49 protein-coding genes, 4 tRNA genes, 3 pseudogenes and 1 riboswitch (2 of these 57 cut by a window edge) are annotated in these 57671 nt (G+C 63.9%); of the genes and pseudogenes, 29 read left to right on the top strand and 27 right to left on the bottom strand.

Going from position 1 to position 57671, the window contains the following annotated elements; translation table 11 throughout:
* Nucleotides 1-422, top strand: partial view of an iron-responsive transcriptional regulator RirA gene (gene rirA / locus D1F64_RS14065; RefSeq protein ID WP_117412939.1) — the 3' portion only. The gene continues 49 nt to the left of window position 1, outside the view; only the last 422 of its 471 coding nucleotides appear in the window; its start codon lies off the left edge, out of view; the stop codon is at nt 420-422.
* A 636-nt stretch (nt 423-1058) separates the two neighbouring features.
* Nucleotides 1059-1822, top strand: a protein-coding gene (locus tag D1F64_RS14060) for an IS5 family transposase (protein ID WP_117412938.1) whose coding sequence is annotated in 2 segments (ribosomal slippage) — nt 1059-1389 and nt 1389-1822 — 765 coding nt in all. Because the reading frame shifts where the segments join, the coding sequence is not laid out codon by codon here.
* Nucleotides 1823-1840: 18 nt separating this feature from the next.
* Here the strand turns inward: D1F64_RS14060 and D1F64_RS14055 are convergent.
* Together D1F64_RS14055 and D1F64_RS14050 are read right to left on the bottom strand one after the other, a co-directional pair.
* Nucleotides 1841-2796 (bottom strand): annotated as a pseudogene (locus tag D1F64_RS14055) (IS481 family transposase).
* A gap of 84 nt (nt 2797-2880) precedes the next feature.
* Nucleotides 2881-5172, bottom strand: coding sequence for an ATP-binding protein (locus D1F64_RS14050; RefSeq protein WP_117412937.1), 2292 nt, complete (start codon nt 5170-5172; stop codon nt 2881-2883).
* Nucleotides 5173-5567: 395 nt separating this feature from the next.
* On the opposite strand from D1F64_RS14050, the gene D1F64_RS14045 reads away from it, so the two are divergent.
* The 6 genes from D1F64_RS14045 to D1F64_RS14025 all read left to right on the top strand — a co-directional run bounded on the left by D1F64_RS14045 (nt 5568) and on the right by D1F64_RS14025 (nt 11333).
* The gene (locus tag D1F64_RS14045) at nt 5568-6368 is read left to right on the top strand and encodes a transporter substrate-binding domain-containing protein (protein WP_162901555.1); all 801 of its coding nucleotides are present in this window, start codon (nt 5568-5570) and stop codon (nt 6366-6368) included.
* Nucleotides 6369-7011: 643 nt separating this feature from the next.
* Complete coding sequence (locus D1F64_RS14040) at nt 7012-8022, top strand: amidohydrolase family protein (RefSeq protein ID WP_117412935.1); 1011 nt, start codon at nt 7012-7014, stop codon at nt 8020-8022.
* A 265-nt stretch (nt 8023-8287) separates the two neighbouring features.
* Nucleotides 8288-9748 carry a hypothetical protein gene (locus D1F64_RS14035; protein WP_117412934.1) on the top strand — a complete coding sequence of 487 codons (1461 nt, stop codon included), beginning with the start codon at nt 8288-8290 and terminating at the stop codon, nt 9746-9748.
* A gap of 27 nt (nt 9749-9775) precedes the next feature.
* Nucleotides 9776-10666 (top strand): hypothetical protein, encoded by an 891-nt coding sequence (locus D1F64_RS14030; protein ID WP_117412933.1) that lies wholly within the window; start codon nt 9776-9778, stop codon nt 10664-10666.
* A 245-nt stretch (nt 10667-10911) separates the two neighbouring features.
* Entirely contained in the window at nt 10912-11058 is a 147-nt protein-coding gene (locus D1F64_RS23440; protein ID WP_162901554.1) for a hypothetical protein, read from the top strand.
* A gap of 110 nt (nt 11059-11168) precedes the next feature.
* A complete protein-coding gene (locus D1F64_RS14025) occupies nt 11169-11333 on the top strand; it encodes a DUF3309 family protein (protein ID WP_117412932.1) in 165 nt (54 codons plus the stop codon).
* A 253-nt stretch (nt 11334-11586) separates the two neighbouring features.
* Here D1F64_RS14025 and D1F64_RS14020 read toward each other — a convergent pair whose 3' ends face one another.
* Nucleotides 11587-12204 carry a GntR family transcriptional regulator gene (locus D1F64_RS14020; RefSeq protein WP_248304780.1) on the bottom strand — a complete coding sequence of 206 codons (618 nt, stop codon included), beginning with the start codon at nt 12202-12204 and terminating at the stop codon, nt 11587-11589.
* 123 nt (nt 12205-12327) lie between these two features.
* Complete coding sequence (gene hpxZ / locus D1F64_RS14015) at nt 12328-12723, bottom strand: oxalurate catabolism protein HpxZ (RefSeq protein ID WP_117412930.1); 396 nt, start codon at nt 12721-12723, stop codon at nt 12328-12330.
* A 169-nt stretch (nt 12724-12892) separates the two neighbouring features.
* On the opposite strand from hpxZ, the gene D1F64_RS14010 reads away from it, so the two are divergent.
* Entirely contained in the window at nt 12893-14461 is a 1569-nt protein-coding gene (locus D1F64_RS14010) for an amidohydrolase (RefSeq protein ID WP_162901553.1), read from the top strand.
* Nucleotides 14462-14670: 209 nt separating this feature from the next.
* Here the strand turns inward: D1F64_RS14010 and D1F64_RS14005 are convergent, their stop codons facing one another.
* The 12 genes and pseudogenes from D1F64_RS14005 to D1F64_RS13950 all read right to left on the bottom strand — a co-directional run bounded on the left by D1F64_RS14005 (nt 14671) and on the right by D1F64_RS13950 (nt 26672).
* Nucleotides 14671-16092 (bottom strand): AtzE family amidohydrolase, encoded by a 1422-nt coding sequence (locus D1F64_RS14005; RefSeq protein WP_117412928.1) that lies wholly within the window; start codon nt 16090-16092, stop codon nt 14671-14673.
* Nucleotides 16089-16286 carry a DUF4089 domain-containing protein gene (locus tag D1F64_RS14000; protein WP_248304465.1) on the bottom strand — a complete coding sequence of 66 codons (198 nt, stop codon included), beginning with the start codon at nt 16284-16286 and terminating at the stop codon, nt 16089-16091. Before D1F64_RS14000 ends, D1F64_RS14005 begins: the two co-directional genes overlap by 4 nt.
* Nucleotides 16283-16960 (bottom strand): isochorismatase family cysteine hydrolase, encoded by a 678-nt coding sequence (locus D1F64_RS13995; RefSeq protein ID WP_117412926.1) that lies wholly within the window; start codon nt 16958-16960, stop codon nt 16283-16285. The genes D1F64_RS14000 and D1F64_RS13995 overlap by 4 nt, the downstream gene beginning before the upstream one ends.
* Complete coding sequence (locus tag D1F64_RS13990) at nt 16960-18471, bottom strand: ABC transporter ATP-binding protein (RefSeq protein ID WP_117412925.1); 1512 nt, start codon at nt 18469-18471, stop codon at nt 16960-16962. Before D1F64_RS13990 ends, D1F64_RS13995 begins: the two co-directional genes overlap by 1 nt.
* Before the next feature lie 32 nt (nt 18472-18503).
* Nucleotides 18504-19622: a ring-opening amidohydrolase gene (locus D1F64_RS13985; RefSeq protein ID WP_117412924.1), complete on the bottom strand. Its 1119-nt coding sequence runs from the start codon at nt 19620-19622 to the stop codon at nt 18504-18506.
* Nucleotides 19622-20311, bottom strand: a complete 690-nt coding sequence (locus tag D1F64_RS13980; protein WP_117414613.1) for an isochorismatase family cysteine hydrolase — start codon at nt 20309-20311, stop codon at nt 19622-19624. The genes D1F64_RS13985 and D1F64_RS13980 overlap by 1 nt, the downstream gene beginning before the upstream one ends.
* A 249-nt stretch (nt 20312-20560) precedes the next feature.
* The gene (locus tag D1F64_RS13975; protein ID WP_117412923.1) at nt 20561-21580 is read right to left on the bottom strand and encodes a formamidase; all 1020 of its coding nucleotides are present in this window, start codon (nt 21578-21580) and stop codon (nt 20561-20563) included.
* Between the two features lie 19 nt (nt 21581-21599).
* Nucleotides 21600-22523: an ABC transporter permease gene (locus D1F64_RS13970; protein ID WP_117412922.1), complete on the bottom strand. Its 924-nt coding sequence runs from the start codon at nt 22521-22523 to the stop codon at nt 21600-21602.
* A pseudogene (locus D1F64_RS13965) lies at nt 22520-23634 on the bottom strand (ABC transporter permease). Before D1F64_RS13965 ends, D1F64_RS13970 begins: the two are co-directional and overlap by 4 nt.
* Before the next feature lie 189 nt (nt 23635-23823).
* Entirely contained in the window at nt 23824-24939 is a 1116-nt protein-coding gene (locus D1F64_RS13960) for a BMP family ABC transporter substrate-binding protein (protein WP_117412921.1), read from the bottom strand.
* A 297-nt stretch (nt 24940-25236) separates the two neighbouring features.
* Nucleotides 25237-26205 carry a 2-oxoglutarate and iron-dependent oxygenase domain-containing protein gene (locus D1F64_RS13955; protein WP_117412920.1) on the bottom strand — a complete coding sequence of 323 codons (969 nt, stop codon included), beginning with the start codon at nt 26203-26205 and terminating at the stop codon, nt 25237-25239.
* 26 nt (nt 26206-26231) lie between these two features.
* Nucleotides 26232-26672, bottom strand: coding sequence for a hypothetical protein (locus D1F64_RS13950; protein WP_162901552.1), 441 nt, complete (start codon nt 26670-26672; stop codon nt 26232-26234).
* Between the two features lie 678 nt (nt 26673-27350).
* On the opposite strand from D1F64_RS13950, the gene D1F64_RS23435 reads away from it, so the two are divergent.
* On the top strand, nt 27351-27776 hold the full coding sequence (locus D1F64_RS23435) for a hypothetical protein (RefSeq protein WP_162901551.1): 426 nt from the start codon (nt 27351-27353) through the stop codon (nt 27774-27776).
* 362 nt (nt 27777-28138) lie between these two features.
* On the opposite strand, the gene D1F64_RS13945 is transcribed toward D1F64_RS23435, so the two are convergent.
* Nucleotides 28139-28213: transfer RNA gene (locus D1F64_RS13945), tRNA-Glu, on the bottom strand.
* A 305-nt stretch (nt 28214-28518) separates the two neighbouring features.
* Entirely contained in the window at nt 28519-28959 is a 441-nt protein-coding gene (gene gloA, locus D1F64_RS13940; protein ID WP_117412918.1) for a lactoylglutathione lyase, read from the bottom strand.
* A gap of 925 nt (nt 28960-29884) precedes the next feature.
* Here gloA and D1F64_RS13935 point away from each other — a divergent pair.
* The 10 genes and pseudogenes from D1F64_RS13935 to D1F64_RS13890 all read left to right on the top strand — a co-directional run bounded on the left by D1F64_RS13935 (nt 29885) and on the right by D1F64_RS13890 (nt 37526).
* Nucleotides 29885-30469, top strand: coding sequence for a cold-shock protein (locus D1F64_RS13935; RefSeq protein WP_117412917.1), 585 nt, complete (start codon nt 29885-29887; stop codon nt 30467-30469).
* 23 nt (nt 30470-30492) lie between these two features.
* Nucleotides 30493-31044 (top strand): DUF192 domain-containing protein, encoded by a 552-nt coding sequence (locus tag D1F64_RS13930; protein ID WP_248304464.1) that lies wholly within the window; start codon nt 30493-30495, stop codon nt 31042-31044.
* Between the two features lie 99 nt (nt 31045-31143).
* Nucleotides 31144-31220, top strand: a tRNA-Pro gene (locus D1F64_RS13925).
* A 161-nt stretch (nt 31221-31381) separates the two neighbouring features.
* The gene (locus D1F64_RS13920) at nt 31382-31684 is read left to right on the top strand and encodes an ETC complex I subunit (protein WP_117414611.1); all 303 of its coding nucleotides are present in this window, start codon (nt 31382-31384) and stop codon (nt 31682-31684) included.
* A 100-nt stretch (nt 31685-31784) separates the two neighbouring features.
* A tRNA-Arg gene (locus D1F64_RS13915) sits at nt 31785-31861 on the top strand.
* 63 nt (nt 31862-31924) lie between these two features.
* Entirely contained in the window at nt 31925-33334 is a 1410-nt protein-coding gene (locus D1F64_RS13910; protein ID WP_162901550.1) for a DUF2336 domain-containing protein, read from the top strand.
* A 202-nt stretch (nt 33335-33536) separates the two neighbouring features.
* Nucleotides 33537-35399, top strand: coding sequence for a glycosyltransferase family 39 protein (locus D1F64_RS13905; RefSeq protein WP_205470477.1), 1863 nt, complete (start codon nt 33537-33539; stop codon nt 35397-35399).
* A gap of 218 nt (nt 35400-35617) precedes the next feature.
* Nucleotides 35618-36406 (top strand): phosphatase PAP2 family protein, encoded by a 789-nt coding sequence (locus tag D1F64_RS13900; protein WP_248304779.1) that lies wholly within the window; start codon nt 35618-35620, stop codon nt 36404-36406.
* Between the two features lies 1 nt (nt 36407).
* A pseudogene (locus D1F64_RS13895) lies at nt 36408-37180 on the top strand (glycosyltransferase family 2 protein).
* 1 nt (nt 37181) lies between these two features.
* Nucleotides 37182-37526: a lipid-A-disaccharide synthase N-terminal domain-containing protein gene (locus D1F64_RS13890; RefSeq protein WP_117412915.1), complete on the top strand. Its 345-nt coding sequence runs from the start codon at nt 37182-37184 to the stop codon at nt 37524-37526.
* A gap of 66 nt (nt 37527-37592) precedes the next feature.
* Here D1F64_RS13890 and metC read toward each other — a convergent pair whose 3' ends face one another.
* Entirely contained in the window at nt 37593-38777 is a 1185-nt protein-coding gene (metC, locus tag D1F64_RS13885) for a cystathionine beta-lyase (protein WP_117414608.1), read from the bottom strand.
* 246 nt (nt 38778-39023) lie between these two features.
* Here metC and D1F64_RS13880 point away from each other — a divergent pair, with 246 nt between their 5' ends.
* From D1F64_RS13880 to D1F64_RS13865, 4 genes are all read left to right on the top strand, one after another.
* Complete coding sequence (locus D1F64_RS13880; RefSeq protein WP_162901549.1) at nt 39024-40040, top strand: amino acid ABC transporter substrate-binding protein; 1017 nt, start codon at nt 39024-39026, stop codon at nt 40038-40040.
* A gap of 754 nt (nt 40041-40794) precedes the next feature.
* Nucleotides 40795-42030: an ABC transporter permease subunit gene (locus D1F64_RS13875; protein WP_117412914.1), complete on the top strand. Its 1236-nt coding sequence runs from the start codon at nt 40795-40797 to the stop codon at nt 42028-42030.
* Nucleotides 42031-42040: 10 nt separating this feature from the next.
* A complete protein-coding gene (locus tag D1F64_RS13870) occupies nt 42041-43399 on the top strand; it encodes an amino acid ABC transporter permease (RefSeq protein ID WP_117412913.1) in 1359 nt (452 codons plus the stop codon).
* Nucleotides 43400-43447: 48 nt separating this feature from the next.
* Complete coding sequence (locus tag D1F64_RS13865; protein ID WP_117412912.1) at nt 43448-44248, top strand: amino acid ABC transporter ATP-binding protein; 801 nt, start codon at nt 43448-43450, stop codon at nt 44246-44248.
* A 97-nt stretch (nt 44249-44345) separates the two neighbouring features.
* Here the strand turns inward: D1F64_RS13865 and D1F64_RS13860 are convergent, their stop codons facing one another.
* The 8 genes from D1F64_RS13860 to D1F64_RS13825 all read right to left on the bottom strand — a co-directional run bounded on the left by D1F64_RS13860 (nt 44346) and on the right by D1F64_RS13825 (nt 53577).
* Nucleotides 44346-45845 carry an OmpA family protein gene (locus D1F64_RS13860; RefSeq protein ID WP_162901548.1) on the bottom strand — a complete coding sequence of 500 codons (1500 nt, stop codon included), beginning with the start codon at nt 45843-45845 and terminating at the stop codon, nt 44346-44348.
* Nucleotides 45846-45955: 110 nt separating this feature from the next.
* Nucleotides 45956-46669 carry a hypothetical protein gene (locus D1F64_RS13855; RefSeq protein ID WP_117412910.1) on the bottom strand — a complete coding sequence of 238 codons (714 nt, stop codon included), beginning with the start codon at nt 46667-46669 and terminating at the stop codon, nt 45956-45958.
* 343 nt (nt 46670-47012) lie between these two features.
* Nucleotides 47013-47867 carry a 3-mercaptopyruvate sulfurtransferase gene (sseA, locus tag D1F64_RS13850; RefSeq protein ID WP_117412909.1) on the bottom strand — a complete coding sequence of 285 codons (855 nt, stop codon included), beginning with the start codon at nt 47865-47867 and terminating at the stop codon, nt 47013-47015.
* A gap of 36 nt (nt 47868-47903) precedes the next feature.
* Nucleotides 47904-48641, bottom strand: coding sequence for an alanyl-tRNA editing protein (locus D1F64_RS13845; RefSeq protein WP_117414606.1), 738 nt, complete (start codon nt 48639-48641; stop codon nt 47904-47906).
* Between the two features lie 59 nt (nt 48642-48700).
* Complete coding sequence (gene cls, locus D1F64_RS13840; RefSeq protein WP_117412908.1) at nt 48701-50149, bottom strand: cardiolipin synthase; 1449 nt, start codon at nt 50147-50149, stop codon at nt 48701-48703.
* A gap of 176 nt (nt 50150-50325) precedes the next feature.
* Nucleotides 50326-51357: a cysteine synthase A gene (locus D1F64_RS13835; RefSeq protein WP_117412907.1), complete on the bottom strand. Its 1032-nt coding sequence runs from the start codon at nt 51355-51357 to the stop codon at nt 50326-50328.
* 761 nt (nt 51358-52118) lie between these two features.
* A complete protein-coding gene (locus D1F64_RS13830; RefSeq protein WP_117412906.1) occupies nt 52119-52847 on the bottom strand; it encodes a hypothetical protein in 729 nt (242 codons plus the stop codon).
* A 654-nt stretch (nt 52848-53501) separates the two neighbouring features.
* A tRNA-Asn gene (locus D1F64_RS13825) sits at nt 53502-53577 on the bottom strand.
* A 252-nt stretch (nt 53578-53829) separates the two neighbouring features.
* Nucleotides 53830-54053, top strand: a riboswitch (cobalamin riboswitch).
* A gap of 32 nt (nt 54054-54085) precedes the next feature.
* On the opposite strand from D1F64_RS13825, the gene D1F64_RS13820 reads away from it, so the two are divergent.
* The 5 genes in view from D1F64_RS13820 to D1F64_RS24665 are tightly spaced (at most 34 nt apart) and all read left to right on the top strand, a layout consistent with a single transcriptional unit that may run on beyond the window.
* Nucleotides 54086-54304, top strand: a complete 219-nt coding sequence (locus D1F64_RS13820; protein ID WP_117414605.1) for a CbtB domain-containing protein — start codon at nt 54086-54088, stop codon at nt 54302-54304.
* A gap of 29 nt (nt 54305-54333) precedes the next feature.
* Nucleotides 54334-55068, top strand: coding sequence for a CbtA family protein (locus D1F64_RS13815; protein ID WP_117412905.1), 735 nt, complete (start codon nt 54334-54336; stop codon nt 55066-55068).
* Between the two features lie 9 nt (nt 55069-55077).
* Nucleotides 55078-55638 (top strand): bifunctional adenosylcobinamide kinase/adenosylcobinamide-phosphate guanylyltransferase, encoded by a 561-nt coding sequence (gene cobU / locus D1F64_RS13810; RefSeq protein WP_117412904.1) that lies wholly within the window; start codon nt 55078-55080, stop codon nt 55636-55638.
* Nucleotides 55639-55672: 34 nt separating this feature from the next.
* A complete protein-coding gene (gene cobW, locus D1F64_RS13805) occupies nt 55673-56770 on the top strand; it encodes a cobalamin biosynthesis protein CobW (protein WP_117412903.1) in 1098 nt (365 codons plus the stop codon).
* A 3-nt stretch (nt 56771-56773) separates the two neighbouring features.
* On the top strand, nt 56774-57671 hold the beginning of the coding sequence (locus tag D1F64_RS24665) for a cobaltochelatase subunit CobN (RefSeq protein ID WP_117412902.1). Its footprint extends 947 nt past the window's final position; the window shows 898 of its 1845 coding nt (coding positions 1-898); the start codon lies at nt 56774-56776; its stop codon lies off the right edge, out of view.

Genomic DNA, 57671 nt, shown 5'->3' with positions numbered 1-57671 from the left:
GCACCGCGAATCCCGACAAGCCGAGCAAGGTGCCGGAAATCGCGGCGACATACGGTATTTCGGAGACGCACCTGTTCAAGGTGATGAAGGTGCTCGTCGACAACGGGTTCATCAAGACCATCCGCGGCCGCAATGGCGGCATTCTGCTGGCGCGCCCGGCCGATGAGATTTCGATCGGCGAGGTTATCCGCGCCGCGGAAGAGAACTTCAATCTCGCGGAGTGCTTCGACCCGACCAAGCGCGATTGTCCGCTAATCGATTCCTGCAAGTTCAACCGGGTGCTGAATGAGGCGCTTCAGGCGTTCTTCGGTGTGCTGGATCTCTACACGGTTGCGGATTTGAGCGGCGATCAGGGCCAGCTGCGCATGCTGCTGAGCCTGGAAGCCATGCACCCGATGATGCAGGCGGCAAAGCTGTCGTAGGCAGGCTGCGGGTTTCCGGCGTCCGTTGCGGTCGCCGCTGTGCGCCCCGGGCCGCGTTGGCGTCGCGAGTGATCTTGCGGGCCGACCCGCATTGTCCAACCACATATGCATGATGCGCGGGTTCTCGCTTCGGGCGGTTGCTTCCTCATTTTGGTGGCCGTCGCACAGAGTGATGCCGGCGTTCCAAGGGATTGCCGCCTCGCGCGACCGGCCCCGCTTCTTGCACATGCCTTTGCGCCGTGTCCGGGCATGGCGAACAGGCACCCAAGAAGACAACCGATTAGAGCGTTTCCTTGTTAAATGGAATCAATTCTGTTGGTCCAAACCGGTTCGATCCGCGAGGAAACGGGCGAACGGCGTAGCCCATGCTACGGCGGAGGCCGTTGACGCGGCGGACGGCCGGTTTCGACCAACCCTTTGGGCGGGATGAATTTTCCCGATTATCGGCGAGGCCCGTCTCGGCCATATCCGCGATATGCCCTTCGCCAATCCTCTTGATCCTCGACAAAATTCATCTCCGCAGAATTGATCCCATTTAACAAGGAAACGCTCTAGGCTGTAGTGACAATTTAACGTCACTGGGGGATTCCCTTTGAGGCGCAAATCAGATTCAAGGCTGACTTTTGGAGGTCGGCTTTGGAAGGCGAAGTTCTACGCGACGATCAATGGGAGCAGATCAGGCCGTTTGTTCCGGGCGGCCTGAAGGGCAAGCGCGGCCCGCGCAGCGACGGCCGACGCTTCTTCGATGCGATTTTGTGGCTGGCGCGTTCCGGAGCGCGCTGGCGGGATCTGCCGGAGGATCGCTTCGGCCCCTACCAGACCGCCAAGCGGCGCTACTACCGCTGGATCGAGGCGGGTGTGTTCGACCGTTTGTTCGAGGCGATCGCGAGCGATCCGGACATGGAATGGCTGTCGATCGATGCCACCGTCATCCGCGCCCAGGCGCAGGCCGCCGGAGCGCGGCGTAAAAGGGGGGGCCTGAAACCCAGGCTCTCGGCCGCTCCCGCGGCGGCTTCGGCACCAAGCTGCACGCCGTCGTAGACGCGCTCGGTCTGCCGGTGCGCTTCGAGCTGGGACCGGGTCAGCAGAACGACATGGCGCCCGCTTGCGAGCTGATCGAGGGCTTGGCGGTGACACAGGTGATCGCCGACCGCGCCTATGATGCCGACCGGCTATACGAGCTCATTCTCGAACAGGGCGGCGAGCCGGTCATCCCGCCGCGCCGGCATCGCAGATACCAGCACGACTACGACAAGATTGCCTACAAGAACCGGTGGGGCATTGAGGGCTTCTTCGCTAAGCTCAAGCAGTGGCGCCGCATCGCAACCCGCTACGACAAGCTTGCCGCCAACTTCCTAGGCTTCGTCAAACTCGCCAGCATCATGCTCTGGCTCAAATGATTAAATTGTCACTACAGCCTAGATGTGGAGCCTCAAGAGGTTGTCCTCGGTTAGATCGAGTCGACTGATCGGTGTTTTGGATTTTAGGCTGCCATGTGGCCGGTGCCAATTGTAGCGGTGTAGCCAGATCGGCAGTTCGGCTGCGCGATGGCGTGACGTTGGGTAGGCGATGGCATAGGCCCATTCCCGCAACGCGGTCTGTATGAAGCGTTCGGCCTTGCCGTTTGTCTTGGGCGTGTAGGGTCGGGTGCGGATGTGCTTGAGGCCGAGATCGCGGCAGGCTTTTGCGAAGGCTTTCGATTTGTAGCAGGCGCCATTGTCGGTCATGACGCGGGTGACGGTGACGCCCAGGCTCTCGTAATAGGCGAGCGCGGCGCGCAGGAAAGCGACCGCACTGTGTTTCTTCTCGTCGGGCAAGATCTGGCTGAAGGCGATGCGCGAGGCATCGTCGATGCAGACATGGACAAACTCCCAGCCGACACCGCGGCTGTTGGACTGGCCGGTGCGATCGCCGGTGATGCGGTGGCCGACGCGGTCGAACCGACCGAGTTTCTTGATGTCGATGTGGATCAACTCGCCCGGATGCTGGCGTTCATAGCGGCGCACCGGTTCGGCCGGATCGAGGTCCTTGAGCCGGGAGAGGCCTGCCCGCCGCAGCGCCCGGCTGACGGTGGCCGGTGACAGCCGACCTCCCGAGCGATGTGCTTACCTGTCCAGCGCTGACGGCGCAGGGCGATGATGCGTTCACAGAGGAGCGGATCGGTTGCGCTGGGCATCCGGCCTGGCCGAGAGGAGCGGTCGACCATGCCGGCCGGGCCTTCCGCCCTGTAGCGTTCGGCCCACCGGGCAACGATCTTGGCCGACACGCCATAGACCCGCGCCGCCTGGGCCCGGGAAAGACGACCTTCAATGACCGCTTGGGCCATCTCCCCTCGACGCAACGGTGTCAGGCGGGCATTCTTGTGGATGTTCATTCGGACCCTCCGATGCGTGCTGAAGCGTGGTAACTCCAGTCTCCTCGGTCAGGTCCGAATGGACAACCTGTTGAAAGCTCACATCTAGAGCACGGGGGCCGGGCTGAGCAGGTTCGCAATGGCGTTGATCAGTTCCTTTCTCTGAAACGGCTTCTGCAGCAGCGTGGCGCCGGGGTCGCTTTGTCCGCGATGCAGCAGTGCGCGCTCCGCGTAGCCCGACATGTAGATGATGGCGATGTCGGGATAGAGCTCTTGTAGCGTGTCACCCACGTCGCGACCCGTCATCTGACCGGTCAGCACGATATCGCTGAGCAGCAGGTCGATGCCTCCGGCCGCCTTGGCGATTGTCACGGCTTCCTCGCCGCTGCCGCTTTCCAGCACTCTTAATCCCAGTCCCTCGACGATCGTGCGCGCGAGCTGCCGAAGATCCGGATTGTCCTCGACGATCAGCACCTGCGCATCGGGAAGCTTGGAGGTATCGGCGGGTGCTGTCTCGCGGCTGTCGAACTCATGCGGCGACTTGAGGGAGCGCGGCAAATAGAGTTGGAACGTGGTGCCGTTGTCGGGTTCGGAGTAGACGGAAATGTATCCTCCGGACTGCTTGATGAATCCATGGATCTGGCTCAGGCCAAGACCGGTGCCGCTTCCCAGCGGCTTGGTGGTGTAGAAGGGTTCGAAAATTCGCTTCTGCACATCCGGCGGCATGCCGACACCGGTGTCCGACAGGGTCAGGCGCACATAGTCGCCCGGAATGACGTCGGACCCGAAGTGGGCGGCTGAATCGGCCGCGATGGTGATGTTGCCGGTCTCGATCATCAGCAGGCCGCCTTCCGGCATCGCGTCGCGGGCGTTGAGCGCAAGGTTGATGAGCACGTTTTCCATCCGCGAGACATCGATGTCGGCGATCCAGAGGTCTTCGGCCAGGTAGGTCTTGATGTGCACGGTGCTTTCGAGAACCCGCAACAGCATCTTCTGAGTGCCGGCGATGATCTGGTTGATGTTGACCGGTTTCGTCACGAGATGCTGGCGGCGGGCGATGGCCAGAAGCTGCTGGGTCAGCTCGCTGCCGCGCAGCGTTGCCTGAATGGAGGTCGCCACGCGATCGGACGGCAGCTCCTGCTCCTCCAACTCCTCGCCCAAGAGCTCAAGGTTGCCCTGGATGATCGCCAACAGGTTGTTGAAGTCGTGCGCGATGCCGCCGGTCAGCCGGCCGAGTGATTCCAGATTGGCCGTGTGCGCGAGCTGTTCCTCCACGCGCGCTGTTTCGGTCACGTCGGTGGCGACGCCGCGATAGCCGCAAAATGCGCCGGAGGGGTCGAAATAGGGCATGCCGCTGATTTCGAGCTTGCGGATGCGGCCGTCGGGCAACTCGTGCTCGGTGCGAAACTTTCGAAATTCGCGCCGCGCGTCGAGGTCCGCCATTAGGGCGGCCCACTTGGGTTCGGAAACGTCGGCGCCATCGACCTCCCACAGCCTCTTGCCGGTCCACACGTAGTTGTCGGTGAAGGCGGGGTTGGCGGGATTGTCGGGCAGCGCGATGAAGCGCAGGTTGGCGTCTTGCTCCCAGAACCAGTCGGACGCCGCCGCGGTGTAGTCCTTGAAGCGCTGTTCGTTGAAAGCCAGGGCGGCGTTACTTTCGCGCAGTTCATGCATGCGGGCGGAGATCGCCGCGATGAACCGGTTTCCGGTATCCCGCAGCATGCCGAGTTCGTCGTGCCGATGACTGGGAGACAGGGGAGAAATCGGCGTCATCGGCCGCTCGGGATCATCCGGATCGACATCCGTCAGATCGCCGATGACGCGCAGCAGCGGCTTGGTGATCAGGATGTAGAATATCGCCAGAAACAGCAGAACGACGAAGACGATCAGCAGCAGGACGGACAGAAGCGTTACGGAGGCGCGCATGTAGAATGGCAGCAAGGCACGATCAGTATCGATGACGACGGAGAGGCGGCCGGACTGGTCTGGCGGCTTCTTCGGCACACTCAACTGGACATCGAAGCGTTCGAACTCGTCGGCCAGCAGCGGCGTCAGCCAGCGTGTCGGGCTGTTCATGCGCTGGCGGCGGTCCGCCTGGGCGAGCGTGGTGCCGAGTTCGTCATCGATGGTTGCGGCAATGATGAATTCGTAGCTGATCAGCCCGTTGACCACCTCCTGTGCCAGAAAGGGATCCAGCGTGAGAATGGCGCGCTGGGCGGTCGGGTCCGCGGCGTTGAGGATGCGGGTGACGATTTCCGCGTTTTCCTGCCGCTGGTTTGCGAAATCGAGGGAGACCTGAACCGCGCTCACCAGCAGGCCAACGGCCATGGCTACGCCAAGCGCCAGGCGGGCCAGCTTGAAGGAGATCCTGCGGTGGAGCGGGATGGCGGCGTTCATGTGACTGCCAATTGGACACGAGGGGCTTTGGTCCTGCCGGGCGCGCGGTGACGTGTCCGGTCGGAAGCCGTGCCGCGCCGGCAGGATATATTTCGGCCGGGCCAACGATTGCCGTCATGCCAGCCGCGCCGTGTGACGGGCGGCGTGTGCGGATCGCGCGTTGATGGCATGCCTCGTTCCGCTAATGACCTGAATGCTGTGAAACGAATTCAGCTATTGCGAGCATAATAGACTAGATTTGCATTCTTATGTGAAGGCGGGTGTTAACCCTGAGGGAAATTATTAATTTCTAGGTAATTCTGTCCATAAAATCAGCAGCGGGACGATCGCATATATAATAGAATTTACGTGCCCTGGAGCTTCTGTTGGCGCCGGTTTCAGGCGTGGAGACGCTCATGCGAGGGATATCCTTCTTTGTCATCCTTGCAGTTGCCGTATCGTTCGCCGTGTTCTTCCGGGCTCCGGATGCTATCGCGGCTGACGAGAGCGCCGTCGTGCGCGTGGCCGCCGACCCGTGGTGTCCCTACAACTGCAACCCCGGCGACGCCAAGCCCGGTTTTCTGATCGAGATTGGCCGCGAGGCATTCGCCATGTCCGGCTACGAGATGCGCTACGAGGTGATGCCCTGGAGCCGGGCGCTGCGTGAATCGTATGTCGGGAATGTGGACGCGGCCGTCGGTGCCACCCGGGCGACCGCGCCGGAGCATTTGTTTGGGTCCAATATGCTCAGCTCGGATGAAACCATCGTTTTCGTGCGCGTGGGTGAGATTTTCGATTTCACGGGTGTGGACTCGCTCAAGGCGCTGAGGCTGGGCGTCATCAAGGACTACACCTACGACGATAATGGTCCCATCGATTCCTATATCGCCGAGAACCGCGGCAATCTGGACCGCGTGATCACGGTTTCCAGCCATTCGAACCTGGGTCTGCTGTTTCGCATGCTGTTGGCCGGGCGGATCGATGCATTTCTCGAGAACCGCCACGTAGGCACCTATATGGCGTCGGCGTTGAACGTGCGGGACAGCATCGCCCTGGTTCCGACCGGCGCACTTGACTTCGTCTCCTTCGCCTTCACGCCCAACGCGCGCGGCGAGATGCTTGTCGACGCGTTCGACGCCGGCGTGACGCGGCTGCGCGAGACGGGCCGGTTTGAGGAAATCCTCATCCGGTACGGGTTGAACAGCCTTCCGGAATAACAATTCCATTTGCAACGCACGATGTCCACGGTGAGCGGCATCCGGATCCGGCGCGTGGCGCGGGTTCGGCGCGTGGCGCGATAATCGCCGCCTTGCGTCAAGCCCATTGACGATTGCCGGATGGACGAGGCTGGCCCGTCGATGGCCGCCCCGGACCTGTTTAAACGTTGCGCATTCGCGTTGGTGGAGCCGCCCCGGGGCTGCTTCATCTATTTGTGGGTAGAAAATCCCATAATGTGAGATTTGGAGTTGCGAGGCGGAATGCCCCGCGCTAGCGTGTGGCCGCGCCATGAGGCCGGCCTGTGCGTGGGCCTGTGGAACCGAGGCGCCGCGCGTTTCCATACGTCTGGCGTTTCGTCGCTATGAAGCCGGCCGGTTGGCGCAACAAGGCGGGAATCGCCGGGCGCGGGCCGGTTGTATCGTACAGGGCCACTGCGGGATCTCGTGGTTCTCCTGTTCCCAGTTTTGCCGTGCCGCGAGCGTTGCACGGCATTGATCCGCTTTGCCGCGCCGCGGGCGCCGGGGTGAGCAGGATTGCTGTCCGCGACCTCTCCCTGATCCGACAGGGAGTTTATCGCCGAACGGACATCCCTGACGCTGCCGGGAGGTTGGTGCCGGCAAGGCTCTAGGAGGTAGACGCCTGGTGTATAAGCTCGACATCTTCAACCATATCTGGCCGAAGGCATTCTACGAGAAGCTGCTCGAGGTGACCGGCCAGCCGAAAGACATCACGATGCGTTCGGAGAAGGTCCCGATGATGACCGATCTCGACGAGCGTTTCCGTGTCATGGACACATTCGACGATTACGCGCAGGTGCTTTCGCTCGCGTCGCCGCCGCTGGAATACATCGGCAATCAGAGCCAGGCCGTCGAGCTTTCGCGCATCGGTTCGGAGAGCATGGCCGAGCTGTGCCAGAAGTATCCCGATCGTTTCCCTGCCTTCATCGCGACCGTCCCGATGGGCACGATCGACGCCTTGATGCCGGAAACCAGGCACGCCATCGAGAATCTCGGCGCGCGCGGCATCCAGATCTTCACCAATGTGTCGGGCAAGGCGATCGACGCACCGGAATACCAGCCGTTGTACGACTACATGGCTGAGGTCGACCTGCCGATCTGGCTCCATCCGGCACGCGGCGCGACCTTCCCCGACTATCTCGAGGAAGAGAAGTCGCTGTTCGAGATCTGGTGGACGTTCGGTTGGCCCTACGAGACATCCGCCGCCATGGCGCGGCTGGTGTTTTCGAAACTGTTTGACCGGCTGCCGGAGTTGAAGATCATCACCCACCACGGCGGCGGTATGATCCCGTTCTTCGAGGGTCGCGTCGGCCCCGGTCAGGATCAGCTCGGCGCCCGGACCTCGGATGTCGACTATCAGGCGTTGCTCAAGGAGATGAAGAAGCGCCCGCTCGACTACTTCAAGATGTTCTATGCCGACACGGCAACCTTCGGCTCCAGGATGGCCACGCTGAGCGCCATCGATTTCTTCGGCGCCGATCACGTGGTGTTCGCGTCGGACGCTCCCTTCGACCCCGAAAAAGGGCCGATGTATATCCGCGAGACGATCAAGATCCTGGATGCGATCGATATTCCGGACGCGGACCGCGCGAAAATCTACCATAAAAACGCGGAAAAGCTCATGAAGCTGAAATAGCAGCTGCGGCGAGGCGCCCGGTCTTGCGCCGCGGCTGCTGGCCTGTTGCCCATCGCGGTGAGCACTGCGGTGGGCAACCTTTTTCAATGGCTTTTCAGTGATTGTCGCGTCTACTTTCCCCACGCAATTGCCCACTCAATTGGTGGGAAAATTTATGGTGTCGCGACTGGCGTCACAAGCATAGACTTCTGAAAAATGACAGGGTGCAAAGCATGCCCTGTATCATCTGGGAAACACGGGGCGGCCACCGCAGGCCGCGACGGTCATGGAACGCTCGCGTATCCTCGACGAAATCGCACGCTATTGCCGTGCCGCCGGCATGGCGGAGAGCACTTTTGGGCGTATGGCCGTCAACGACGGCAAGCTCGTGGGGCGGATCCGTGACGGCGGCCGGATCAGCGCCAAGACGCTCGGCCGCATCCGCAGCTATATGGCTGGAAACCCCGGCGCGCAGCGCGCCTTGCTGGTGGCTTCCGATCAGCCGGTGTCTGAGCAGCCAGCGGCTGAGGCGGTGGTGCTCCAGCCTTCCGCCGAGGCCTTGCCGCGGGTGCGCCGGGTGGAAACGGCGCCAAGGCCGGGCGGCACATGGGGCCCAACGGACCCCGAGAGCGACACGAATTTCCGCTTCTTCGACAACCGCCAGAAATACCTGCTGTTCGTCAACACCTGCTCGGAGAAATGGGTGGCGTCGAACCGGGTGGCGCTGGAGCTTGCCCATATCCATCCGCGGCCGCCCGCCGTGCGGGTGTTCGACGCCGGCGTCGGCGATGGAACCGTGCTGGCGCGGCTGATGCGCGCCATGCATCACCGCTTCCCCACCACGCCGTTTTACGTGGTGGGCAAGGAGGTGAGTCTGGAGGACATCCGGCTGACGCTGGACAAGATGCCGGACCGGTTTTTCGAGCATCCCGCGAGCGTTCTGGTGCTGACCAATCTGTACTATGGCGAGGCGCCGTGGCTGACAACGCGCTCGACCAAGGCGGCGGGAAGCTTCGTGTGGAAGGAATGCGCCCTGCAGGGCAATTCCGCGCACGACTTCGAGCAGCAGATCACCGCGCTGCAGCCGTTCCTCGCCGAGAACTGGCAGGCGCGCATCGGCGCCAACGGGAATCCCGTCTACGACCGGCCGGTGGCGCTGGTGCTCTACCGCGAGGATCACAAGTTCCTGCTCGACCCGATCATCCCGAAGCTGGGCGCCGCGCGTGCCGAGTTCGATCTTGTGGTCGCCTCGCAACCATACCGGGCGCGGGCCTCAGCGGAGTTCAAGGCCAAGAAGGTGGTGGCGCCGCTGGCCCGGGCGCTGGGGCCGGGCGGGCGGCTGATCGGCATCCATTCGCGCGGGGAGGACCCGGGCATGGAGATGATCCGCAAGGTGTGGCCCGACGACAATCCGTTCCGCACCACCCGGCACGACATTCTCAAGGCGGTGAAACAGGAACTGGGCGCGGATGCCCGAGAACTCAGCTTCAATGCCTATTCCGACAAGCGATCGATCTTCCGCTACGACATGCATACGCTGCCCAGCGAGGTGACGAGCTCCATCGGCACTTCGACGCTGTTCGCTGCCTGGAACGCCGCCGTCTATGTGGCCCAGGTGGAGGACGGGCGCCTGGAGGAGGCGACGCTGGACGGCCGCTATCTGGACGCGGCCCGCGACGTGCTGCGCGAGCGTGGCGGACTGTGGTTCTTTGACGAAAGCTACGTGATCTCGAGGCGCCGCGATTGAGGCGTTGAATCGGGACGGGAGAGGGTGATGGAAATTCGCAGCGAGCTGATCGACCGGATGCAGGCGGGTGAGGTGCACACCCGCGAAGGTCTTCTCAGGCGTGGCTGGTCGCTGGAGGCGACGTTGCCCGCCGCAGCCGAGGCGGAAGCGCTTGGCGATGTTCTGGAGCCGGGCACAGAGATCTTTCTCAGTTCCCTACCGCGCACGGCGCTTGATGGGCAGATCGAAGCGGTGAAGGCCATCCGCGATGCGGGATTGGAGCCGGTGCCGCATCTGGCGGCGCGCAATTTCACCTCCGAAGAGGATCTGGATTCGTTCCTGAAGGCGACGCAGCCGCGCAAATGTCTTGTGATAGCCGGCGATCTCAATGCGCCTCGCGGACCTTTCTCCGACAGCATGGCGCTGCTGAAGAGCGACGTCCTTTTGCGTGCGGGGCTCGAGTCCGTGGCGGTTGGCGGCTATCCGGAGGGGCATCCGCATGTCGGCGAAGACGATGTGGCGCGGCAGTTGAAGGAGAAGATCGGTCTCATCGAGGGCAGGGGGTGGCAGCCGTCGCTCGTCACCCAGTTCTGTTTCGACGGTGAGAAGATCCTGCACTGGCTGGGTTGGCTGCGCGGCATCGACGCGCATCTGCCGGTCAGCCTGGGGCTGGCGGGGCCGACGCAGGCCGCGAAGCTTTTGAAGATCGCGCTGCGCTGCTGGGTCGATCTGCCCATGCGCAGCGTGCGCGCGGCACCTCAGCTTCTGCGCGGGGTTTCCGCCGAGCCGATCATCGCGGCGCTTGAGGCGGGTCTGAAGGCGCAGCATGAAAGCGGGCCGGTGCGGCTGCATTTCTATTCGTTCGGCGGGCTGGAGCGCACGGGCCGCTGGGCTCAGGCGCTGTCGCAGGCGCGCGCGCAGGCCGATCTCGCTGGCTGAACGCGCCCGGGCTTATCGATCGCTTAAAAAAATGTGTCCGGTGATGGAACCAATCGCACGGTGAGCCGTTTTAGTCGCGAAGCTGTTCCGGATACTCGCGCCGGAGAGAGTTGAATTCCTGCCAACCAAACCTTGGGCGGAGCCGTGCGGCCGTTGTCGCACGAACCTTTGCGCATGGTTGGAGCCGCAGAGTCCCTGATCCGCACGGCGCGTCGCCGGCGGCGCGGGACATGACGGAGAAGACCATGAATAAGAACGCGCTTTACGGGATCATCGCCGTGCTCGTCGTTGCCGCCGGCGTGCTCGGCTATCAGTACTACCAGGAAAGCCAGAAGACCTCGGGCATTGAATTGAGCGTTGGAGAACGCGGCATTACCGTCGAAACGAAGTAGATTGACGCCACCGCTGGGCCGGCTTGTGCGCTCGCGCGGTTCTTGCAGCCAATGGATCGCATGCGGCCCAGGTTTTCAGCCGCTTCGGTCACTCCGTGGAGAAATGACCCATGTCACTCGGCACAATTCTCGTCATCCTGCTCATTATTTTCCTGATCGGCGGCTTTTCAGGTCGTTTCGGTGGCTACGGCTACGGCTTCGGACACGGCGGTGTCGGCTTGCCGGGCCTGCTGCTGATCATCGTCGTGGTGCTGTTGCTTATGGGCCGCATCTGACGCCATTTTGTCTGCGCTCGCGGCCGGGGATGGGCGCGACGGCTCCCCGGTGCCGTTGCGAGAGCGTTGTGGCGGTCATTGCAGCCCGTTGCCCATCCTTCGAGACAGCCCTTCGGGCTTCCTCAGGATGAGGTTGAAATTGTGGTGATCTCATAAAGATATCAAAACGATGACCTCATCCTGAGGAGGCGCGCCAGCGCCGTCTCGAAGGATGGGCTGCGCTTGCGGGCGGTGGCGCGGGACAACGCGACCGTCACAATTGCTCGACGTAATCGTCGAACGCCAGTTTGACGGTGTCGATGTGGGCGCGCATGACGTCCTGGGCGCCGCGCCGGTCGCCGCGCAGGATCGCCTCCACCACGCGGGAATGTTCCGCCTGCGAGCGCGCCAGCCGGCCCAGCGCGCGGAACTGCGCGCGGCGGAAGGGCGCCAGCCTGAGCCGCGTGGCGCGCGTCAGATCCGCCAGATAACCGTTGTGGCTGCCCTCATAGATCGCGTTGTGAAACAGCTCGTTGAGCGCGTGATAGCGCATCGGCTCGCCCGCGCGCATTTCTTCCGCCATGTTCGCCAGGATTTCCTCAAGCGCCCGGCGCTCGGCGGCGTTCATGTTCAACGCGGCAAGCCCGGCGCAGGCTGATTCCAGCTCCGCCATGGCGACGAACATTTCCTCCAGCATTTGCGCGGAAAGCGCCGCTACGAAGCTGCCGCGGTGCGGCCGCATCTCGACGAGTCCGCTGGTTTCCAATTGTCGCAGGGCCTCGCGGACCGGCGTGCGAGAGGCGTTGAACCGCGCCGCGAGGCTCATCTCGTCGAGCTGCTGACCGGGCTTCAAGGTGCCGCTGACGATCTCGTCGGCCAACTGAAGACGGATGTCTTCCGCCCGTGTCCGGTTCTGCGTTCCATTCCGGGTGCGGGCCGTTGTCCGGGGCTGCGGGGGCGGTGAAGCGGTCATCGGGTGTCTGGCCTGCGTCCGTCGGATGTGCGGGGCAACAGTCTATTGCGCCGGCGCGGCCTGATCCATGGTGCTGACGTGGGCGGCGGCAACCTTCCAGCCGTCGCCGGTGCGGATCCAGGTCTGCATCTGCCGGCCGACGGTGTCGGGCGCGCTCTCGCGATAATACAGCGTCGATGCGACGGCAGCGTCGCGGCCATAGGTGGTGATCACCGTGCGCGACAGGGTCCGCTGCAGTCCCTTGGACGGGCGGGCGGCGCGGAAGGCGGCGATCTCGTCGTAGCCGTAGAGGTTCTCGGACGCGCCATAGCGGATGGTGGTCGGGGCGTTGAGGAACAAGGTGTCCAGCACCGCCACGTCGTTGCCGACAAGCGCGGCCTCATAGGCGGCAAACGCGGCCTCGACCTCAGCCTTCACCTCCGGAATGTCGATCTGCATGGCGCTCTCCCCTGTTTGTGCCGATTGCATGCATGCAAGGAGTTCGCCAACCGCGATACGCTGTGCGGGCTCGCACCGCAAGGCTTCGGTGGCATGTAACTTGCTGATTTTTCCTTCACCTTGCCGATTTCCACGCCGACGAACCAACCCGCCCGGAAGAGCCCAAAAAATGAGCATCCTGATCCAGAACGGTTACGTCATTCCCGCCGCCAAGGCCGCGCATCTGCCGCGCGCCGACATTCTGGTGCGCGAGGGGCGCATCGCCGCCATCGGCGTGGATCTGCTCGGATCGCCGGGCATCGGGGGCGAGGGGCTGGAGATCGTCGACGCCTCCGACCGGCTGGTGTTGCCCGGCTTCGTCAACGCGCACACCCATTCCAACGAGAGTTTCGAGCAGGGGTTTTACGACGCGCTGCCGCTGGAAATCTGGCTGATGCACAAGTATCCGCCGTTCGCGCTGCCGCAGCTCGAGGAACGCGCGCACTACCTGCGCACCATGATCCTGGCGATCGAGTCGCTGCGCTCGGGCGTCACAACGGTGCAGGACGACCTGATCAACCAGCCGGGCGATCCGGCGGCGTTTGACGGCGCGGCCGCGGCCTATCGCGATCTGGGCCTGCGCGCCTCGATCACCACCTCCATGGGCGACCGCGACATGCTGGAGCCGCTGCCCTGGGCGAAGGACATGCTGGACCCGGAGCTGCATGCGCGGCTTGCGACGGTGAGGGCGCGGCCGACTGCGGATCACCTGGCGCTGTTTGAGCGGAATTTCGACAAATGGAGCGGGACGGCCAACGACCGGTTGCGGGTGATCCTGGGACCCGTCGGCCCGCAGTGGTGCTCGGACGCCTTGATGCAGGCGGCGACGGAGATCTCGCTGGCGCGCGGCATTTCTGTGCACACGCACACGCTGGAGAGCAAGACGCACGCGGTGCAGGCGGATCAGATCTACGGCAAGCCGCTGGTGGAGCATCTCGACGACATCGGCGTGCTGACGCCCAACTTCACGCTCAATCACGCCGTCTGGCTGACCGATCCGGAGATCGCGCTGCTGGGGGAGCGCGGCTCCTGCATGACCCACAATCCGCTGTCCAACCTCAAGCTGGGCGCGGGCATCGCGCGCATTCCCGATCTGTTGGCCGCCGGCGTGCCGATCGGCCTTGGCACCGACGGCACCTCGACGTCGGATCGCGCCGACATGTTCCGCTCCTTGGCGCTGGCCGCCGTCACGCATCGCGCCGGCGAGATGGATCACACGCGCTGGCCGACCGCCGAGGACGCCTTTGCCATGGCGACCACGGGGGCGGCGCGCACCGCCATGCTGGGCGACGACATCGGCACGCTGGAGGTGGGCAAGAAGGCGGACATCATTCTCATCGACCGCTCGGACTATGGATTGATCCCGCTCCACAAGCCGGTGCAGCAACTCACCTACGCGGTGAACTCCGAGGCCGTGCGCACGGTGTTGGTCGATGGCGTGGTGGTGATGCGCGAGCGCGAACTGACCATGATCGACGAACGCGCGATGAAGAACGAGATCCGGGAGGCTGCGGAGGACTATCTCAAGGTGCATGTGCCGCGCATGGAAGAGGCGGCAAAGCCTTGGGATCCCTACTGGAAGGCGTTCCAGCTGCGCGTGGCGCACACGGCGGTGCCCGCGTCCTCCGCCCCCGTGCGTCTGCCGTGCGGCTGCACGGTGGCCATGCCGCACACCAAGACGCCGTTTGCATGCGGGTAGGGGGGGCAATACCGGGAAAGTGGTTCGGACGGCGCTTCGCGCTGACGGTTCTCACCGATTGTCATCCCGGCCTCCGAGCCGGGACCCGACCTGCCGTTCAGCGAGCACCTGTGTCCGACCTTTGCGCCGCCGCGTTTTCTCCATCTCGCGAGCGCCTCGGCAAGCGGAAACCAGAGTGGGTCCGGCCCAGCGTCCGCCATGCGTCTGTCCTATTTGTTGTCTTTCGGTGCGGGCGCGACCGGCGCGCTGGCCGCGCCCCGGTCCTGCAGCGTCTTGGCGACGCGCAGCGCCAGATCCTCGCGCCACGGCGGCGCGATGACCTGCACGCCGATGGGGAGGTCCGCGCCATCGAGCCAGACGGGAACCGAGACCACCGGCAGACCGATGAAGGAGATCGGCTGGGTGAAGAGGCCGATATTGGGCCGCGCGGGCATGTCGACGCCGTCGAGCGTCACGGTTCTGGTGCCCGAGGGCAGGGCGTGGAACGGGGTGGAGGGTGCCAGAAGAATGTCGACGTTGTCGAACAGCGTCAGCATGCAGGCGTGGAACCAGCTCCGGAACCGCTGCGCCTGCACCGTCCAGGCGGCCGGCACCATGGCGCCGGAAAGAAACCGGTCGCGGGTGTCGGGATCGTAGTCGCCGGGGCGGCTTTGCAGCCGCTTGAGGTGCAGGGCGGAGGATTCCGACGTGGTGATGACATAGGCTGCGGCGCGCGCGCGGGCGGCCTCGGGAATGCCGATTTCGCGGCCCGCGCCGAGACTTGCCGCGATGGCGTCGACGGCGGCCAGCGCCTCGGGCATGGCGCGCTCGCGGAAATAGCCGCCGGCGACCGCAATCCGCAGGCCCGAGGCTCCCTTGGAGAGTTCGGCGAGAGTCGGCATGGGCGGCTTGTCGGCCTGCGCGTGATCGCGCGGATCCGCGCCCTGCAGCACGTCGTAGACCAGCGCCAGATCCTCGGCCGAGCGCGCCAGCGGACCGAGATGGTCGAGACTGGCGACAAAGGGATAGGTGCCGCCGCGCGAAAGCCGGCCGAAGGTGGGTTTCAGGCCGAACAGCCCGCAGAAGGAGGCGGGCACGCGGATGGAGCCGTTGGTGTCCGAGCCCATGGTCACAGGCACCATGCCGCTTGCCGCCGCCGTGCCCGAGCCACTCGAGGAGCCGCCGGACATGCGGGCGGGATCATGCGGGTTGAGCGCGTTGCCGTCGTGGACGTTTTCGCCTGTGAAATCATAGGCGTATTCGCCCATGTTGAGACCGCCGAGCAGCAGGCCGCCGGCCTGCGTCAGCTTCGAAACCAGCGTCGCGTCGGCGGTGGCGGGCGGGTTCTCGCGGTTGATCTTCGAGCCGGCGCGGGTCGTCACGCCCTCGATGTCGAAGAGATTCTTGACCGCATAAGGCACGCCCGCCAGCGGCAGATGTTCGCCGGAAGCCACCCTGGCGTCCACGGCGTCGGCCTCGGCCAGCGCGCGCGCGCCGGTGACGTCGGTGAAGGCGTTGAGCGCCTGGTTGAGCGCCTCGATGCGCTCGATCGCGGCGTTTGCCACGTCGCGCGCGCTGATGGCGCCGTCGTTGACGGCCTTCGCGGTTTCGGCTGCGGTCCAGGAGGCGAGGTCGCTGGTGGGGATGCTCATGGGATGAACACCGGCGCGGGCTCGATCTCGTCGTCGAGCGGGAAGTCGAGGACAAGGGCGGCGGCGGCGGCGGTCGCGGCCATGTTGGCGACGACGGAAGGGCGCCAGTCCTCCTCGATCGTCAGGCCCATGACCGTCTCCATGTGAGCGACATGGGCTGCGGCATCGAACGGCGGGGTGTCTGTATCGGTCACGCGGCGGTCTCCCTGGATACGGCGGCACTCAGGGCCGCGAGCGGCGCAGTCCAGCCCACGATGGCGCCCTGGGCGCGGATCATGTCGAGCGTAGCCGCCTTGAAGGCGGGAAAATAGCTCTCGGTCGCGTCCTCGATCAGCAGGCACTCGAAACCGCGGTCGTTGGCCTCGCGCATGGTGGTCTGGACGCAGACCTCCGTGGTGACGCCGGCGAAGACCAGCGTGCGGGTGCCGAGATCGGCGAGGATGCTGGTCAGTTCCGTGGCATAGAAGGCGCCCTTGCCGGGCTTGTCGACCACGAATTCGCCCTCGACGGGCGCGCAGGCCGCGACGATCTGGCAGCCCGGCTCGCCGCGGATGAGGACGCGGCCCATGGGGCCCTCGTCGCCGATGCGCAAGTGTGGCGCACCGCGCGTGCGCTTAGCCTCGGGACAATCGGAGAGATCGGGACGATGCGCCTCGCGAGTGTGGATCACCGGCCAGCCGTGGGCGCGAAACAGCGCCAGAAGACCTTTGGTCGCCTCGACGGCGGGCGCGAGCAGCGAGACGTCGTTGCCGAGTGTTTCGCCGAAGCCGCCGGGCTCGATGAAGTCGCGCTGCATGTCGATGACGATCAGCGCGACCGTCTTCGGATCGAAGGAGAGGTCGAAGGGAAGGGCGGGGACGGTGATCATCAGTGCTGCCCCGCCATGGCGTGGCCGATGGTCTTGCGGTCCGTCTCGCCGATGGGTGAGGTGTAGGAGATGCGCCCCTCGGACATGACCGCGACCGTGTCGGCCAGCTCCAGGATCTCGTCGAGGTCCTCGGAGACCAGCAGCACGGCGGCGCCGCGGTTGCGCTGGTCCATGATCTGGGCGCGGATTTCCGCGACCGAGGCGAAATCCAGCCCGAAGCACGGGTTGGCGACGATGAGCACGTCCACGTCGCCGGAGATCTCGCGCGCTAGGATGGCGCGCTGCACGTTGCCGCCCGACAGGTTCTCGATCGGCTCCTCGGGCGAGGGCGTCTTGACGCGATAGGCGGCGATCAGCTCGCGGGCGCGCTGGCGCATGGGCAGCGGAGACAGCCAGCCGCGCCATGGGGAAATGGGGGCCTTGTCGAAGGTGCGAAACGCCATGTTCTCGGCCACGCTCATGCGCGGCACGGCCACGTTCTTCAATGGCTCCTCGGAAAAGCCGTAGACCTTGAAGCGGTCCATCTGGCCGCGTTCGGGCTCGTAGGGCGCGCCGTCGATGAAGATGCGGCCGTCGGTGAGCGCGCGCTGGCCCGACAGCGTCTCGATCAGTTCCGACTGGCCGTTGCCGGAAACACCCGCGATGCCGAGGATCTCGCCGGAACGGATTTTCACGCTGATGGCTTCCAGCGCCGGCAGTTCCTCGTCGTCCATGGCGAAGAGGCCGGCGAGTTCCAGTTTCACCAAAGGCGCGTTGTGGCGCACGCGCTCGGAGCGTTCGCGCAACTGGGTGTCTCCGATCATCATGTGGCTCATCTCGTCGATCGAAAGATCCGATACCTTGCCGGAACCCACCATCCGCCCGCGGCGGAGCACGGTGACCTCGTCGGCGAAGGCGGTCACCTCGCGGAACTTGTGGGTGATCATCAGGATCGTCAGATCGCCCGACTTGGTCATGCCGCGCAGCAGGCCGAGGATCTCGTCGGCCTCGTCCGGCGTGAGCACCGAGGTGGGCTCGTCGAGGATCAGAAACCGCTGGTCGAGATAGAGCTGCTTGAGGATTTCCAGCTTCTGCTTCTCGCCGGCCGACAGCCCCGAGACCGGCACATCGAGCGGCACCTTGAAGGGCGTGGTCTCGAGAAAGGCCTCCAGCGCCGCGATCTCCTTGCGCCAGTCGATCACGGCGGGCGTGTCGGCGCGGGAGATCACCAGGTTCTCGGCCGCCGTCAGCGAGGGCACCAAGGTGAAATGCTGGTAGACCATGCCGATGCCGTGGGCGTGGGCCGCGCGCGGGTTGGGGATCGCCGCTTCCTTGCCGTCGACCATCATCTGACCGTGGGTGGGCTGGTAGAAGCCCATCATGCATTTGACCAGCGTCGACTTGCCGGCGCCGTTCTCGCCCAGCAGCGCGTGGAAGGAGCCGGGGCGCACGTGGATGGAGACGTCGTCGAGCGCCTTGAGCGCGCCGAAGTGCTTGCTCATGCCCAGCGTCTCGACGCCGACGGCGCGCATTCCGTTGGTCTCACGTGCTGCTGCGGAGTGTGTCACGGGAGAACTCCTTGAGGGCTGGTCGCGGGGCGGGTGGCGATGAGCGCGACGGGGCCGCCGCCGTCGGGCCCCTGGTGCTCGGCGCCGCCGGAGACGTAAATCTCGCTGGTGCCGACAAGCGCGCCAAGCGCTCCCGCGACAAAGGCGCGGGCGTGGCGGGTGGCGGAAATATCGCTGTCGTCGAGCATGGTGTGGCGCGCGCCGCGCAGGCTTCCCGTGCTGCCCGGCTCGGCCTTGGCGAGAAGGGCGACGAGGCGCTGGCGCTCGGGTAGGGCCAATTGGCCGTCGGCGGCAAAGCCCAGGCGTTTGAGGGCCGCACGCACGGGCTCGACATCGATGCCGTCGGCCATCACGGCATGATCGACGACCAGCGGGCCGGACCAGTCGGCGCTCATGCCAAGAACCACGATCTCGTGGTTGAGCAGTTCGACGCCGGCCGAGGTGCTGGCGCGCGAGGACCACAGGTTCGTGTCGCGGACGATCGATGCGTCGGTGATGCCGGCGGCTTCGATCTCGCCCAGCGCCACGGCGACGCCGAGCGCCGATGCGCCCCTCGAATAGCCCATAGATTTCAGCGTGTCGCGGATGGCGACGGTCTCGTTGCGGGCATCGGCTGAAGCAATACGCTCGGCGGTGAGCAGCGGGCATTTGATCTGCACGAAATGCACGTCCGCCGGATCGCTGATGCCGACATCCGTCATTGCGGCGCGCACGCCGTCGGCCACAAGCGCGACCTGTTGTATGCGGCCGAGATGCTCGGGCCGAAGGGGCGCGGTCAGCGCGCTGCCGATGGCGAGCGCCGGGCAGCCGCCCGCCTCCGCCTTGCCGCTTTCGAAAACGACGATGTGCGGCGACAGCGCGCCTTCCGTGCCGCCGGACATGACGTAGGCGATGCGCTCGAGCGCCTCACGGTCGAGATGTCCGGACAGCGCCTGCTTGAGCGCGGAGACGGAAAAGGCGCGGGTGAAGTCGTTGACGCAGCCGTTGCCCTCGGTCTTGCCGAGAATGGCGATGATGCCGGCGGGATCGATCCGGCCATCGCCGATCGCCGCCATCAGACCGGATACGTCGTCCGGTGCGCTTGTGGCGATGCGGTGGACCTTGGCCTGGCGCATCACCCGATCCCTTCGAGAAACTGCGCGCTGGTGGCCACCGCGCCGAAGACGCCGCCCTGCATCTTCACCATGTCCAGCGCCGCGAGGTGGTTTTCCAGCTTGGTGGCCGCCGTGCAGTCGGACAGCAGCAGGCATTCGTAGCCGCGGTCGTTGGCGTCGCGCATGGTGGTGTGCACGCAAACGTCAGTGGTTACGCCCGTCAGCACGATGTTGCGGATGCCTTTGGTTTGCAGAACCAGATCGAAGTCGGTGGCGAGGAAGCTGCCCTTGCCGGGCTTGTCGATGATGGGCTCGCCGGCGATTGGCTGCAGCTCGGGGATGATTTCCCATCCCGGCTCACCGCGCACGAGAATACGCCCGCAGGGGCCCTGGTCGCCGATGCCCGCGCCGATGCGCTGCGAGCGCCAGCGCTTGTTCGCCGGCAGATCGGAGAGGTCCGGCCTGTGACCTTCGCGGGTATGGATGACGGTGAAGCCACGCGCGCGGACGCCTTCGAGCAGCCGGGCGATCGGCTCGATCGGCGCGCGCGTCAGCTGAATGTCGTAGCCCATGGAATCCACGTAGCCGCCGGGTGCGCAGAAATCGACCTGCATGTCGATGACCACGATCGCCGTATTTTCCGGTCGGAGATCGCCGTCGAACGGCCAGGCATAAGGATCGGAGGCCACCGTCCGGCCGCCCGGCACCATGGCTTGATCGATGCGTTCGTCGAGGGTTGTCATGGGCGGAACCCCGGGATGGCTTTTGTAGCGACCGAGGATGCGGCCCATCCTTCGAGACGGGCCTTGCGGCCATCCTCAGGAGGAGGAGGAGTGTGTCGAAGCGTTTGAGAAACATGCGCTGTCAACCCGACGGCCTCATCGTGAGGAGCCCGCGCGAGCGGGCGTCTCGAAGGATGGGCGGCTTGTTGCCGGGCGCGGCGCGGCGTCCTGTTGACCTCATTCCGCGGCATCGCTGAGATCCTTTTCGCCGAAGGCGCGCGTGGGAGCCGGGAAGCCGCACGACGTGCCGTCGGTGTGCAGGACAGAGTCCTCCCAGGGCAGCCGGTAGGCACCGGCGGCAAGGTCGTGCATGTAGGTGTAGGGACAGTCCTGCGCGCCGCCCTTCACCGCCACATAGCCGCGGTGGCCGAACTGGTAGATGTTGTTCTCCACCCCCCAGTTGAGGCGCGCCTCGCGCACCAGGTCGGGGCGGACTTCCGCGGTGATGATCTCGTTGGCACGTCCCGTGGTGCCGTGGGCGATGATCGTGCCGTCGAAGTTGACGATCATGCCCTCGCCCATGGAATCGAAGCTGCCGTCGGAGCCGCACATGCAGACGTTGGCGGTGACCATCAGGTTGCAGAAGGCGTTGGACTGGTTGGTGAAGCCCCAGGACTGGCGGATGGGCGCGGTGTAGCCGGCGGTGCGGATCATGATTTCCGCGCCCTTGTAGGCGCACTCGCGCGCCATCTCGGGGAACATGCCGTCGTGGCAGATGATCAGCGACAGCTTGCAGCCCTTCGGCCCCTCGATCACCGGAATGCCGACGTCGCCCGGCTCCCACGGCTCGACGGGCACCCAGGGGTGCAGTTTGCGGTAGTAGAGTTTCAGCTCTCCGGTGTTGTCGATGATCAGGCCGGAGTTGTAGGGCATGCCGCCGGGGTTGCGCTCCATGATGGAGAAGCAGCCCCAGATGTCGTGGTCGATGCAGGCCTGCTTGAAGGCCGCGACCTCGGGGCCGTCGAGCGTGCACATGATCTCCGGGTTGGTGTCCATCGACAACCCGTGCAGGGCGTACTCAGGAAACACCACCAGATCCATGGTCGCCATGTTGCGCCGCGCCTTGGCGACCATGTCGACGATCACCTGCGTCTGGGCCGCGAGATCCGCCCTGGTGACCACGGTGGGCAGTTGCAGCTGCACCATGCCCAGGACAACGCCGTTCGGAGATTTGTTGAGACCGCCCAGACCGTTCATGATCAATGCGTCCCTTTCTTCATTTGGTGATAGAGAGTTCGCCCGGCGCGCCCTTGAGCGAGCGTTTGGGCGAGACGCTGGCGATCATGATCAGCAGCGTCATGATGTAGGGAGCGGCGTTGAAGAAGTGGTAGCCGCGCGAGATGCCGATTGACTGAAGAGCGGGACCCAGCGCGCCTGCCGCGCCGAACAGAAGGGCGGCGGCGAAGCAGTAGAGCGGGTTCCAGCGGGCGAAGATCACCAGCGCCACGGCCATCAGTCCCTGACCCGAGGACAGGCCCTCCGTCCAGCTTCCGGGGTAGTAGAGCGACAGGAACGAGCCGCCGACACCGGCGAAGAAGCCGCCCAGCATGGTGGAGAGCAGGCGCACGCGGTTGACGTCGATGCCCAGCGCAAGGGCTGCGGGCGCGCTGTCGCCGGTGGTGCGCACGATGAGCCCGGCGCGGGTGTTCTTCAGCGCCCACCACATGGCCACGGCGAGCACGATGCCGAGCAGGAACAGTGGATTGATTTCCAGCGCCTGGCGCACCGAGGCGCTGTCCGACCAGCCGCCCAGCGACAGCGACGGCAGACGCGGGGCCTGCGGCTGGATGTAGGGCTTGCCGAAGAAGAACGCCAAGCCGGTGCCGAACAGCATGAGCGCGATGCCGATGGCAATGTCATTGACCTTCGGTAGACGGCACAGCATGCCGTGCAGGGCGCCGAAGGCGGAGCCGGAGAAGCCCGCGATCAGCACGCCGAGCCAGGGCGAGCCGGTGTGATAGGAGATGGCGTAGCCGGTCATGGCCCCGAAGACCAGCGTACCTTCCAGGCCAAGATTGATGCGGCCGGATTTCTCCGTCAGCAGTTCGCCCAGGGAGACGAAGAGAAACGGGGTGGAGACGCGAATGGCGCCGGCGAACATCGCCAGCAGCACGGTGGCAAGATCCGCTCCGGTGCTCATGATGCGTCTCCTTTGGCGCGAAACAGCGCCAGGCGGCCGTAGAAGGTCTCGCTGACCAGCACGGTGAGGAAGATCAGGCCCTGCAGCACCAGCACGGTGGCGTCGGGCAGGTCCATGCGCCGCTGGATCAGCCCGCCCGAGGCCGCGATGCCGCCGAGGAAGATGGCGACCGGCACGATGACCAGCGGGTTGTGGCGGGCGAGGAAGGACACGAGAATTCCCGTGAAGCCGTAACCGGCGATCAGCGAGGCGTTGGCTTTGCCGTGGATTGCGGCGACCTCGAAGAAGCCGGCCAGGCCCGCGCAGGCCCCGGCGATGGCGCAGGAAATCACCATCAGCTTGCCCACCGGCAGGCCTTGCGCCTGGGCGGCGCGCAGGTTGCCGCCGGTGATCCGGGCGGCGAAGCCGAAGGTGGTGCGGTTCATCAGGATGTAGAGCGCCACACACAGCAGGATGCCGACGACCAGGCCCCAGTGCACGTCGGTGCCCGGAATCGCGCCGATCATGTTGTCACGGCCAATCGGCATGGTGGAGGGCTTGTTGGGATCCGACGGATCGCGCAGCGCGCCCTCGACGAAGAAGTTCAGGATCGAAACGGCGATGTAGAACAGCAGCAGCGAGGAGATGGTCTCATTGACGCCGCGATAGTGGCGCAGCACGCCGACGAAGCCGATCCACAGCCCGCCGCAGATGGCGGCGGCGAGCGCCATGACGGTGAGGATCAGGAAGGGCGGCGCCCAGGGAATAAACGGGATGGCGATGGCGCCCGCGCCGAAACCGCCGAGCACCAGCGCGCCTTCGCCGCCGATGATCACCAGTCCCAGCCGCGCCGGAATGGCGACGCAGAGCGCGGTGAGCACCAGGGGGCGGAGCGCACCAGGGAATTCTGCCAGGAGAAGCTGGTGCCGAAGCCGCCGCGCCAGACCAGCGAGAAGAAGTCGACCGGCGACTTGCCCAAAAGCAGCAGGAAGACGGAGAACAGCAGTCCGGAGATCACCAGCGCGAGGATCGGAATGACCACATATTCCGAGGAACGGCGGACCCGGTCGACCCATTCCGCGAAGGGGCGCGCGGAGGCCGCGTATGTCGTCGGTTCTGCGGCATCGACCATGTCGTCACTCCTGCCTGGCGGCCCGTTGGGGGCGCATTGCGGTCCGGGACACCCCGGGGGCGCCACGACGGATGGCTGCACCCCCTCTCCCCGTGGGGAGAGGGGTCGGGCATTATCCATGCGGCTACTGGGTCCCGGCTCTCCGCTTCCGCTTCGGCCGGGATGACACCTGAAGTTCCGCGTCCCGCCCTATGTGATCGAGCCGACGACGCCTTCGAGCAGGTAGTCGGTCTGGTCGAGCGCGGGCTCGTAGTTGTCGAGGCTGGCGCCAGCCTCGAGCAGCACCGAGCCGTCCTGCTTCTTGAGCGGACCGGTGAAGATCGGCTTGCCGGATTTCACCTCGGCGCGGGCCGCGTCGGCGGCCGAAATCGCCGCCTCGGTTGCGCCTGCGCCATAGGCTGTGGACTGGACGAAATCGACGTCGAAACCGCCGCCGGTGAAGTTCGGCAGCTCCTTGCCCTCGGCCAGGTCGGTGGCGAACTGCTTGTAGATGGTCGCCCACTTGTATTCCGCGCCGGTGATGAAGCCCTTGGGCGCCAGCGGCGCCTGGGAGGCGTTGTGGCCGCAGCATTTCACGCCGCGTCCCTCGGCCGTCTCTATGACCACCTTGGGGCCGTCCACATGACAGGTGAGCACGTCGCAGCCCGCATCCACCAGCGCGTTGGCGGCTTCCGCCTCGCGCACCGGCATGGACCATTCGCCGGTGAAGATCACCTGGACGGTGGCGTCCGGATTGACCTTCTTCGCACCCAGCAGGAAGGAATTGATGTTGCGCAGCACGGTGCCGATGGGCTTGGCGGCGACGAAGCCGAGCTTGTTGGTGGTGGTGGAGAGGCCGGCGGCGATGCCGTCGACGTAATGCGCCTGATCGAGATAGCCGAAGTAGGAACCGGCGTTCATCGGATCGGTGTCCTTGTTCCACAGCGGGGCCGCGTGGCGGAACTGGACGTCGGGGTATTTGGCGGCGAGGTCGAGCACGAAGGGCTTGTAGTAGCCAAACGAGGTCGCGAACAGCAGGTTCGCGCCGTCGAGATTGATCATCGACTCCATCGACTTGGAGACGGCGATGGTTTCGGGAACGCTCTCTTCCTCCACGACGGTGACGCCGGGAACCTCTTTCAGTGCGGCCGCTGCGACCGCGTGGGCCTGGTTCCAGCCGTAGTCGTCGCGCGGGCCGACGTAGACGATGCCCACCGTCAGGCCGGCGGCGGAGGCCAGCTTGGGGAAACCAGCGGCGGCCAGGCCCAGGATGCCGGCGGCGGACCCTTGCAGCAGGGACCGGCGGGACAGTTCGAATTTCGACATGATCAGCTCCTTTGCGTGTCACCGTGACGGCGGGCTGCGCCTCGCCGGCGATCGGACCTCGCCGAGAAGAACTGCAACCGGCATGCCAAGGCGGTGCGGCGGCGGGCGGATTCGGCCCCCGCGCCGCAAGAAATTTTCAAATATTTGTTTTCGCTTGAGAATTCAGGGCCCGCGTGCGGCCCCGGCCGGAGCCTTGGCTCCCGCATGGAAAAGGCGCCCTCAGAGGCGCCCTTTCCATTGCATGCAATCTATGTGTTTGTGACTAATTTTTCAGCACACATGACGCGTGGCGCTTTTTCAGCCCTGCGCGCTCTTCACCGCGGCGTAGGTGGCGTCGAGGCGGCCCTTGAGATAGTCGGCGGCGGAGACGGGCGGATATTTTGCCGGGTTCGCGGCGCTTTCGCACGACGGCAGGCAGGCGACGGTGGCGTCCGGGTTGGGGTCGAGGAAAAACGCCACCGAATAGCGTTCGCGTCCGCTTGCATTGACCACCCGGTGCGGGGTGGAGACATAGGTGTCGTTGGTCCAGCGCATCAGGCAGTCGCCGATGTTGCACACGAAGGCCCCGGGAACGGTCGGCGCCTTGATCCAGGCGCCGTCGCGGCGCTGGACCTCCAGCCCACCGACATCATCGGGCAGCAGAATCGTGACGTTGCCGTAGTCGGTGTGGGTGCCCGCGCCGGCCTGGCCGGCTTCCGCTACCGGCGGATGCGGCGGATAGTGCAGCAGGCGCAACGTCGCCATCGGCGCGTCGAGCTTGTCCTCGAAAAACAGCGGATCCGCGCCCAGGTCGGTGGCGATGGCCCGGTGCAGTCGGCGGCCGAGGGTCCAGACGACGTCGAAATACGCCAGCATGGTCTCGCGCCAGCCGCCGATCTCCGGCCACTGGTTGACGGCGCGGAACGGCTCCCCGGAGAGAATCCGCGGGTCGTCGGCCGCCAGATCGAGGCCGATGTTGTAGGCCTCCTTCAGATCGGCGGGCTTGGTGGGATCGAGGCTTTCGCCCTTCATCGGCACATAGCCGCGGTTGCTCGCAAAGAAGCCCTCGGTGAGCTTCATTTTCGTCTCCACCGGCTCGGCGAAGAACGCGTGCGACGCCTTGAACACACTGTCGATGAGCGCCGTGTCGACGCCGTGGCCGCTGATGTAGAAGAACCCGGTCTCGCGCGCGGCGCGGCCCAGTTCGCGCGCCACATGCTCCGTGCCGGCGGGCTGGCCCGAGACGAGCGGGGCGAGATCGATGATCGGCAGGCTGTCGGTGCTCATGGTGGTCTCCTGCGGCGTCTGATTTCCTAGCGGGCGGCTTCGGCGCGGCGGGCGACATAGGCGCGCCAGTCGCCCAGCGCCGTGATGTCGTCCGCGCCCTCAAGCGCCTCTGGCTCTACCAGAAAGCCCTTGACGCTGCGGCCGTCCTCCAAAAGCACGGTGCCGATGCTCATGGGCGAGGGGACGCCGGCCACGAAAATCCCGAAGCCGGCCGGGGTCATGGCCCAGAGTTCCAGCGCGATCGCGCCGCCGCTGCCCTTGGGGCCGCGCAGCATGCCCGGCTTGGGCACGGACTGGCCGGTGAGCGCATAGAGCCGGTAGTCGGCGCTGGTGCGCGCGCTCTCGACGAAACGCGCATCAAGCCGGGTCAACTCGCCGTTCAGCGGCATGCCGCGCAGATGCGCACCGACCACCGCGAGGAGGATCTCGCCGGGGGCGGGGGGTGTTTCTGGGGCGGCAAGGGTCATGGTGCGGTTCCGGGCATGGTTCTGAGGCGGAGTGGCCAGTTCGATCCGCCGGCCGGATCCGTGTGACACCGAGTGGTGAAAGAATCCAGATTGCATGCAATCATGTTTACCGGGAATGCTCCAGATCAAAGATTCAACGGCCTCAAACGGCGACTTTGAAAATTTACTGTTGTTTTTCAGTTCATTGGAGCCGAAACATGAGCCCGCCAGGCACATCGGGAATTGCCTGTAAAATAGGCGCCCGGGCGCGAGACGCCGGCCTGCGTTTCGATCCCAGGTGGAAACCGCTGACGACCGCACGGCATATCTGGTCAGAAATCGGGCCTCGGCAGGGGGGGCTGAGAGGGGAAGCTCGCGATTCCGCAAATGCAGTTGGCGTAGCCGAGACACGGTATCTGGCAACTGGCGTCAGCATTTGAATGGAGACATTGACGGATGACCGGCTGCGGTCGATGTGTGGATGCAATGAGTGTGGGGCCATTGGCGCCCACCGGTCATGAGGCGCCTCAACTGTGAGACGTTGGTTTTGCGCTCAATCGTGCGGAGTTGGCGGAGCGCGGAGCATTGTATGGCTGTCTTCGATGTTTGAAGGACGCACTTTCGTACTGGATGGTTTTTCCGTGGTAGGAAATGGAAATTCTAGTTCATTGATTTCTAACGTGTAAAAGGACGTTCGCATTGGCTGATTCGGAACAGAAGAAAACCAGGCGCTGGCCTGTTGTGATAGTCACGATAATTTTTATTCTGCTTATGGACCAGTTCTTATCGTCCGTGGCAGATGCGATCGTTTTGGCGCGTGGCGCGGGTTACGATAACCGATTAAGAGAAGTAAAACTTGATTATGTCAACGGAGAGATAATGCAGGAATGCCAATTCAGTTATGCGTTTCCATTTTATTTCTATCGGACTTGTTTTTGCGGTGGAACGTCAGGTAGGAAGCAAGGATTAAAGCATGAGTATTTTTATTTCACCTATCAGAAGCCCATTCCGCTATCATACAGCTTTATGATGCTAGGTAAACATTCGATTTATAGTCAATTTATATGTACGTATCGTCTTCCAGGCACGGCAGTTAAGTATCCTAAGTTGGCTGAAGGCAAGTGAGTTGAGTCTTTGTGGCTTAATTTATTGATTTAATATGGTTTGGCGGGGGGGATGATGGGCGATCTGGATATTGAAACATACCTGCGGTTGTCGAATTTGTCGTACTATCATTTCAATAATACTACGGAATATGGTGGCTATGGTTCCTTTGAGGAGGTCGTAAACGGCCGTTCCACTTCCGTACCTTGTGGATAACGTAGCGACCAATACCCGAACGCCGACTGGACTTGTTGCCCATTCATGTTTTTCGGTTGAATAAATGAGTTGTTAGTCGCGTTTTCCCAGACGCGAAATATTCAAGGTCTTATCGGATCAATTTTGGGAAAAAGGCCTTCCGAAGAACAATGCTTCGAGAAGGCAAATGGTACGCCCAAGGGGAATCGAACCCCTGTCTCCGCCGTGAAAGGGCGACGTCCTAACCGCTAGACGATGGGCGCCCAGGTCGCGTTGCCGCGACGTGTTGGCGGTTTATAGTGAGCTTTGAACACGCCCGCAAGGGGGGATGTCCGGATTTCACAGCCGATTTTCAAGTTTGCCGCCGGCCCCGGAAACGGGTGGCAATCCCTTGGTTTACAGACGGTTTTGACAGCGTCGGCCTGTGGAAAGCGCGCGGATGCCATTGTCGCGGGAGCGTGCGGGCCGTGCGTGGTCGGTGGGAATCGGCGTGTGCCACGAGATGCGTGCCGGGCGGGTGGTGCGTCGCGCGCAGGCAGGGCCCGCCGCGCGACACGCCGCCGGGATCCTACCAATGGCCGGTGTTTTCCATCGAGGCCCAGGGTTCGGCCGGGGCCTTGGCCTCGCCCTTCTGCAGCAGCTCGATGGAGATGTTGTCGGGCGAGCGGACGAAGGCCATGTTGCCGTCGCGCGGCGGGCGGTTGATGGTCACGCCGGCGGCCTGCAGTTTGGCGCAGGTGTCGTAGATATCGTCCACCTCGAAGGCAAGATGGCCGAAATTGCGTCCCTCGCCGTATTCTTCCGGGTCCCAGTTGTAGGTCAATTCAAGCAGCGGCGCGCGGGTGTCGCGGCCGGACTGTTCGTCCTCGGAGGCCGCGAGGAACACCAGCGTAAACCGTCCCGCGTCGTGGTTCACACGGCGGACCTCGGTCATGCCCATCTTGTTGCAATAGAAGTCGAGCGCCTTGTCCAGATCGGCCACGCGCACCATGGTGTGCAAGTATCGCATCTTGTCCCTCTCTCGGTCCGGCGGTATTCGCCGGTGCCCGTTCGGTTGTCGTTCGATCGCGGGCGGCGGTCATCCCGCTGCAATTGTGCAAGGCCGCTTGCGCCGGGCTCGCGGTGCCGCGTCGCGGCACGCGTCCGCCTCGACATGCATGTCCGGTTGGCCTCGTCCCTGTCGATATGGCGGAAGCAGACATGTTTGCAAGCGCGGCGGCAATTTCGTGGCCGCAAACAGGCAGGATGCCGGAGAGGGAGCCCGTTGTCGGGCGTCCGGTTCGCCCGGCATGACGCAATGGATCGTTCAGGCGCGATACTGGGCATGACAACCGTTGTTTGCGAAGCGACTTTGCGGCAATTCAGGCCTTGGCGGCGCGGCGGAAACTCTGCGATCACGCGAATGTGAACGCTTGTCTTTGCCTGTCCGCAGGGCGTGCGCAGGCCGGTCCATGCGGTCTTTTCGGATCCCTGAAATGCGCATCTTCTGTCCCCGCGGCGGAGCAGCAGAACGCGTGCGGGGATGGCCGCGGACGCGCGAATCATCCGGACAAATGGTGCGCCGACCGGGGGGCAGGGCGCATGGCGCAACGGCTGTCTATCGCTGAAAATCCAGTCTGTTGGTGACGTTGCGTTACGGTTTTGCGTGACGGTTCGACGCCGATTCAATCGGTTGAAACGACATGGCGGTTTGGTGGTTGGGGGCCGTGCGCCTGAGCGTGTCCGCGATTGCGGCGCCAGGCCTGCGCGTTGGCTTTCGCGCCCGGCGCAAGACGCGCAGCGCATAGTATTATCATGAATAGTAGCATTCAGTATTTTGACGAGGGACGGTGTTTTAGCTCTAGCGGTTCGGTAACCGAATGTTATCCTTTGATTAAGGAATCAGCAGCGAGCGGACTGCTGTTGTAGATGCGGCGTTGAGGCGAGGCGAAGTGATGGGGGCGAAGTTTGCGTCGAGTTCCCGTCCTTTCGAGGACATTGTCGAGGTCGATGAGGCTGCTGTCGACGTTCTTGAAGTGGCGGGCACGATCAAATGGTTCGATGTTGCGAAGGGCTACGGCTTCGTCATTCCTGATGACGGTTCCGAAGACGTCCTTTTGCACGTGACATGTCTGCGACGCGACGGCTACCAGACCGCCTATGAGGGATCTCGCGTCGTTTGCGAGGTGCTGAACCGGCCAAAGGGCCTGCAGGCGTTCCGCATCCTGTCGATGGACGAATCCACCGCCATTCACCCCTCCCAGCTGCCGCCCTCGCGCACCCATGTGCAGGTCACGCCGAGCGGCGACTACGAGAAGGCCACCGTGAAGTGGTTCAACCGGGTCAAGGGTTACGGCTTCCTGACCAAAGGCGACGGCACGCCGGATATTTTCGTGCATATGGAGACCCTGCGCCGTTATGGCCTGACGGAATTGCGCCCCGGCCAGACGGTTCTGGTGCGCTTCGGCGAAGGTCCCAAGGGGCTGATGGTTGCCGAGATCCGGCCCGACGGGCCGAGCCACATCCCGCAGTCGCATTGATCGCGGACGTGGGGATTGCCTTGGTGAGCGGTTTTCCAACGCGACTGAAATCGCTGCACCTCCGGATGCGCGTGGTCTCCCGGGCCGGTCCCGGGCTCGCCGCTTTTCTTGTCGCACTCCTGCTTTTCGTCACGGCGCTTGCGTTTCCGGCGCAGCCGCTCGTCGCGCAGCCGCTGAGGGAACTTGCCGCGCCCGTCGAACGGCTGAGTGTCGTGACGGAGACGGGTGCGCACACGTTCAATGTCGAGATCGCCGAGACCAACGAAGAGCGCGCCCGGGGGTTGATGTTCCGCACGGAAATGGCGCCCGACCATGGCATGCTGTTTGATTTCGGCCGCATGCAGGAGACCTACTTCTGGATGAAGAACACGCCCTTGCCGCTCGACATGGTGTTCATCCGCGAGAACGGTACGGTTGCCAACATTGCCCAATACACCACGCCTTTTTCCGAAACCCCGGTCCCTTCGCACGGACCGGTGCGCTTCGTGCTGGAACTGGTTGGCGGCACGGCGCACGCGATCGGACTGAAGGCCGGCGACCGGGTCGTGCACGCGCGCATCGCGTCCGGCGACTGAGCGGCTCATGCACTTTGTGGGGTTGTCGCGGGACAACCGCGCGGAAGCGCTTGCAGGCGTGCGGTCAAGTCGTGTATCCCAGCGTCGTGACGATGAATACGGGGCGTGGCGCAGTCTGGTAGCGCACCTGGTTTGGGACCAGGGGGTCGCAGGTTCGAATCCTGCTGCCCCGACCATCGTCGGATGTCTCAGCCCGCCGGGCGGCGCCGACGTCCGACCGGCCCGCCGCACGGATTGTTCACATCCGTCCGGCAGTCTTCTACCGGGGCTGCGAGGGCCCTTCCGGGCGGTGAATGCCTGGCCGCGATGACGGTTCATTGATACGGGAATGGCGATCATGGTTGCGCGCATTTATCGTCCCGCCAAAACGGCGATGCAGTCGGGCAAGGCAAAGAACAGCTGGGTGCTCGATTACGAGCAGGAAGCCCGGCGTTCGATCGAACCGCTGATGGGCTACACATCGTCCTCGGACATGAAAAGCCAGCTCAGACTGAGTTTTGAGACCAGGGAAGAGGCGATCGCCTACGCCGAGCGCAACGGCATTTCCTATCGCATCAGCGACGCCAAGGAGCGCCGCCCGCGCCCCATGACCTATTCCGACAATTTCAAGTACAATCGCACTGCTCCCTGGACGCACTAGCGCCATCCCCGGGGCGAGAGCGAACCGGCTTCGAACGACCCTGATCGTTGCGGCGGGCCGCGCTCGGCCGCGAATGCAAGGATCAAGGCAACGGTTCAATGGCCCCGTAGCTCAGCTGGATAGAGCACCGGACTTCTAATCCGACGGTCGCAGGTTCGAATCCTGCCGGGGTCACCACTGTTTGCCTGTCCAACCGGGAGACATGGATAACGGTTTGCGCGAACGGCACGGGTTGCAGTCTTGTGCGCTCAGCTTCTTCGCTCCAAAACCATTGGCATTCATCTTACTGTTGTTTCTTTCACTATCCCATTTTGCGCATGGCTCGCGGCCGCGGTTCGCCGCGATGGCGGGCGCGAAGAGCACATATGTTTCCACAGGTTGGCGGATCTGACGCAACGGTTCTCGCGGTTGCATCCTGCAATTGCTCGATTTGTCGCGCCCTCATTAAGCTCCGGGAAAGCATCACGGCGTGTTGGCAGGGAAACGCCGCCTGGAAGATGGTATTGTTGCAAAATCAAAAGATTTTCATTGAATTTCAGAGGGTCTGCAATGCCGGTAACCCAGTTGGTTGAGTTGGCGCGCGATCGCAGCGCCAAGGGACGGACCGCCCTGGCGAAAGCCATCACGGAGATGTTCTTCGGCGGCGGACGCATTCCAGGGGACGTTGAAAAGCGGCTCTTCGGCGACGTCGTGGCGCGGATCCTCGATCAGGTCGCGGACGAATTGCGCGCCGAGATCATCGAGCAGATCGCCGAAACCGAGCATGTGGATCGCGAACTCGTGTTGCAGCTCGCCTGTGAGGATCCGGTGGTCTCGCGGCCGATCCTCGCCAAGTCGCCTCTGCTTTACGACGAGGACCTGGCGCACATCGCGCGCCATCACGGCGAAGAGCATCAACTTGCGATCGCGTCCCGGCCGGTGATTTCCGAAGCTGTGACTGACGTTCTGTCGGAGGTCGGCGGCATCGACGTGCTGCGCTGCCTGGTGGACAACCGTGGCGCGCGCTTTTCCATGTTCGGTCTCGGCACGCTGCTGTCGCGCGGCGGCGAGGATGCCGAAATCCAGAAGAATCTCGCCACGCGGGGCGCCGAGGAACAGGCGTTCGGCGGCAACCTGCAGGCATCGTTGACCGATGAGTTGCGCCAGCGGCTCGGCGCGTTCGCGGCGCTGGTTGACGACGGTCACTTCGAGGAGGCGGCGGTGCGCGCGGCGATGCTGATCGACGCGGGCCTGAAGAACCGCGAAGAGCGCAAGGTGCAACGCGCGGCATTGCTGCAGACGACCCGCGAGGGCAAACGATCGCTGGATTCGATCATCGCCGAGCTGGCGATGGAGGACCGCTTCGCGGACTGCGTCTGGCTGGTGGCCAGTATCCTGCGTCTCGAGGAGTGCACGGTGCAGAAGGCGCTGCTGCAAAGCGACCTTTCGTCGATCATCGTATTGTGCCGGGCCACGGGCATGGGCATGCAGGGCTTTTGCACCTTCGCCAATATTGCCTGCCGCAGGCTGGGACGCTCGGATGCCGAGGCGGTTGGGCTTGCACGTGACTTCAATCGGATGCGTCAGGATGATGCACGCCGCACGCTGTTGCTGATCCGTGAGGGACAGCGCAGCGAACTGGCCCGCAGCAGAGATGCGGTCGCCGCCTGAACCATCTTCTTCCCAGGCAAGCCGGGCCCCCGAGACACGGGGGCCCGTTGTGCGTTCGGTTGTCCGCCGTCCCGTCACTTGGCGGTTGAATCCGGGGCCGGCGTGTGACACCTCATTGCACAATCTCGATTTTTTGCGCGCGCTGCTGTAGGAGTGTCGCGCGAACGTCCCGTTGTGGGATGGCAGTTGCACGGAGCCTGCTGTGAGCCAACCCCCGGACCGGCCCGAAACAGACGGACCAGACACGGATTTGCCTGAGGCGAACAACCTGGAGACGGGGGGCGGGGAGCCCGGCGCTGTCGAATCGTCGGCGCCTGCCCAGTCCGAGGCGACCGATGCGGCGCACGCAGGCTCTGCGGCGAATGCGGCCAACCGGGATGGCGATCCGGTCCCGCGGGTGCCGATGACGCCGCCACCGCGCTGGCTGCGCGCGGCTTCCGCGCCGGGTGTCGCGCCGCTGCTGCTGACGCTTCTGGCGTTGGCGATGTTCCTGCCCGGTTTCTGGCTGGTGCCGCCGCTCGACCGCGATGAGCCGCGCTTCGCGCAGGCCTCCAAGCAAATGCTGGAGACCGGAGACTACGTCGATATCCGCTATCAGGAGGCCACGCGCCACAAGAAGCCCGTGGGCATCTACTGGCTGCAGGTGGCGGCCGCGAAAATCACCGGCTTTGAGGCGGATGCGCCGATCTGGGTCTACCGGTTGCCGTCGCTGATCGGCGCCGTGCTGGCCGTTCTCCTGACATTCTGGACCGCCAGGGCCTTCACCGGGCCGCCGGTTGCGTTCATCGCGGCGGCGTTCGTGGCCATGGCCATCGTCGTGGGCGTGGAGGCGAGGCTGGCCAAGGCAGATGCCGTGCTGTTGGCCTCCATCGTTGCGGCGCAAGGCGCGTTGGCGCGCTGCTGGCTTTCCGCGCGGGCCAAACAGTCGTGGGGGCTGGTTTTCGTTTTCTGGACGGCGCTGGCGGTCAGCATCGTGATCAAGGGACCCGTGGGCGTGATGGTCGTCGGCCTGACGATCCTGACGCTTGTGGTGTTCACCCGCCGCGCGCGCTGGCTTTCGTCTCTGCGGCCGATCCCCGGAGCATTGTACCTGCTGGTGCTGGTGCTGCCGTGGTTTGTCGCCATCGGCATTGCGACCGATGGCGGCTTTTATGCCGAGGCGATCGGCCGCGACATGCTCGGCAAGGTGGGGCAGGGTCAGGAAGGTCATGGCGCGCCTCCGGGCGTCCATCTTGCGGCGATGTTCGGCACGTTCTGGCCGATGGCCGCCTTGATGCTTCCCGCGGCCGGAGCGGTGATCCGCGACCGGCGTACGGCCGTGGTGCAATTCTGTCTCGCCTGGGCGGTGCCGAGCTGGATCGTCTTCGAGCTGGTGGCGACCAAACTGCCGCATTACACGATGCCGCTGCTGCCGGCGCTGGCGATCCTTACCGCCTACGGTGTGGCGCGGGCGGCGGACATGCCGCCGCGGCGGGTGCTCGTCTGGATTGCCGCGGCGCTGCTGGCGCTGGTGCCGCTGGGGCTTCTTGTCGCCAGCATTGCGGCGCCGCTGTATCTGGGAGCAGCGCCGTCGCCCGCGGGCGTGGTGCTGTGCGCCTTTGCCGCGCCGGCGGGTTTCTTCACTGCGCGCTTCCTCGTGCGCACCCGCAATCTCCTTGGTACGGTGCCGCGCGCCGGTGCAACCGCGCTCTTGATCTACGTGGCTGTGTGGGGCTTTGTGTTTCCGGCCCTGTCGCCGATCTGGATCAGCTCGCGTCTGACACAGGCTGTGGCCGAGGTGTCACAGTGTGCGGATCCCGAGGTCATGAGCGTCGGGTTCAACGAACCAAGCTTTGTATTTCTCAATGGAACCGATACACGCTTGGCGGCGCCCGACGCGGCGGTGCCGTGGATGCAGGGCGCCGGCTGTCGCATCCTGGTGATTGACGCGCCGTACGAGGCGGCGTTCGTTGAGCGCGCGGCCCGGGACGGCGTGAGCGTGACCCTCGCCGGACGGGTTGCCGGCGTGAACATCAACGGCGGCCGGACACTGGATATCGGCATCTACCGGAAGACAGAGAATTGAGCGACAGGCGTTCCCACATCTTGCAGCCCAGAGGTCCGTTGTCCCGTTTGCTGAAGAGCCAGCGGGGCATCCGTGCGCGTGCGCGGGCGGCGAATGTCTGGCAGCGTATGAAGGCCAATTGGGCTGAGTTTCGCCAGAATTTTGCGCGGCGACGTCATCGTATCGCGCCGGGTGCGGCGGCCCAGCCGGCCGGCCACCGGCCGCAGGACCTCTTGGCGGTGTTGATGCTCACGGTGGGCATTGCCGTAATCGCGCTCGATGCGCCGTCCTATCCCTGGATCCGGTCGCTGCCGCAGGAATACCGGGCGTTCTTCGGCGCGATCACCGACATCGGCAAGTCGCACTGGATCTTGTGGACGAGCGGGCTGTTTCTGATCTTCGCCATGGGGCTGGACTGGCGGGCGTTGTCGTTTCGCGTCCGTATGGGACTTACGATTTTCTGGACCTATCTCGCCTTCATCTTCTTCACCGTGGCATCCAGCGGCATTGCGGCGTTGGCCCTGAAGTGGACACTGGGCCGGCCGCGTCCGAAGCTCTTCGAGCAGGTCGGACCGATGGGTTTCGATTTCCTGGCCTTCCACATCCACTATACGAGCTTTCCGTCCGGTCACTCGACCACGGTTGCAGCGCTCGCCGCGGCGCTGTGCCTGATCTTTCCCGCATGGCTCTGGTTGATCGCCGTGGTGGCGTTCTGGCTGGCGTTTTCGCGCATCATGGTCGGCGCGCATTATCCCTCTGACGTCATTGCCGGAACCCTCCTCGGTCTGTCGGTGACCTTGGCGACCGGGCGTTATCTCGCGCTCAGGCGTATCGGCTTCAAGCTGACGCCGGGCGCGGGCATCCGGCCGATTGTCTCCGGCGCCACCGCGCGCCGGTGTGCCGTGGCCATGGCAAGCGCGGGATACGCCGCCGTATGGACCTCGCGGCCCGCGTCGGCTACCAACGCGGATCCAATATCAAACGCAACAGATCCGGCGGATGCCGGGTCCGAAACACCGAAGTCATGACATGAGTGCATCGAAGACGTCCTCCACAAACCAGGCGGTGCCGGCGTCGCAGGGCGGCGTCGAGGTCACCGTGGTGGTGCCGGCCAAGGACGAGATCGGCAATCTCCCGGGTCTTGTGGCCGAGATCGAGAGCGCATTGGCCGGCCGGGTGTTTGAGGTCGTGGTCATCGACGACGGCTCGAGCGACGGCACCACCGGATGGCTTGAGACCCAGGCGCGGGCGCACGCCTGGATGCGGCCGCTGCGGCATGCGGCCGCCTGCGGGCAGAGCGCGGCGGTGCGGTCGGGACTGCTGCATGCGCGCGGCGCCATCGTGGTGACAATCGACGGCGACGGACAGAACGATCCCGCCTATATTCCCGCGCTTCTGGCCGCTCTTGAGGCTGGGGGCCTTCGGTGGCGCTGGCCGCGGGCCAGCGGCTCGGGCGCAAGGCGAGCCTGTTCAAGCGCTACGCCTCCAGGTTCGCCAATAAGTTGCGCGGCGCGATCCTCAAGGACAACACGCGCGATTCCGGCTGCGGGCTGAAGGCCCTGCGGCGCGAGGTGTTTCTGCGGCTGCCGTATTTCGACAGCTGGCACCGGTTTCTGCCGGCGCTGGTGATCCGCGAGGGGTTTGGCATCGTGCATGTCGACGTGGTCGATCGCGAACGTATGCACGGCGCGTCGAAATACGGCGTGTTCGACCGCGCGCTGATCGGTGCGCTGGATCTGTTCGGCGTGTGGTGGCTGCGCCGCAGGCGCAAGGCGATTCCCGTCGTCTCGGAGATCGCGTGACATGACCGCAAGCACTTGGTTCGACGCATTCGCCGCATGGCTGCATCAGGTCTTCGTCGTTCAGTTCGACGTCTGGGTGATCCTCGGTCTCGTGGCCCAGGCGTTGTTCATGATGCGCTTCGTGGTGCAGTGGATCGCATCCGAACGGGTGGGCCGGTCGATCGTGCCGGTCGCCTTCTGGTTCTTCTCGATCGGCGGTGGTCTGCTGCTGCTGGTCTATTCCGTCATCCGGCAGGATCCGGTGTTCATCGCGGGCCAGTCGCTTGGCCTGATCATCTATTTTCGCAACCTGTATTTCATATTCCGCGAGAAAAAACAGGCGCGCACGGAGGCGGAAACGCCATAAGGGGCTTGCGCCCGGTGTTTTTGGCCGGGCGCCCCTTCTTTCGTCGCGTTGGCGTGCGCGGCCGCCTTAGCCTTTGGCCGCGTGGAAGGCCGTGAAGCCGGCTTCCAGATCCTCAATCAGATCACGCGTGTCCTCCAGCCCGACGTGCAGACGGACCAGCGGACCGGCGGCCTCCCATGTGGTGGCGCTGCGCGCCGAGCGCGGTTGCGCCCATAGCGCCAGACTCTCGTAACCACCCCACGAATAGCCCAGGCCGAACAGCGACAGCGCGTCGAGAAACGCGTGAACGGACGAGTCCGACGCCGGTTTCAATTCGAAGCTGAACAGACCAGACGCGCCGGAAAAGTCCCGCTTCCACAAGGTGTGGCCGGGATGCGAGGGCAGGGCGGGATAGAGTACCCGGGCGACATCGTCCCGCTTTTCCAGCCAGTTGGCGATCTCAAGCGCGCTGCGCATGTGACGTTCCAGCCGGACGCTCATGGTACGCAGGCCGCGCAATGCCAGATAGACGTCGTCCGGACCAACGTGCAGGCCCAAATCGCCGTGCATGGCGCGCAGCGCCGGCCAGGCGCGCTCGTTCGCCGATACGGTACCGATCATCACGTCGGAGTGGCCGACGATGTATTTGGTGCCCGCCTGGATCGACAAGTCCACGCCAAGCTCCAGTGGCTTGCAATAAAGCGACGTGCCCCAGGTGTTGTCCATCATGACCAGCACGTCGTGCGCCCGGGCGCAGGCAACGATTTCCCTCATATCCTGCATTTCGAATGTGAGGGAGCCGGGGGACTCGGTGTAGATAGCCCTTGTATTTTTACGGATTAACTTCCCAAGCCCATTGATATCGCAGGGGTCGTAATACGAGATATCCACACCATACCGTCTCATCACTTTGTCGCATAGGTTGCGGGTTGGTCCGTAGACCGTATCGGCGATGAGCAGATGGTCCCCTGATTGTGCGCAGGAAAGCATTGCAAGCGAGATGGCGGCGAGGCCCGAGGGGGTGAGTTTGGTGCCCGCCGCTCCCTCCAGCGTGGACATGGCGTCTTCAAGCGCTTCGGTCGTCGGAGTCCCGCGGCGGCCATAGACATAGGGCTGATTGCCCGAGAGCATGGTTGCGACATTGGGGAACAACACGGTGGAGGCGTGAACCACCATCGGATTGACGAATCCTTGGTTGTCGGCAGGGTTGCTGCCGGCGTGCGCAATGGTTGTATTCGGGCGATATTTTTCAGGTGCCGTTTTTTTTTGCATGTTCATGCTCTGTGCGCTGGCAAAGGAGGAAAGGAAGAGCGAACCGCCACGTTTCTGGCGATATTCCTTAAGGGAAGCTCTTGACCGGCATTTCCAAATGGCCCTGAATGAAATCAGGAGACATAAGATCGCCCCTTGCCGGAGAACACTTTTGGCGAGAGGGCGGCATTTGGGCTTCGCCGGAAAAGGGTGAAGTTGTTTCCGAACGCTAATGCATCAACCGGGCAATAGGAAAGGCTGCACATTATGAAAACCAAATTTGTGCCTGTCGTAATGGGATTGGCGATGGGAGCTGTCGCGACTGCAGCGTCGGCGGCCACTCTCGACGACGTGAAGAGCAAGGGCTTTATCCAGTGTGGTGTGAGCCAGGGTCTGCCGGGCTTCTCCGCTCAGGACGATAAGGGCGCATGGAACGGCATCGACGTGGATTACTGCCGCGCCATGGCCGCCGCGGTCTTCGGTGATGCCGAAGCCGTCAAGTACACTCCGCTGTCCGCGAAGGAGCGCTTCACGGCGATTTCGTCCGGTGAGGTCGACATCCTGTCGCGCAACACCACCTGGACGATGACCCGTGACACGCAGTTGGGTCTGAACTTCGCCGGGGTTACCTATTATGACGGCCAGGGCTTCATGGTCCGCAAGTCGCTTGGCGTTTCCTCGGCTCTCGAGCTGTCCGGCGCGTCCGTTTGCACAAACACGGGCACCACGACGGAGCTGAACGTCACCGACTACTTCCGTACCAACAATATGGATTTTGAGCTGGTTGCGTTCGAAAAGGCCGATGAGGTTGTGTCCGCCTACGATGCCGGCCGTTGCGATGTCTACACGACCGACGCTTCGGGCCTCTATGCGCAGCGTCTGAAGCTGACCAACGCGGACGAGCACGTGGTTCTGCCGGAAATCATTTCCAAGGAGCCGCTTGGCCCGGTGGTCCGTCAGGGCGACGACCAGTGGTTCAGCATCGCAAAGTGGACCTACTTCGCGCTCGTGAACGCTGAGGAACTCGGTGTCACGTCGGCCAATGTCGATGAAATGAAGTCCTCGGACAACCCGTCGATCCTGCGTCTGCTTGGCGCTGAGGGTACCTTTGGCGAGCCGCTCGGCATCGCCAACGACTGGGCCTACAACATCATCAAGCAGGTCGGCAACTACGGCGAGCTCTTTGAGCGCAACGTCGGTCCGGACACCCCGCTCGGCATCAGCCGCGGCCAGAACGCACTGTGGTCCAAGGGTGGTCTGCAGTACGCCCCGCCGATCCGCTAGTGCCATTTCCCGGATAAATGCCGGCGTGCCGCAACTCTGGGCACGCCGGCCAATTGGTCACAAGACGGCGGAGCATCTGGTCGATCCGTTTGAAATATGACGGGGACGGAAGCTTCGGGAGAGTGGTCTGAGCGGTCGGAAAAATTTTCGTCCGTCTCGGAGCTAATCGCCGAGTTCGCCGCACGGAGCGTGTGGCTCGCTGGGTTCCTCTTCGTCTTGGAGACTTTGTCTGGGGGAAGCGCGTGATCAGTATCCAGGCGGTGCGCCTGGATACATTCCGTAGATCTGTGGATCCTGATCAGCGTCCGCCGCAAACGCCGTGGCTATGCGGTGGATCCTGAGCGTGGCTCGAACCATCAGGCTTGGGCTGGATTTCCGGATTGTCGCGGCAAGCGTTTTTCGACGTCAGGATCGGATCCGCTTTGGCGGCCCATCCCGCGGCAGGCGTGCCGGAGGAAGGGCAAGGTGAATGGACGTCGCGCCTGAGGGGCGCGGCAGCGGATCGGCTGGCAACGCGGGCGGTGTCCTGCGGGCACATCGGGCGAGACGATCGCCGAGGATCAGACGGAACGGATTTCTGGCGGTGATTGTGGGCGTCAGAAGATCGCCGGCGAGGCTCCGTCGAAAAGGCATCTGCGGAGAGATCAATCAATCAGGTCGCAGACACATGCTTAAACACTATGAATCGGGGGCGGCTTCACGACGCAAGACGGGGTCGTCTTGGTCCAAGGCGCTTTTGAGGGGGCATTGAGACATGGCAGTACAAGACAGCCTGGAAGCCTCGGCGGTCACCCAGAAATCGATCATTTATGATCCGAAGATACGCGCCATCTTCTTCCAGGCCCTGACGCTGGTCCTGTTGGTCGCATTCTTTAGCTGGATCACCTACAACACGGTCGAAAATCTGGCGCGCTTGGACAAGAAATCCGGTTTTGGGTTCCTTTTCGACACCACCGGTTTCCAGATCCTGACGACGCTCGGGACCTACATGGTCGACTTTCAGATCGGCGCATCCACGTATCTGGACGTCTTCTGGATCGGCGTGATCAACACGCTCGCTGTGGCCGTCGTCGGCATCATCGGTGCGACGATCCTGGGGTTCTTCCTCGGCATCATGCGTCTTTCGCGCAACGTGGTGCTCGGCGGATTCGCGATGATCTATGTCGAGACATTGCGCAACGTTCCGCTGCTGCTGCAGCTGTTCTTCTGGTACCGGATTCTGATCGAGCAACTGCCGGGAAAGCGCGCCGCGTCCTCATTGTTCTTTGGTCTGGCGGGCCTCAACAAGACCGGTCTCTATGCACCTGTGCCGGTGCAGGAGCCGGGGTTCTGGATCACCGGCGTCATGTTCTTCGTCGGCATTGCCGGCGCCATCCTGTTGAACAAATGGTCGGCCAAGCGCCAAGCCATGACGGGTCAACGCTTTCCGGTTTGGTGGGGCGCGGCCGGGCTGATTATCGGTCTGCCGCTGGTGGTTTTCGTTCTCAGTGGCTCGCCGTTGCACTGGCAAGTTCCGCTGTTCCACACCGATGGTCCGATGCTGAAGCGTGGTTACGAAGCCGGGGTCGGCATGGTGATCAAGCCGGAGATGATCGCGGTCACGTTGGCGCTGATGCTTTACACGGCCTCCTTTATCGCCGAGATCGTTCGTGCCGGCATCCTGGCCATCAGCCACGGTCAGACGGAAGCCGCCCATGCGCTGGGTCTTCGCGCCGGACCGACGCTGCGCCTGGTGGTTATTCCGCAGGCGATGCGGGTGATCATTCCGCCGTTGACCAGCCAGTATCTCAACCTGATCAAGAACTCCTCGCTCGCCGTGGCCATTGCCTACCCGGACGTCGTGTCCGTGTTCGCCGGCACGGCTCTCAACCAGGTCGGCCAGGAAATCGAGATGATCTTCATGATGATGCTGGTCTATCTGTTCTTCTCCATCGTGACCGCATTGTTCATGAATTGGTACAACAGCCGCATGAAGCTGGCAGAGCGTTGAGGAGACGGTCATGAGCACACAACCACTCGCCTATGTGCGCACCGACGATGCGCCAGTTCTGCCTCCTCCGCCCGGGGAAATCGGGATCCGGGGCTGGCTCTGGAAGTACCTGTTCTCGTCGATGTCGAACTTCTCGACCCCCGCCACATCGGTGATATCCGTCCTGATGATGATCGCGACGGTCTCGATATCCTATTTCCTGCTTTCGCAGATTTGGACGGTGGTCAACTTCGCCTTCGTCAATGCCACCTGGTCGGATCCGGAAGGTCTGAAACGGGAGGCGTGTATGCCCAATCCCGGCGCCTGCTGGCCTTACGTGATGGCAAACTGGAAGGTCTTCATCTACGGCCGTTATCCGGATCCTGAAGTCTGGCGGGTCAACACCGTCTATGGTCTCGGCGCGCTGGGCATCGCCTGGATGATGATCGAAGGCATGCCGAAGCGGCCGCTGGTCGCGCTGCTGATGCTCACTGTTTTTCCGGTGGTGGCCTTCGTGCTGCTGACTGGCGGTCACATCGAGATCGGACTCGGCTTCTGGATCTTCTGGCTCACGATGACCGTTGTCTTGCTCGGCTTGTGGGCGGCAGCGAAAGCAGGCGTTGGCGGCGAGGCCCTTGAGGCTTTCAGCGGGTTCTTCATGGTCGTGGGCGGCTTCTTCGCCGGTTTCGCGGTGGCGCTTGCGGCGATGAGCTATGATTTTGGGCTCGTTCATATCGAGACGGCGCTTTGGGGTGGCCTGCTTGTGACCCTCGTGGTTGCGGTAACGGGCATCGTCGCCTCGCTGCCGCTGGGCATCATGCTGGCGCTTGGTCGGCGGTCCACTCTGCCGATCATCAAGATCCTGTCGATCATCTTCATCGAGTTCTGGCGCGGCGTGCCGCTGATCACCGTGCTGTTCATGTCCTCGGTGATGCTGCCGTTGTTCCTGCCCGAGGGCACGGATTTCGACAAGTTGCTGCGCGCCCTGATCGGCGTGGCGCTGTTTTCCTCAGCCTATATGGCGGAGGTGGTGCGCGGTGGCCTGCAGGCCATTCCGAAGGGGCAATATGAAGGCGCCATGGCCATGGGCCTGCGGTTCTGGCCGATGATGGGCCTGATCATTCTGCCGCAAGCGTTGACGCTGGTCATACCCGGTATCGTCAACACCTTCATCGGTCTGTTCAAGGACACCACCCTGGTGCTGATCATCGGCTTGTTCGACCTGCTCGGTCAGATCAACCTGACGTTCTCGGACTCAAGCTGGTCGACACCGGTGCAGTCGCAAACCGGCTATCTGGTTGCCGCCAGCATCTTCTGGATCTTCTGCTTCAGCATGTCTCGCTATTCCATCTACATGGAAAAGCGACTGCATCGCGGACACGAGCGTTGATCGGCTGCCCCACAGGCACGATCCACGCGTAATTGAAGGATGGGAATTATGAGCGAGAACGCTATGGCGGCCGATACGGCTGGCGCCGACCGTTCGAAGATGCAGATCTCCGACACGGATGTGGCCATTGAAATCGCCGGCATGAACAAGTGGTACGGTGACTTTCACGTGCTCAAGGACATCAACCTGAAGGTGATGCGTGGCGAGCGTATCGTGGTGTGCGGTCCCTCGGGGTCCGGCAAATCGACCATGATCCGCTGTATCAATCGGCTGGAAGTGCACCAGAAGGGCATGATTGCCGTCGACGGAATCGAGCTTACCGACGATCTGAAGCGGATTGACGAGATCCGCCGCGAGGTCGGCATGGTGTTCCAGCATTTCAACCTGTTTCCGCATCTCACCATTCTGGAAAACCTCACGCTTGCACCGATCTGGGTGCGCAAGATGCCGAAGAAGCAGGCCGAGGAAGTCGCGATGCACTACCTGGAGCGGGTGAAGATCCCCGAGCAGGCGCTGAAATATCCCGGTCAGCTTTCCGGCGGTCAGCAGCAACGTGTGGCCATCGCCCGCTCGCTGTGCATGAGCCCGCGCATCATGCTGTTCGACGAGCCGACCTCGGCGCTCGATCCGGAAATGATCAAGGAAGTGCTCGACGTGATGGTGGGCCTGGCCGAAGAGGGCATGACGATGATCTGCGTCACCCACGAGATGGGCTTCGCCCGTCAGGTCGCCAACCGGGTGATCTTCATGGATTATGGTCAGATCGTGGAGCAGAACGAGCCGGAGGCCTTCTTCACCAACCCGCAGCACGAGCGGACGAAACTGTTCCTGAGCCAGATCCTGCACTAGGGGTGCCGGTCCCCGTTCAGGGAAAGACGTGAGATATGGAAAGGCCGCGGCGAAATTCGCCGCGGCCTTTCTTTTTCAGTTCGGTCGGTCGAGCGGATCAGTTCCCGCCGTGCAGCAGCGGGGTGATCCGGCGGACCGTGACGCGGCGGTTGCGCGGCTCGCGACCCTCGGTCGGGATCTTCAGGTAATCCTCGCCATAGCCCTGTGTGACCAGGTTCTCCGGCGGGATGTCGTAGTAGTCCGACAGGGCGATCGCCAGCGACTCGGCGCGGGCGTCCGACAGGCGCAGGTTGTACTCATCCGAACCGGGCGCATCGGTGTGGCCCTCGATGAGGAACACCTCGGACGGATTGCGTTCGATGGCGCGCTGCAGGATGCGTCCGATCTTGTCCATCTCGTCGACCTGGTCGCGCGGGATGGCGGCGGAATCAAACGCAAAGGTCAGCGTCAGATCGACCCGGCGCAATTTCGAGCGCAAGCGCTCGTTGTGGCGGATTTCGCCCAGCGTATAGGCGCGTTCGACCTGTTCCACCGGTCTGGCGGACAGGGCGTCCTCGATATCATCTGGGCGGGCGCGGTCGCTGTCGACGATATAGCGGTCGCGCGGAATGCCGATATCAAGCGGCCTTTCGAACCGCAACTGGCGGCGCTCGCGGCCGCCGTGACGTTCATAAGCGCGCTCACTGTTGATGAGCACGGTGCGCTCGCCATTGGGCGCCTCGCGGACACGGCGCAGGATCGTGCCGTCTTCCGCGCGAACGGTGATGATGCGCGCGCCATTGGGGCGCTCGACCACGGTGCGTGTGCGGCCGTTGGGCAGTTGGGTCACCCGGCGGTCGTTGCGATCGCGGCTGAAGCGGCGGTCATCGTCGCTCTTCACCGTGATCTTGCCGTCCTGGCGAATGATCACGCGGCCCTCGACGCCGGGAATCGGCAGGGAGAACTCAAGCGCGCCGTCCTGCTTGCCATCGCGGGCATCGCGACGACGCTCCTCACGTCGGCGTTCACGATCGCGGCCTCCGTCGCGTGCGTCACGGGTCGGCTCCGCCTGAAGCTGCTGGTCGCGAGGCTCATCGCGTGCGTCACGAGCCGGCTCTTGCTGAAGCTGCTCTTCGCGGACCGGTTCCGCCGTGATGGCTCCCGGAGCGGGAGCCGCCGCCGGTTTGCTGTTGGGCTCCCGTTGCTTGTTTTCTGCGCGGTTTTTCTTTTTTTCGTCCCGGTTGTTTCGCTTTTCGTCCCGGGCCTTTCGCGGCTTGTCCCGAGCCGGCTTAGCCTCTTCGGTCGTCGCCTCGGATCTTGCTTCTTCTTCGGACTTGGCATCGGGCGCCGATTCGGGTGCGGCGGCAGCGGGCTTTTCAGCGGGCTCGTCCGATTCCGATTTTGCTTCGGTCTCGGTCTTGACCTCGGTTTCGGTCTTAACCTCGGCGTCAGTCTTTACCTCGGCCTCGGCTTTAGCTTCTGCTTCGGCCTTGGCATCGGCTTCGCTGTCTGCCTTAGGCTGCTCATCGGCGGTCGGCTCGGCTTCCCGCTTCGGCAATACCTTGTCGAGGCATTTTGCCGGCTCGGTGAGACAGTCGACGGCGTCGTTCTGGGCCATCAAGGCAAAGGGAGAGGCGCTCTGCGCCAGGGCTGCGCCCGGAGCGGAGGCGGCAAGCGCCGCGATAAGAATCGCGGCGCGTTTCGTTCGAACAGTCATGTGGTGTCGCCTCATTTTGTTGTGGCATTGGCATCGGTATCGACCGACGGCGGGGAGACGATCGTCGGTTCCGCCTTGCGCACGTCCTCGGTGACGTCACCCTTGGCGCTCGTATTGATCGAGCCCGTGGTGGTCACTTCGCTGCCGGGCGTCGGACGGATGGTCGGCTCGGCTTCACGTGTGCCTTCGGCGACGGTGCCCTCGGCGTCAGCGCCGACACTGGCGCCGGCTTCGGCGCTGGAGTCGACCGTCACGGCGGGCGGGGCGACAAGGCTCGGCTCGGCCTTCTTGGCCTCGGCGTCAACGGTCGGGTTGCCGCTTTGAGCGTATTGGTCCGATCCGGCCTTTGCGTCCATTTCCGACTTCTGCATGCCTTCAACGGCAGGCGGCGTCGAGATGGTCGGCTCGGCCTCGCGCACACCTTCGGCAACATTGCTGCTGGCGTTCGCATTGGCGTCGGCGCTGGTATCAAGCTCAATCGCCGGCGGCGTGGAAATCGTGGGCTCGGCTTCGCGCGTGTTGGCGGAAACATTGCTTTCGGCGTTTACATCTGTCTTGACGCCAGGCTCGGTCTGGAGCGCCGGCGGCATCACGATGGTCGGCTCTGCTTCAACGACGTTGTTGGTCAGAGCGCCCGCAGAGACGCTGTCGGCGAGTGCCGCCGCCGGAGCGGCGATGGTGATGGCGGCAAGTGCAAGTGCAATACTGGTGCTCTTATAAGTCATTTTTCTGCCTATATTTGGACCATTTTGTGAAGTGGCCGATTAATCGATCAGAAATCGACGTTCGGCGCGTCCTTCACCAGACCAACCGGCGAAAATCAAAAAGGTTCAAAATTCTTTCGAAATTTTTAGTCGGAATCTGGAGCGGATCTTCGAAATGCGTTATGTGGCGCGGAAATCCGCTGAATCAGTATTTAAATATGCTTTTCAACACAGGGCGGGCCGGCGGGGGGCCGGTTCGCGATGCGCGCGGCGCCGGCACCCTAAGCAACGGTTCCGACCTGACGGCCGTCCGGGGACGCGCGGACATTCTTCCGTCCGCGCGCGGGCAACTATGTCCGGTGCGCTATGCGGCGCTGTTGCCGGTGGCAACGGGCGTATCGGGGAGGCCGCCCCATTCCGTCCAGGAGCCGTCATAAAGGGATGTCTTGCGTGCGCCGATCTCATCCAGGGCCAGGCTGAGGATGGCGGCGGTGACCCCCGAGCCGCAGGTCGTGACGATGGGACGGGCGGGATCAATCCCCGCCGCGCGGAAGGTCTGCTCCAGCTCCGCGCTGGCTTTCAGGCAGCCATTGCTGTCCAACAGGCTCGCGTAATGTACGCAGGCGCTGCCGGGGATGTGACCGGAGCGCAGCCCGGGCCGCGGCTCCTTTTCCACCGCATCGAATCGCGGTCGCGAACGGGCGTCGGCAATTTGCGCACCGCCTTTTGTGACGATGGCGCGGATATCGTCGACATCGCGCACCATGGCGTGATTGAGCCGGGCGGAGAAATGACGGTCGGGTCGGGAGACGGCACCGTCCTCCAGGGGGCGCTTTTCCGCGCGCCATTTCGGCAGGCCGCCGTCCAGCACGAAGACCCGCGCCACGCCCATGATGCGGAACATCCACCAGGCGCGCGCCGCGGAGAACAGGCCCGCGCCGTCATAGACGACGATGGTCTGGCCGTCGCCGATGCCGAGCTTTCGCATGTGGGAGGAGAAAACGTGCGCGGGTGGCAGCATGTGCGGCAGGTTGCTGGAGGTGTCGCTGATTGCATCGATGTCGAAGAACACGGCGCCGGGAATATGCGCCTCGAGGTATTCCGCATGTCCATCGCGGTTCTGGTTCGGGAGATACCAGGAGGCGTCGACGACCACGACGTCAGGCGCCTCCAGATGGGCGTGTAGCCATTCGCTCGACACCAGATTGCGGCGGTCCATTCGTGTTTCCTTCCCAGATTGCCTTTTAGCCGGATTTCAGGTGTCCAGCCTTATGCGGATTCGCCGGTTTTGACGGCCCTTGTTTTCGATTTTTGTCACCAGAAGCGAGCCGATCTCACGTGTCGATTTTACATGCGTGCCACCGCAGGGTTGCAGGTCGAAATTCTCGCCGATGCGCACCAGCCGCACCAGGCCGGAACCGCGCGGTGGCTGGACGCTCATCGATTTGACCAGTCCGGGGTTGGCGTCAAGCTCCGCGTCGGTGATCCATTCGGTGGAAATGGCGTGGTCGGCCTCGATCGCCCGCATGACCGCGTTCTGCACGGCCTGTTTGTCCGGCGGCTCGGGAATGTTGAGATCGATCCGGCTTTCCATATCGCCGATCTGACAGCCGGATATCTGGGTTTTCAGCACGGCGCAGATAATGTGCAGCGCGGTGTGCATGCGCATGTGGCGGTAGCGCCGTTCCCAATCGATGTGCGCGGTGAGCGTCTCGCCGATGACGGGGAGGGGGGCGTCACCGGACGGAACATGGACGATCCGCCCTTTGGTTTCACCGAAAACCGTCGCGTCGATAGCGAGGTCGCGGCCGTCGGCCAGTTTGAGCGTGCCTGTGTCGCCGGGCTGGCCGCCGCCTGTGGCATAAAAGACCGTGCGGTCGAGCTCGATGCCACCGCGCGCGTTGATGCCCGTGACCCGCGCCTCGCAGGTGGACAGGTATGCGTCGTCGCGAAACAGCGGCTGGGTGGCGTCAGTGAACGTCGTCTCGGGCATGGGCATCTGTATCCGGTGCACGGGCTTGGCTCAAATTTAGGGGTCTCGCGCTTGGATTTCTACAGCAGCGGCGCGAACAATCGGGCGATGCGTCCCAGCAGGTGCCACAGCGGACCCCGGCTCGCGAAATCCGCGTCGTTCAATTCCACCGACTGATCAAAATCCTCTTCCAGCATGCGCCTCGCGGCGGCGATCATTCGATTGTCGGTGAACCAGAGCGTCACCTCGAAATTGATATGCATCGAGCGGTTGTCGCAATTCACCGTGCCGATGCTGAGCAAGGCGTCATCGACCAGCATAACCTTCTGGTGCAGGAAGCCGCCGCGATAGCTGTGCACGCGCACGCCGTGGGCGGCCATGTCACGGGCGTAGCTGGATGAGGCCATCCAGACGATCCAGTGGTCCGGCTTCTGCGGCAGCAGCAGACGCACTTCAACGCCGCGCAGCACCGCGGCGCTGAGCGCGGTGGCGATATTCTCTCCCGGTACGAAATAGGGGCTAACGATCCACAGCCGTTTGCGCGCCCGCGCGATGGCCTCCGTGAAGGCCACGGCGCAGGTCTCCACCTCGTCAGCGGGGCCCGTCGGCATCACCAGCACCGGCATGCCGTCGGTCTGCGGTTCCGGATCCGGCCAGGGCACCGGCGGATAGCTGCGCGTCGCCCACTGCCAGTCCTCGGCGAACGACAGCTGACAGGCCAGCGCCGCCGGCCCTTCGACGCGCACGTGGGTGTCGCGCCAGCGGCCGAAGCGGCGGGTTTCGCCCAGATATTCGTCGCCAACATTCAGCCCGCCGACCCAGGCGGCCGTGCCGTCGACTACCAGGACCTTGCGATGATTGCGGAAATTGATGCGAAATGGCCGCAGGGCGATGAACATCGGATGGCTGCGGTTGAAACCGCTGACCGTGACACCCGCGTCTGTCAGTCGATTCAGATAGGAACGGCTGAGTCCCGCGGACCCGATGTCGTCGTAGAGAAGCAGCACGGTGACGCCGGCTTGCGCCTTCTCGATCAGGCAATCAGCCAGCCGTTTGCCCACGGCATCGTTGCGCAGGATGTAGAATTGCACGAGCACATGGCTCGTTGCGGCGCGGATTCCCTCGAGCATTGATGAGAAGGTCGCTTCGCCGTCGATCAGGATTTCCGCGTTGTTGCCGCTCAGGAAAGGCAGCGGCGAGACCGCATTGTGCAACGGCCATGCGGCGGCGGCCTGCTTGTCCTCGAAGTCGGCGCGCAAAGCGAGCAGCCGGCGTGATTCGGGGAGTTCGCTTTTCATGCGGTCCGCCGGCCTGCGGATCTTGACGTAGTCGTCGAACCTCTTCCAGCCGAAGGCCAGATAGACGAAGACCGTCACATAGGGAAAGAACGCCAGCGACAGAAGCCACGCGATGGTGCCCTGGGAGCTTCGGCCATAGAGCAGTTCGCGCACGGCACAGACGGCGGCGAGCAGGTAGAACAGCGCGACGACGCCCGCCAGGACATTCGAGACGTTTCCCAGTGCCGACATGGGCCAACTCACAACCGGACCTCAATTCCTGGGAACCCTAGAGCAGTTTTGTCGCGACGAGAACGGGCGCGCCTCAGCGAGCCTTGGGTTGGCGTGGCCTGAGCGTCAGCGTGACGGCGAGAAGGCTGCAAGTCGGGAACGTTCGGCGATCGCCAATGGTTCCCGGGTGCCTGTGACTATTCGAACGGCGCGGCAATCGTGCTTCGCTGTTCAAGCCACGCCGGTACCGGAAGATCCTTGGAGCGCAGGAAGTCGGGGTTGAACAGCTTGGACTGATAGCGCGTGCCATAGTCGCACAGAATGGTGACGATGGTGTGCCCGGGGCCGAGTTCGCGCGCCAGCCGGACGGCGCCGGCGATGTTGATGCCCGAGGAACCACCCAGGCACAGACCTTCGTACTGCAGCAAATCAAAAACGTAGGGCAGGGCTTCCGCATCGTGGATCTGGTAGGCGCGGTCGATCGGCGCGTCTTCCAGATTGGCCGTGATGCGGCCCTGACCGATCCCTTCCGTGATCGAGGAGCCTTCCGACTTCAGCTCGCCGTGCTTGTAAAAATTGTAAAGCGCGGCGCCCATCGGGTCCGCCAGCGCGATCTGTACATCCGCCGACTTGGCCTTCAGCGCCATGGCCGTGCCGGCGAGCGTGCCACCGGTGCCCACCGCGCTGACGAACCCGTCCACGCGGCCCTCGGTCTGGCGCCAGATTTCCGGACCCGTCGTCTCGATGTGCGCCTGACGGTTGGCGACATTGTCGAACTGGTTGGCCCAGATGGCACCATTCGCTTCGGTTGCGGCCAATTGCTCGGCCAACCGGCCCGACAGTTTCACGTAATTGTTCGGATCGCGATAGGGGACGGCGGGGACTTCCACCAGTTCCGCGCCGGCGAGGCGCAGCATGTCCTTCTTTTCCTGGCTCTGGGTCTCGGGAATGACGATGACCGAGCGAAAGCCGAGCGCGTTGCCCACCAAGGCCAGCCCGATGCCGGTGTTGCCGGCCGTGCCCTCGACAATGACGCCGCCGGGCTTCAGCGTGCCGCGCTTCACCGCGTCCTGAATAATGAAGAGCGCGGCGCGATCCTTGACGGACTGGCCGGGGTTCATGAACTCGGCCTTGCCCAGGATCTCGCAGCCGGTTTCCTCGGACACGCGGTTGAGGCGGATCAGCGGCGTGTTGCCGATGGCGTCGACGACAGAGGTGCACAGGGTCATGAGGCTCAATTCTTCTTTTTGCCGGAACGGCCGGATTGCCGGCGCGAACGTATTGTCAGAACGGACACGGTCCGCACCGGATTAAGACCCGGCGGCCGGGATTTCAAGAGTTCCGGGGTTTCCGGATGCAAGCGCGCCGCAAACGCGGTCCCTGAAACCGGATCGCGTTGGATCGGGGTCATGCCCACGGGCGGCGGCGTCACGCTACAAGCGCGCGGAGCCGCATTCAAGCGACGGCATTTGCGCGTCGGCGCCGTTTTTCGGAAAATTCTGCACATGAATCCGGCAAACACAGGTATCGGGCGTCGTGCCTGCGACTTGGGAGACCGGAACAAAAAAATGGCCAGGGGATCAGCATCCCGCCGGCCAGTTCCTGGGAGGAGTTCCAGGGTCGGGGAGGACGCGCTCGAACCGTGCGTTCGGACGCGGGGAGAGGGGAGTGATCGGCCGTCTTGCGGCTTGCGCGCCCATTGGTGCGTTTCGGGGCGCGTCTCGGGTTGAAATCAATTTGTCTCAAAACGCATTCTGAAACTCAGCCATCACGGCATCGCGGCAATCGCGATGCATGGACCGGAAGGTGCCGACGGCGCACGGTGCGGCCGTCTCCGGCCATCACGTGCGGCCCCGTTCGGGCCGCACTGGGTTTTCCGGGTGCACGCCTAGAGCAGATCCGTTTCTTACAGAATCGGATCTTTGCTCCAAGTCCTTGTTTTGGCGCAAATCCGGACGGACAACCGGTATCCACTTATCCTGGATTTGCTCTAGGCGGTCAGCGCGCTCACGATCCAGCCGAAAGCATAACGCACGTTGCTGGCCGCGGTCGAAAACAGGTTGGCCACCGCGTTCCAGATCCGGGTGCCAACATTGCCAACGGCAACCATCGCATCCGGCTTTTCGCGCGGATTGACCTCCAGGAACTCGACCGACGTCGCGCGCTCGCCTTCGTCGACGACGCGGCGCGTGATCACCAGCCGTGCGTCGCTTTGCACGCGCTCGCTGTCGGCCTTGGCGACAACGGGTGCATCCGTGTCCACGGCGCGAACGACGATGGCGCGGCCGTCGGGCAGCAGGTGTGTTTCGTTCTTGGCGACCTCGGCGTCGTAGATGACCTCGCCATAGCGGTCGATCAATTCGACCCAGACGGTCTTGCGCCCCTTCACCTCGACTTCGCCGACCCAGATGTCCATGTCGTCGCCGGGTTCTCCGACGATGCCATTTTGATTGGCGACCTTGGCGACGGTGACCGCCAGCCGGTCGGTGCGCATGGTCGGGTTCGTCGGCGTCTCCACGACGGCGGCCGTCGAGGCCACGGTATCTGGAGCTGTGTTCTGCTGCTCGGCGCCGGCGGGCACCGCGAAGGTCATGGCGATCATGCTCGCGCCGAAGGCGAGCGAGCGTAGCGCCGGACGGCGCTTGTGATTGCCGGGTATAGGGGTGGCGGGGCGCATGGCCGAGCCATTGGCGTCGAAGCCAACTGAATTCCACGTCATGTCTGCCTCCCTGGCAGGCGCGGGATCGCGCATCGTCTCATGTCCGTGTGGTTTCAAGGTCGCGTGTGCTTGCGAAACCGCCGAACCTTCAGTCAATCGTTAACGCATTGCCGGACGTTTGGTTCCCGATCCCTTGACGGCTGTGCCGCTGCGGAATTCCTGTCGGGATGACCTGTCCGTAAACAGGTTTCTTCTTTGTGCCTGTCATACATATGCGTGTATTCGGATGTCTCGTCGGAACATTTGCTCCCGATTTAGCGGCATCCGTAGGCTGCATGGTGGTCCGCTATGCGACCCCATGCCCTTGTCATCTATTATGATGAACTCTACCGCGAGAACTGTGATTTAAATCATAAGACTGTGCTTCGAATTTGAACCAGTCGTAGTTTTACGCTTTGTTTGGCTTGTCTTAGAAAACTGACACTGCGTTAACTGCAGATAAGTATCCTCGATCGGCACGTCCAGATGTGGCGGCAGTGTCCTGATACCAATCCGGTTTTCGATTCCGGCGCAGCTTGGCGGAACGCCGCGCAATGGCGGGCGTTTTTCAGCGCTATCACGTTGATGTGAGTGCCGGAGATGGGGGCAGACCCCGTCGGTCCCGATTGGGCGAGGCGCGCCGCGAGGGAACGGATGTCGATGAGGGAAAGAAGTTGGCTCCCCGAGCAGGGCTCGAACCTGCGACAATTCGATTAACAGTCGAATGCTCTACCAACTGAGCTATCGGGGACCAGGACTGCCCCGCGGGGCGTCGATGGATGTGGCTATATCAACGCCGATTGCGCTTGCCAAGCCCCGATGTAGGAAAAAGTGGCCCGATCCGCAAGCGCTTGCGGGACGAAGGCGCGGCGGGCGGGCGAAACGCCGCGCTATCGCGGCTTCCGCGCGATGTGGAAAACCGGCGCCGGTGCTTTGCCGTCGGTGTTTTCCCGGCCGGAGCACCGATCACCATACGGGGGCTTGAGCCATCGCCGCGAACAGCCTACAAAGTGGGTGTTCTGGTTCCCCGTTCCGGGCAAAGCCCTGGGGATCAAATGGGAATGCGGTGAGGAACGACCCGTGTCGGGATTCCAATGCCGCAGCTGCCCCCGCAACTGTAAACGGTGAGCTCCTCGTAATCGCCACTGAAGGCACGCGTCTTCGGGAAGGCACGAATGGAGCGGCGACCCGTGAGCCAGGAGACCAGCCGGAACGTGAGAGCAACCCGCCGTCGGGTGGACGGCCAAGAGGATATGCACATGACCGGTTCGAATTCCTACAAGTCCAAGATCGCGGGCGTCCAAGCCGCCAGCGTGTCCGGCACGCAGGTGTCCGATCGCGCCGCGGCCCTGCCGATGATTTTGGCGACCGCTCTGCTCGGCGCCTTCATCGTCTTCGGCGTCGGCTTCGCGCATTCGACAAGCCTGCACAACGCTGCGCATGACACCCGTCATGCCGTCGGCTTCCCCTGCCACTGAGCGGGTTGGTCCGAAAGGACCGCGCAATCATGTTCGCAAGACTTGTTTGGCCGGCTCTGGGCGCGGGATGCGCTGCAGGTCTGGTCCTCGCCGTGTTGCAGGTTTTCCTGACGACACCCATCATTCTGCATGCCGAGGTCTATGAGACCGCCGGACTGCAAACACCCTCCCTTATGCCCGCCACCTACATCGTGGACGAACCCGCGCTGGTACTGTTTATTCACGGCGAATCCCACGAGGGCGCGGAATGGGCGCCGGCCGGAGGGCTGGAGCGTACGCTTTATTCGTCGCTCGCAGCCGTGCTCACCGGCGTCGGCTTCGCGTTGCTGCTGGTCGCCGCCATGGCGCTCAAGGGCGGACCTGTCACGGCCCGTTCCGGACTCGCCTGGGGCGCCGCCGGCTTTGTCGCCTTCGCTCTTGCGCCGGCGCTTGGTCTGCCGCCCGAACTCCCTGGAAGCGCGGCCGCCGAACTGGTGTCCCGCCAGATCTGGTGGACGGGCACGGTGATCGCGACGGCTATGGGTCTGGCCGCGATGCTGCTGTCGGGAAGCCGGTTGTGGCTGGCGGCGGGCATCGCCCTGATCGCCCTGCCGCATATTCTCGGCGCACCGCATCCGGGTGGTTACGCGTCCACCGCGCCCGCGGAACTCGCGGGGCATTTCGCAGCCGCATCGCTGGCCACGAGCGCTGTCTTCTGGGCAGTCCTCGGCTCGCTGGCGGGGCTGCTGATGCAGCGGATGGATGGCCAGCGTCAGCCCGTCTGAGGCCGTGCGATGTCCCTCACAACACAAAAGAGCGTGCCGCCCGGGACTTTGGTCCTGGGCGGTGCGCGCTCCGGAAAGAGCGCGTTCGCCGAAGACCTGGTGAAGCGGAGCGGCCTCGAGCTGGTCTATATCGCCACCGCGCAGGCGGGCGACGGCGAGATGCGGGAGCGCATCGAAACGCATCGCGGCCGCCGGGGTGCCGGCTGGCGAACGATCGAGGAGCCGCTGGCACTGACGCGTGTGCTTTCAGAACATGCGAAGCCGGGGCGAGCGGTGTTGGTCGACTGCCTGACCCTGTGGCTGTCCAATCTGATGGTCGCCGAGCGTGATCTCGACAGGGAGACGGCGGCGCTGGCCGAGGCGGTGCGGGCGCTCGATGGTCCGGTGGTGTTCGTCTCCAATGAAGTCGGCATGGGTATCGTGCCGGACAACCGCATGGCGCGGGACTTTCGCGACGCGCAAGGCCGCCTCAATCAATCCATGGCGCAGATGTGCGGCCGGGTGATCTTCGTCGCCGCCGGCCAGCCCCTGCTGCTGAAACCTTCTCCCTATCCGGACATCCGCCTGTAGGGCGTGATTCTGGAACTGACATGAGTCGTGCCCGATGAGCTTTGGAACGAAAATTCCCGCCACGATCGTCACCGGCTTTCTCGGCGCGGGCAAGACCACGCTGGTGCGCAATCTTCTTGAGACGGCGAACGGCCGGCGCATCGCGCTGATCGTCAACGAGTTCGGCGACATGGGATTCGACGGCGACCGGCTGCGCGACTGCGGTGTGCCGGGCTGTGAGGCGGACGAGGTGGTGGAACTGACCAATGGCTGCATCTGCTGCACCGTGGCCGAGGATTTCCTGCCCACCATGGAGGCGCTGCTCGCCCGCAATCCCGCGCCGGATCACATCGTCATCGAGACATCGGGGCTGGCGCTGCCGCAACCGCTGGTGAGCGCTTTCCAGTGGCCCAGCGTGCGTAATCGGGTCACGGTCGACGGGGTGATCACCGTGGTGGACTCGGCGGCGGTCGCCGACGGGCACGTGGCCATGGACGAAGAGGCGGTTGCGCGTCAGCGCGCGGCCGACGAGGCCATGGATCACGACAGTCCGGTGGAAGAGCTGTTCGAGGACCAGTTGCGCTGCGCCGACCTCATCGTGCTGGCGAAGGCGGACCTCATCGATGAGGCTGCGATGGCGCGGGTCGAGGCGCGGGTGGCGGAGGACGCGCGGCCCGGCGTGACGCGGCTGCACGCGCGGCTGGGCAAGATCCCGGCCGACGTGCTGCTGGGCCTGGCGTCGGCGGCCGAAGACGACATGGACACGCGCAAGGCGCATCACGATCATCACCACGACGACGATCACGACGATCATGACCATGAGCATGATGACGATCACCACGACCATCACCACCATGACGATTTCGAGAGTTTTGTCATGCGCGCCGGCTCCGTTGCCTCGCTGGCCGACGCGAAGGCGCGCATCGCGGCGGTGATGACGCTGACCGGCGTGCTGCGGGTCAAGGGGCACATGAGCGTGGACGGCAGGCCGGCGCCCGCCATGATTCAGGCCGTGGGGCCGCGTGTGGAGACCTGGTTCGGTGCGCCAATGGAGAGCGGCAAGGCGGCGAGCCTCGTGGTGATCGGCTTGAAGGGGTTGGAGCGCGGCAAGATCGAGGCCTTGCTGGGCGGGGCCCTTCGGGCGGCCGGCTGACCCATGCACATTCCGGCGGCCCAGACGCGACGCATCGACGAGGGTGACGACGCCGTCGATCTCGGGCAGTCGCCCGGCGACATCATCGTGCTGTCCGCCGCCGACACCGAGCTTGCCGGTTTCGCGCAAGCCGCCCATCGGCTTGATGGCGTCGCCACGCTGCGTCTCGCCAGCCTGATGGCGTTGAGCCATCCGTACTCTGTCGATCTCTATGCCGAGAAGACGCTGGCGGGCGCCAAACTGATCCTCATCCGGCTGCTCGGCGGCAAGGGCTACTGGGACTACGGGCTGGAGCGTGTGGTGGCGTTGGCGCGCGGGCAGGGCATCGCGCTGGCGGTGGTTCCGGGTGATGACAAGTGGGACGCGTCGCTCGCTGCGCATTCGACGGTTGCCCCCGATGACGCCGAGCGGCTGTGGCGCTACTGCGTGGAGGGCGACGCGGACAATCTTGCCAACGCGCTGTGCTTTGCCGCGTATCTGATCGGCAAGACCGACGCCCCTCCGCCGCCGCGGCCGCTGCCCAAGGCGGGCCTGTGGTGGCCCGACATCGGCCGGCCGGCGCTCGACGATCTGAAGGGGGCATGGGTGGACCCGGCGCGCCCGACAGCGGCCATCGTGTTCTACCGCTCTCTGGTGCAAGGCGCCGCGACCGCGCCGGTGGCAAGCCTGATCGAGGCGCTCGGCGAGGCCGGCGTCAACGCGCTGCCGGTCTTCGTCTCCTCGCTGAAGGACCCGTCCTCGGCGGCGATCCTGTCCGGGCTTTTTGAAACCCAACCGCCGGACGTGGTGCTCAATGCCACCGCCTTCGCCCTGTCCAAGGCCGGCGCTGTGCATCAGCCGACGGTGCTCGACGCGCCGGGCAGGCCGGTGCTGCAGGTGGTGTTCTCAAGCGCCTCGGAAG

This window comes from Breoghania sp. L-A4, from assembly GCF_003432385.1.
In the GTDB taxonomy this organism is placed as follows: Bacteria; Pseudomonadota; Alphaproteobacteria; order Rhizobiales; family Stappiaceae; genus Breoghania.
This window is presented reverse-complemented; position numbering and strand designations above follow the sequence as displayed.

Bases quoted from the DNA above. Each gene is read 5' to 3' on its own strand.
- D1F64_RS13845 (WP_117414606.1), bottom strand. From the start codon at position 48,641: ATGCCCGAGACGACGTTCACTGACGCCACCCAGCCGCTGTTTCGCGAC.
- D1F64_RS14010 (WP_162901553.1), top strand. From the start codon at position 12,893: ATGAGCATCCTGATCCAGAACGGTTACGTCATTCCCGCCGCCAAGGCC.
- D1F64_RS13920 (WP_117414611.1), top strand. From the start codon at position 31,382: ATGGTTGCGCGCATTTATCGTCCCGCCAAAACGGCGATGCAGTCGGGC.
- D1F64_RS13820 (WP_117414605.1), top strand. From the start codon at position 54,086: ATGACCGGTTCGAATTCCTACAAGTCCAAGATCGCGGGCGTCCAAGCC.
- hpxZ (WP_117412930.1), bottom strand. From the start codon at position 12,723: ATGCAGATCGACATTCCGGAGGTGAAGGCTGAGGTCGAGGCCGCGTTT.
- D1F64_RS14045 (WP_162901555.1), top strand. From the start codon at position 5,568: ATGCGAGGGATATCCTTCTTTGTCATCCTTGCAGTTGCCGTATCGTTC.
- D1F64_RS13985 (WP_117412924.1), bottom strand. From the start codon at position 19,622: ATGCGCCAGGCCAAGGTCCACCGCATCGCCACAAGCGCACCGGACGAC.
- gloA (WP_117412918.1), bottom strand. From the start codon at position 28,959: ATGCGATACTTGCACACCATGGTGCGCGTGGCCGATCTGGACAAGGCG.
- cls (WP_117412908.1), bottom strand. From the start codon at position 50,149: ATGTCGGCACTGGGAAACGTCTCGAATGTCCTGGCGGGCGTCGTCGCG.
- D1F64_RS13865 (WP_117412912.1), top strand. From the start codon at position 43,448: ATGAGCGAGAACGCTATGGCGGCCGATACGGCTGGCGCCGACCGTTCG.
- D1F64_RS14025 (WP_117412932.1), top strand. From the start codon at position 11,169: ATGTCACTCGGCACAATTCTCGTCATCCTGCTCATTATTTTCCTGATC.
- sseA (WP_117412909.1), bottom strand. From the start codon at position 47,867: ATGGACCGCCGCAATCTGGTGTCGAGCGAATGGCTACACGCCCATCTG.
- D1F64_RS13950 (WP_162901552.1), bottom strand. From the start codon at position 26,672: ATGACCCTTGCCGCCCCAGAAACACCCCCCGCCCCCGGCGAGATCCTC.
- D1F64_RS13975 (WP_117412923.1), bottom strand. From the start codon at position 21,580: ATGAACGGTCTGGGCGGTCTCAACAAATCTCCGAACGGCGTTGTCCTG.
- metC (WP_117414608.1), bottom strand. From the start codon at position 38,777: ATGCAAAAAAAAACGGCACCTGAAAAATATCGCCCGAATACAACCATT.
- D1F64_RS13980 (WP_117414613.1), bottom strand. From the start codon at position 20,311: ATGGTGCCGGGCGGCCGGACGGTGGCCTCCGATCCTTATGCCTGGCCG.
- D1F64_RS13935 (WP_117412917.1), top strand. From the start codon at position 29,885: ATGGGGGCGAAGTTTGCGTCGAGTTCCCGTCCTTTCGAGGACATTGTC.
- D1F64_RS14030 (WP_117412933.1), top strand. From the start codon at position 9,776: ATGGAAATTCGCAGCGAGCTGATCGACCGGATGCAGGCGGGTGAGGTG.
- D1F64_RS13890 (WP_117412915.1), top strand. From the start codon at position 37,182: ATGACCGCAAGCACTTGGTTCGACGCATTCGCCGCATGGCTGCATCAG.
- D1F64_RS13870 (WP_117412913.1), top strand. From the start codon at position 42,041: ATGAGCACACAACCACTCGCCTATGTGCGCACCGACGATGCGCCAGTT.
- cobU (WP_117412904.1), top strand. From the start codon at position 55,078: ATGTCCCTCACAACACAAAAGAGCGTGCCGCCCGGGACTTTGGTCCTG.
- D1F64_RS13875 (WP_117412914.1), top strand. From the start codon at position 40,795: ATGGCAGTACAAGACAGCCTGGAAGCCTCGGCGGTCACCCAGAAATCG.
- D1F64_RS13815 (WP_117412905.1), top strand. From the start codon at position 54,334: ATGTTCGCAAGACTTGTTTGGCCGGCTCTGGGCGCGGGATGCGCTGCA.
- D1F64_RS13855 (WP_117412910.1), bottom strand. From the start codon at position 46,669: ATGACTTATAAGAGCACCAGTATTGCACTTGCACTTGCCGCCATCACC.
- D1F64_RS13860 (WP_162901548.1), bottom strand. From the start codon at position 45,845: ATGGCCCAGAACGACGCCGTCGACTGTCTCACCGAGCCGGCAAAATGC.
- cobW (WP_117412903.1), top strand. From the start codon at position 55,673: ATGAGCTTTGGAACGAAAATTCCCGCCACGATCGTCACCGGCTTTCTC.
- D1F64_RS13995 (WP_117412926.1), bottom strand. From the start codon at position 16,960: ATGATCACCGTCCCCGCCCTTCCCTTCGACCTCTCCTTCGATCCGAAG.
- D1F64_RS13970 (WP_117412922.1), bottom strand. From the start codon at position 22,523: ATGAGCACCGGAGCGGATCTTGCCACCGTGCTGCTGGCGATGTTCGCC.
- D1F64_RS23440 (WP_162901554.1), top strand. From the start codon at position 10,912: ATGAATAAGAACGCGCTTTACGGGATCATCGCCGTGCTCGTCGTTGCC.
- D1F64_RS14035 (WP_117412934.1), top strand. From the start codon at position 8,288: ATGGAACGCTCGCGTATCCTCGACGAAATCGCACGCTATTGCCGTGCC.
- D1F64_RS13830 (WP_117412906.1), bottom strand. From the start codon at position 52,847: ATGACGTGGAATTCAGTTGGCTTCGACGCCAATGGCTCGGCCATGCGC.
- D1F64_RS13955 (WP_117412920.1), bottom strand. From the start codon at position 26,205: ATGAGCACCGACAGCCTGCCGATCATCGATCTCGCCCCGCTCGTCTCG.
- D1F64_RS13990 (WP_117412925.1), bottom strand. From the start codon at position 18,471: ATGCGCGCCGTCGGCGTCGAGACGCTGGGCATGAGCAAGCACTTCGGC.
- D1F64_RS14005 (WP_117412928.1), bottom strand. From the start codon at position 16,092: ATGAGCATCCCCACCAGCGACCTCGCCTCCTGGACCGCAGCCGAAACC.
- D1F64_RS13960 (WP_117412921.1), bottom strand. From the start codon at position 24,939: ATGTCGAAATTCGAACTGTCCCGCCGGTCCCTGCTGCAAGGGTCCGCC.
- D1F64_RS13880 (WP_162901549.1), top strand. From the start codon at position 39,024: ATGAAAACCAAATTTGTGCCTGTCGTAATGGGATTGGCGATGGGAGCT.
- D1F64_RS13835 (WP_117412907.1), bottom strand. From the start codon at position 51,357: ATGACCCTGTGCACCTCTGTCGTCGACGCCATCGGCAACACGCCGCTG.
- D1F64_RS14050 (WP_117412937.1), bottom strand. From the start codon at position 5,172: ATGAACGCCGCCATCCCGCTCCACCGCAGGATCTCCTTCAAGCTGGCC.